The following is a 49,048-nucleotide window of genomic DNA, read 5'->3' on the forward strand; positions in this document are numbered from 1 at the left end:
GGCGATTTCACGGTCGGACCGCTTGTCGACCAGCCATTGGGCCACCGCCTTCACGTCGTCGACGGAGACGGTGCGCCCGTCCTCGAAGCGCAGCAGGTTTTCCAGCAGCACCTTCATCGAGAACGGCAGCCGCGACAGATCGCCGAGACCCGCCTGTTCGGCGGCCTTCAGGCTGAAATAGTCGTAGCTCTTGCCGCCCGCGCTGAGCGAGCGGCGGGTCTTGAGTGAATCCTGGCCGGTGAAGGTGGTCACTGGAAAGACTCCTTGGCTTCTGTGGCTTTTGGATCCGGCGGTCCGGATCGTGGCTTTCGGTTCGGGCGGGCACCTGGAAGGCCGTCGGACAGGACGCGCCATGCAGCCAAGATGTAGGGCGCAAGGCCGGTCTATCAACGCGCCACATGACCCTTGCCGCAAGACAAGAAGGCCGTCTGGTTCAGGGGGCGAGACTTGGCGTGCGCTCCGGTACTGGAAACGATTACGGTGTGGTGGTCCATACATTACAAAGTTTTATGCTATCCGGAACCGAATATGGCTTTCGGCGTCTTGCTCTTCCGCCTAGTCTGTTGCGCGTCAGCCGGCAGGGACTGGAGGAGACGGGCGATGCAGGGCAGGGGTGGTCTGTGGGATACGGTCCGCACGGTGGCGGTCGCGGGGCTGCTGGCCCTCGGCGCCCGTTCGGTGGTGGCGCAGCCCTTCCACATCCCGTCGGGATCGATGGAGCCGACGCTGGAGGTCGGCGACTTCCTGTTCGCCAGTAAATTCCCCTACGGGTACAGCCGCTACTCCTTCCCTCTCGATGCGCTTCCCATCGCCGGGCGGGTGCTGGGCCATGCGCCGGAGCGCGGTGACATCTTGGTGTTCCGCTTGCCGCGCGACCCGGCGCAGACCTATGTGAAGCGGCTGGTCGGGCTGCCGGGCGATGTCGTGCAGATGCGGGGCGGCGTTCTGTATGTGAACGGCCAGCCGGCGGTGCTGGAGCGGGTGGAGGATTTCGTCGAGACGGCGGCCGACGGCCGGCGCCGGACCATCCCGCAATTCGTGGAGCATCTGCCGGGCGGGCCGGCACACCGGGTTCTGCATGTGGCCGGGCGCGATGGTCTTGACGACACGCCGCCGCTGCGGGTGCCGGACGGCCATTATTTCATGCTGGGCGACAACCGCAGCAATTCGCTGGACAGCCGGGTGGCGGCGACGGCCGGCGGCGTCGGCTTCGTCCCCGCCGAAAACCTCGTCGGACGGGCCGATCTGCGGCATTTCTCCGTCGATCCTTCGGCATTGGACGAACCGACCCGCTGGCCGGCCGCCCTGCGGCTCGACCGCATCGGGCTGATCCGCTGACGGGCGCGGAGTCTCACGCCGGCTTCATCGCCACATAGCGGACGAAGCGCAGGCCGCTGCCCAGCACGCGCAGCCGCGCCCACCACAGGGCAAGCTCGCGCTTCAGCGCCGCCAGCACCGGGGCCGCCGGCGGGACGGCGTTGGCCAGCGTGTCGGCCAGCCTGCGCACACGGTCGATGATGTGGCGGCGGTGCAACTGGGTCAGATCCTCGGAAATGCGGAGGTCGAGGTTGCGTTGCGTCAACTCGTCGGCCATGCGGGTGGCGGTCCAGGGATAGACCTCCATCGGCTCCTCGTCCCGCCATGCGGTCCAGGCATCCCAGGAACCGGGAGCACCGTCGATCACGTAATCGAACAGGGCAATGCCCCCTTTGGGCTTCACGCAGTCGCCGATCCGGTCCAGGAACAGTTCCTTGTCGCGAACCCGGTGGACGACGCGGTCGGCCATGACGAGGTCGAAGCTGCCGGCCTGATTGAAATGCTCCGGGTCGTAATGGGCGATCGGCGCCTTCTTCGACAGGCCCAGCGCCTTCGACCGGTCCATCGCCAGCTTCGCCAGCAGCGGCGACGGCTCCAGCCCGGTCACCCAGGTGTCGCAGCTCTCCACCAGCGCGCGGGCGGTGCCGCCTAGCCCGGCCGACAGGTCCAGCACGCTCTTGGCCGGGTTCAGCCCGAAGGAGCGGACGGAGTCGATCATCCACGCCGCTTCCTCCGGCCCGGTCATGTCCTGGCCCCAAAGGAGCTGTGCCCCCTCGCTGCGTGCGGGCGACCAGACGGGGTCGCCGTGGCGGTCGAGTTGCATCAACGCCAGCCGGTCCAGTTCCGGATTGCCGCCGGCCGCCGGGCTGGGGGCAAGCGGATCGACCGCAGCGGGGAAGGGAGCGGAAAGACCGAACGCGGTGCCGACCGCATTGACCGGCCCGTTCCTGTGCTCGTCCGTCACGTTACGCAGGGCAGACCGGTTCGTAACGCGGGGCAACCGGGAGAGGTCATACCCTTCCCACCAGGCAACCAAACGGTTACGCCAGTCGGGATTTCGCCACCGCTCCAAATCCTGTGGACTGAACTGCGGAGCCACGTAGCTGCCCTTTCCAGGTCAATGGGCGGGTTGCCGCCCCACCCATTCGGAGTATGACCGCGACTTTTCCTGACACGATTTAGAAGTAAGTGCGGTCGATTTGTCTGTCAAGAAACCATTATTTAACGATTTGGACTTGGTTTCCGCCAATTGTTGGAAAATTTTATCATTTTTTGTCTGTGACCTGCTGCGGTGCAGCCATTGCGACCGCGGAGCCGTCTCCCTATACTCCGATCGCAACCGACGGAGGGGGCCTCGCGTGCCGATCGAAACCGGTGAGTCCACCGGCAATCCCTGGACCGTGCTGACCAGCACGACGAAATACGAGAATGCCTGGATGGAGGTGGTCGAGCATAAGGTTCTGACCCCGAAGGGCGCTCCCGGCATCTACGGTGTCGTCCATCCCCGCAGCCTTGCCACCGGCGTGGTGCCGATCCACGACGACGGCACGGTGACCCTGGTCGGCCAGTATCGGTTCCCGCTGAAGCAATACAGCTGGGAAATTCCGGAAGGCGGCGGGCGCAAGGGGGTGGAACCGCAGGAATCGGCGGCGCGCGAATTGCGCGAGGAAACCGGCCTGACGGCGCGGCGCTGGATGCCCCTGATGAAACTGCACCTGTCCAATTGCATCACCGACGAGGTCGCCCATACCTTCGTCGCCTGGGGTCTGGAGCAGGGCGAGTCCGCCCCCGACGAGACCGAGGTTCTGGCGGTCCGCCGCGTGCCCTTTCCCGAGGTGATCGACATGGTGCTGGCCGGCGCCATCACCGACGCCATGGCGGTCGCCAGCCTGCTGAAGCTGCGGGTTCTGGCGGCGGAAGAGGCGCTTCCCGAGGATCTCGCCGGCATTCTCCGCCTCTGACCTGCCTGCAAATCGGACATCAATGACCGTCATCTCCGGCCACGCCGTCGCCATCGACTTCGAAACCGCCAACGAGACCCGCACCAGCGCCTGCTCCATCGGCGTCGCCTGGATCGAGAACGGCCGCGTGACCGGGACGGAGGAGCATCTGATCCGCCCGCGCGAGTTGCGCTTCAACTCCTTCAACAGCGCCATCCACGGCATCCGCGAAGAGGACGTGGCCGGGGCGCCCGAATTCCCGGAGGTTTGGGCGGCCCTGCGAGAGCGGGTGCAGGGCCGGCTGATCCTGGCGCACAACGCCGCCTTCGACCTCAGCGTCTTGCGCCACACCCTGACCGACTACGGGCTCGACTGGCCCGCCTGCGACTATCTCTGCACGGTCGTGCTGGCGCGCCGTGCCTGGCCGACGCTGACCGCGCACAGGCTGAACCACCTGGCCGATTTCCTGGGGATCGCGCTCGACCACCACCATGCCGGCAGCGATGCCGAAGCCTGCGGCCGCATCGCGCTGGCTGCCACGCAGGAGATGGGGCTGCGCGGCTTCGGCGAGATCGAGCGCGCCGGCATCAGCCTGGGCCGCATCGCGCCCGGCGGCTACAGCCCCTGCAAGGGGGGCAAGGCGCAGCGGCGTCCGCGTGTGGTCGCCTGACCGTAAAGCCGGCGCTTTCCCCCCGCCGTCCCCTGCGCTAGGCTCCCGCTCCACCGTATGGAGGAGGGGACCGCATGCTGTTCATGTTCCATTGCGTCGACAAGGCGGGTGCCGCCGATGTCCGCGCCGCCAACCGCGTCGAGCATCTGGCCTATCTGGAAGCCAACGCCGACCGCATCTTCGCCGCCGGCCCGCTGCTGTCGGACGACCAGAGCGGCATGGTCGGCAGCCTGCTGATCGTCGAGTGCGCCGATGCCGCGGCGGCGCAGGAGTTCGCCGCCGGCGATCCCTATGCCAAGGCCGGCCTGTTCGACAGCGTGACGATCCGGCCCTGGCGCCGCGTCTACCCCAAGGCCTGAGCGGGAGAGCGCCGGCTATGGCCTATTGGCTGCTGAAGTCCGAGCCGTTCAAATACTCGTGGGACCGCATGGTCGCCGATGGCCGGACCCATTGGGACGGGGTGCGCAATCACCAGGCGTCCAACAATCTGAAGGCGATGGAGGTGGGCGACCGCGCCTTCTTCTATCACTCCAACGAAGGGCTTGAGATCGTCGGCATCGTCGAGATCGTCCGCACCTGTTATCCGGACCCCAGCGATGAGTCCGGCCGCTTCGGCATGGTTGACGTCGCCCCGGTGATGCCGGTGAAGATGCCTGTCACGCTGAAGCAGATCAAGGCCGATCCGCTGCTGCAGTCGATGGCGCTGGTCCGCCAGTCCCGCCTGTCGGTCTGCCCGGTCAGCGACGAGGAATGGGCGCGGGTGTGCGATCTGGCGGGGGTTGGGGTGCCGGCTTGAGGGGCTGCCGAATGCCCCCTCCCTAACCCTCCCCCACCTTCGGTGGGAGAGGGAACTCCGCTGCCTTCGCACTTAACTCCCTCCCCCGCGATCGGACCGGCCTTCGGCCGGCCGAGAGCGGGGGAGGGTCGGGGGAGGGGGCAACCGCCCACACACTCCCCCAATCAAAAGTACCCCTACTCCGCCGCGTCCTGCATCGCCGCGTGGAAGTCGTTGGTCGCCTGCTTCATGCGCCGGGCGATGTCCGCCACGCCGGCGGCGGAATTCACGTTGAGGGGAGCGCCGAGCGCGCGCAGCGTGGCGTCGATGGCCATCAAGCTGGTGCGGTCGGCGAGACCGGCGAGGCGGTCGCTGCGGTCGCCGGTTTCGGGAAGATCATCCGCGTTCGTGGTGCTGGGCATTGCGATCCTTGCCGACGATGATCGTTACCGTGATGCAGCAACTCTATAGCTGCCTCCCGGTTAAGGTCGGGTTAAGCAAGGGATCACCCGTTACAGGATGGTCATGACGCGTTTTGCACTGCGGCGCGGCGGATAGTCGCGGCAAAGGATCGACGCAAAGATCGCCGCCGCCCGGACCCGACCGGCGCAGGATCCTGCGTGCCCTGATTTGCTTGGGTATGCTTGAGGAAGAAACAGTCTCGCGCCGCAAAATCAGCGACACAATCCTCCTTTGGTCGGGGGGCCTGCGGGGGCCGATTTGCTTGTTAGTCCCGCAACATGTGTGGATAATGCCGCTCAATTCCGGGCGGCGGCCCGCCGCCCTGCAACATCTTCCGGCCAATTCGGAAGCACCACGGGGGAATCGCACTCATGACCGACAACAGCTTCTTTCCGGTGAAGCCCGAGATCGCGGCGACCGCCCACGTGAATGCGGAAGCCTATGCCCGCATGTACGAGCAGTCGGTCAAGGACCCCGAGGCCTTCTGGGGCGAGCAGGGCAAGCGGCTCGACTGGATCAAGCCCTACAGCAAGGTGAAGGACGTCAACTTCAACGACGACGTTCACATCCGCTGGTTCTACGACGGCACGCTGAACGTTTCGGCCAACTGCATCGACCGCCACCTGGCGACCCGCGGCGACCAGACCGCCATTCTGTTCGAAGGCGACGATCCCGGCGTTTCCAAGGCCGTCACCTACAAGGAACTGCACGAGAAGGTCAGCCGCCTCGCCAACGTCCTGAAGAAGAACGGCGTCAAGAAGGGCGACCGCGTCACCATCTACCTGCCGATGATCCCGGAGGCCGCCTATGCGATGCTGGCCTGCACCCGCATCGGCGCCGTGCACTCCATCGTCTTCGGCGGCTTCTCGCCCGACAGCCTGAAGGACCGCATCGTCGACTGCGACAGCCATTTCGTCATCACCTCCGACGAGGGCCTGCGCGGCGGCCGCAAGGTGCCGCTGAAGGCCAACGCGGACAAGGCGGTTGCCGGCGCGCCGATGGTCAAGCATGTGCTGGTCGTCAAGCACACCGGCGGCAACGTCGCTTGGACCGAGGGCCGCGACCTCTGGTATCATGAGGAGATGGAGACCGTCTCCGCCGACTGCCCGCCGGAGGAGATGAGCGCCGAGGATCCGCTGTTCATCCTCTACACCTCCGGTTCGACCGGCAAGCCGAAGGGCGTGCTGCACACCACCGGCGGCTATCTCGTCTATGCGTCGATGACCCACCAGTATGTCTTCGACTACAAGGACGGCGAGGTCTACTGGTGCACGGCGGACGTGGGTTGGGTCACCGGCCACAGCTACATCGTCTACGGCCCGCTCGCCAACGGCGCGACCACGCTGATGTTCGAAGGCATCCCGACCTATCCGGACTCCTCGCGCTTCTGGCAGGTCATCGACAAGCACAAGGTCAACATCTTCTACACCGCCCCCACCGCCATCCGGTCGCTGATGCGCGAGGGCGAGGGCCCGGTCAAGAAGACGTCGCGCGCCTCGCTCCGCGTCCTGGGTTCGGTCGGCGAGCCGATCAATCCGGAAGCCTGGCTGTGGTACTACAACGTGGTCGGCGATGCCCGCTGCCCGATCGTCGACACCTGGTGGCAGACGGAGACCGGCGGCATCCTGATCACGCCGCTGATCGGCGCCATCGGCCAGAAGCCGGGTTCGGCGACCAAGCCCTTCTTCGGTGTCCAGCCGGTCGTCGTCGACAACGAAGGCCAGATCCTGGACGGCGAGACCGAGGGCAACCTCTGCATTGCCGACGCATGGCCCGGCATGATGCGCACGGTGTTCGGCGACCACGAGCGTTTCGTCCAGACCTACTTCTCGACCTTCCCGGGCAAGTACTTCACCGGTGACGGCTGCCGCCGCGACGCCGACGGCTATTACTGGATCACCGGCCGCGTCGACGACGTCATCAACGTGTCCGGCCACCGCATGGGCACCGCAGAGGTCGAAAGCGCGCTGGTCGCCCACCCGAAGGTCGCCGAGGCCGCAGTCGTCGGCTATCCGCACGACCTGAAGGGCCAGGGCATCTATGCCTACGTCACGCTCAACGCCGGCGAGACCCCGACGGAAGAACTGCGCAAGGAACTGGTCGCCTGGGTCCGCAAGGAGATCGGTCCGATTGCCTCGCCCGACCTGATCCAGTGGGCTCCGGGCCTGCCGAAGACCCGTTCGGGCAAGATCATGCGCCGCATCCTGCGCAAGATCGCCGCGAACGAGCATGACAGCCTGGGCGACACCTCGACGCTGGCCGATCCGGGCGTGGTGACCGACCTGATCGACAACCGCATGAACAACGCTTGATCTGCGGTTGATGGAAGAGGGGGGCGCTCTGGTGGGGCGCCCCTTTTTTCTTGGAATATCGTTGGCATTTTGCCCCCTCCCTAACCCTCCCCCGCCTTCGGCGGTGGAGGGGACTGCCGCCGCTTTTCCGTCAGGCCCCCTCTCCCGCGATAGCGGGGGAGGGATGGGGAGGGGGCATCGTCAGCCGACTACGCTACAACACCGAATCCCCTCAACGCTCCGGCAGCACCAACTGCGCGGCGGGGGAGATGGCGAAAGCCGTGGGGGAGGGATAGCGTTCGGCGATCCGCTTGCGCGCGTCCTCGGCATTTTCGGCGGCGACGGCGTAATGGCGCACGCCCGACCATGGTGCGGTGGCGTCCAGCGCCTCCACCGCGACGTACCACAGCGGGCCGCCGGAACGGGCGACGCGGTCGACGGAGTAAAACTCCATCGGCGCGAGTGCGGCCTCGTCGGTCACGGCCGATTGCAGGGACAGGATCTCGCCCTCCACCTCCGCCACCTCGCGGCGCAGGCCGGCCAGCGTTTCCTCCGTCTCCGCCCGGCGGAGTGCGGCGAGCTTGGCGTAGTTGGCGTAGACGTCCAGCCGCTCCTTCAGCGCGGCCAGCTTCTGCGACTGGCGGCGGGCGCGGATGCCGAGGATCCGTTCTCCCACCACGCCGGCGCCCAGGCTGGCGACCGCGCCCAGCACCCACAGGATGGTCATGGCGCGGCGGCTCCCGCAACGGCGTCCCGCTCGGCATCCTCGCCGGAAACCGTCACGCCGACGCCTTCATGGAAAATGCTGCGGGTCAGCATCTGGGCGGCGGCGAAATCGGCAGCCCAAACCTGCGCCACATTCTCGAAACGCCAGATGGCGGGATGAACCACCGCCTTGGCGTCGGGCTGGGCAACGAAGCCCGGCGCAATCGCCAGCCGGAAGGCGAAGCACTTGCGCCCGGGCTCCGGCCGGCCGATCTCGTGGATGAAGAGGCGCGACGCCGCGGCTCGCTTGCCGCCGCGGCGGCTGAGGATCAGCTTGTCGGTCGACAGTTCGACCAGTTTGGCCTTCATCGCGCCGATGCCGGCCTGCATGGCCTCAAGCTCGTTGGCCTGACGTTCCAGCGCATCGCGCTCCCTGATCAGGGTCGCGCCGGCGCAGCGGATTTCCTGGTCGGTGCGTAGGATCAACCCGCGCCGGACCGCCAGGAACAGCAGGGTGGCGCCGACGCAGAACAGCGCCAGCAGCATTTCCGACGTCATACGCGCCCGCTCCGCAAACCATCCGGCAAGTTGGGGGAGTTGTAGCGCAATCCGCACGGGCACGCATCACAAGCAAGTGCTCTGCGGCCATGAAAAACGGCGCCCCTGAAGGCGCCGCCTTTCGTCATTCCCGCGAGAAGGTGCTTACTTCCGCTCGGCGATGGCGGTCTGGGCGGCCTTCACCAGATCGGGACCGATCTGCTTGGACCACTTGTCGAAGACCGGCTGGGTGGCGGTCTGGAAGGCCTTCTGCTGCTCCGGCGTCAGGCGGACGACCTCGACGCCCTGGGCGGCGATGTCCTTCAGCAGGCTGTCGTCCTCGGCGGTGATGCCCTTGCGCGAGATCGCCACCTCTTCGGCCGCGGCCTGGACGGCGGCGGCGCGCACCGCTTCCTGGTCCTCCTTCGACCAGCTCGCCCACACCTCCTTGTTGACCACGAAGATCAACGGGTCGGCGACATAGCCCCACAGCGTCAGGTTCTTCTGGCCCAGCGTCGCCAGCTTGGCGGCGACGAAGATGGTCAGCGGGTTTTCCTGCCCGTCGACGGCGCCGGTGGACAGCGCGGGCTGTGCGTCGGCCCAACTCATCTGCGTCGGGTTGGCCCCCAGCGCCGTGAAGGTGTCGAGGTAGAGCGGCGAGCCGACGACACGGATCTTCAGCCCCTTCAGGTCGGCCGGCGTGCGGATCGGGTGCTTGGAGTTGGAAATCTCGCGGAAGCCGTTCTCGCCCCAGGCCAGCGGCACCACGTCCTTGGTGGCGAGCAGGTCGAACAGCTTCTGGCCCACCTCGCCCTTGGTCAGGGCGTCCAGCGCCTTGTGGTCCGGCATCAGGAAGGGCAGGGAGAAGAGGTTCAGTTCCTTCACCTGCGGCGACCAGTTGATGGTGGAGCCGACCGCCATGTCGATGGTGCCCTGGCGGAGCGCGGTGAATTCCTTGGTCTGGTCGCCGTTCACCAGCGAGGTGCCGGGATACATCTTGATGTTGATGCGGCCGCCCGTCTTCTCCTTGACCAGTTCGGCCCAGCGGTCGCCGCCCACGCCCCAGGGGAAAGGCTTGCCCAGAACGGTGGAAAGCTTGTACTCCGCCTTGTAGTCGGCAGCGTTCGCAGCACCGGCCAGAACGGCGGGAACCGTCAGCGCGGCCAGCGCGATGCCGGCGAGCAGAGCCTTCAGCGATTTCATGCTTGTTTCCTCCCAAGCGCCCTATACGAAAGATACGGACCGGGATCGTACAGATGCACGCAGGACTGTTCCACGGGCAATGTGACACGACCGTCCGCGGTCCGAACAATGCGGCCATGCGGCGGAGCCGCAATTGGACCATGCGGCTCGGCCTGATGCTCGGTGCTTGCGTCTGGCTGGTTCTGCCGGTGGCGGCCATTGCCCAGGGGTTGCCGAACCCGGCCATGCCGATGGGGCCGAATCCCAGCGAATGCGAGATCCAGGCGGCGCTGCTCGGCACCACCGGCCCCAACTGTCCGCCGGTGACGATGCAGCGTCCCGCCGCCCCGCCGCCGGCAGCCGTGGCCGCTCCCCCCGGACCGGTGGCGCTGCCGCCGCTGCCGGGACCGGCCGCCCTGCCGGCGCCGGAAATGCGCGCCGCCTTCCGGGTGGAGTTCGACTTCAACTCCGCCCGCATCAAGCCGGAGTCGCGGGCGATCCTGGACAAGGTGGCCGCGGTGATGGTGACGGCGGGCAACACGCGCTTCCGCATCGTCGGCCATACCGATGCCGTCGGCGGCGATGCGGCCAACCTCATCCTGTCCAAGCGGCGGGCGGCGGCGGTGGTCGAGTATCTGGGGTCGAACCACCAAATCCGCCGTGACCGGCTGGAGGCATCGGGCATGGGCGCGCGGGAACTGCTGCTGCCCGACGAGCCGAAGGCGGCGGCCAACCGGCGGGTGGAGATCGTCAATCTAGGCGGCTGATTTTTTTTGGTCCTACCGGGAACCTTCGGGGGCTTGCGGTGTTGCGCAGGAGCGCCGCCGACCCTTACACCTTCCTGACCGGGAGAGCCGATGCCCGACTTCACCCCCGTGCCCATCGAAAGCCGCCGCATCGCCGATGACGAGACCGGCAAGCCCGCGGTGTTCGGCGCCATCCTGTCCGGCCAGCCGCAGGAGATTCACCGCAACCTGTTCGACGGCGACTTTGGCCGCTTCAAGTCGGGGGTGTGGCAATGCACACCGGGCTTGGTGGCGATGAAGGACTGGCCGTATCACGAGTTCTGCGTCCTGCTGTCCGGCCGCGTCATCATCACGCCCGAAGGCGGAATGCCGAGAGAATACAAGGCCGGCGACGCGCTGGTCCTGCCGATGGGCTTCACCGGCACCTGGGAGATCCTGGAAACGGTGCGCAAATACTATGCGGTCCAGGCACGCCAGCCGCTGCTGCGGCGGGTGAAGGAGCGGGTGAAGGGCTTGTTGCGTCGGGGCGCCAAGGGAGGGCAGACGGGAGATGCGCAGGCCGGTGCCGCGTTCTGATACCTCGCCATCCGCCGGACGCCCGTGTTAGGGTCCGCCGCGCCGTCCGGCAAGGCGGTTCGTGACGACTCTGACACCGGTGCTTTCCCATGACCAAGCCCCATCCGACCCAGGCCCCCCGTACTCTGGCCGAGATCGCCGAAGCGCTGGGCGCGACGGTCGAAGGCGACGGCTCCATCCTGGTCCGCCGCGCCGTCCACCCGTCGGAGGCGGAAGGGCCGGAGGATCTGGCGCTTGCCATGGACAAGGACCTGCTGGCCCTGCTGCCCGGCAGCAAGGCGGTGGCCGCCGTGGTCGCCGAGGGGGTCGAGGTGCCGGACGGCATCGAGAACCGCATCGTGGTGAAGCGCCCGCGCTATGCCATGGCCGGGATGCTCGACATCTTCGAGAAGCCGGTCCATGCCGAGCCTGGGGTGTCGCCGCAGGCCTATGTCGCGCCCGACGCGGTCGTGGCGCCGGATGCCTCCATCGCCCCCTTCGCCTACATCGGTCCGCGCGCCCGCATCGGGGCCGGCGCCATCATCCTGCCGCACGTCACCGTCGGTGCCGACGCGGTGATCGGCGACGGCTGCCTGCTGCACCCCGGCGCCCGCATCGGCGAGCGGGTGGAGATGGGCGCGCGCTGCATCATCCATCCCAACGCCGCCGTCGGCAACGACGGCTTCAGCTTCGTCACTCCGGAGCCGGGCAGCGTCGAATCGGCCAAGACCACCGGCCGCGTCGTCGGCACCAACGTGCTGATCCGCCGGGTGAACTCCATCGGCACGGTGATCCTGGGCGACGATGTCGAAATCGGCGCCGGCGCCACCATCGACCGCGGCACCGTGACGGCCACCCGCATCGGCAACGGCACCAAGATCGACAACCTCGTCCAGATCGGCCACAACGTGCAGGTCGGCACCAACTGCATGCTGTGCGGCCATGTCGGCGTCGCCGGCAGCACGGTGATCGGCGACCGCGTGGTTCTGGCCGGCAAGGTGGGCGTGGCCGACCATGTGAAGATCGGCAGCGACGCGGTGGTGGCCGCCAATTCCGGCGTCGGCATGGACATCCCGCCGAAGTCGGTGTGGATGGGCTATCCCGCCGTGCCGCGCGCCCGTGCCTTCGAACAATACAAGGGCCTCGCCCGCCTGAAGCGCCTGTTCGCCGACGTCTCCGACCTGAAGAAGCGCCTGACCGCCATCGACGGCGGCCCGGTTCAGGTCGAGGCGGAGAAGGCGGAACAGCAGGACTAGGCGGCGCTCGGGTCCGGTTTGCCCCCTCCCCAACCCTCCCCCGCCCTCGGCCGGCCAAAGGCCGGTCCGATCGCGGGAGAGGGAGTTAGTCGCAGAGCGGCGGCAGTTCCCTCTCCCACCGAAGGTGGGGGAGGGTTAGGGAGGGGGCCTCTGCACTTTACCTCAAACGAACCTACGTCCCATGACCTCCGGCCAGAATCCCACGCGTGAGTCCATCCTTGGCGGCCCCGCCGTCATCCTGGTGCAGCCGCAACTCGGCGAGAACATCGGCGCCTGCGCGCGCGCGATGCTGAATTGCGGGCTGACCGACCTGCGCCTCGTCAAGCCGCGCGACGGCTGGCCGAACCCGAAGGCGAGTGCCGCCGCATCGGGCGCCGACCTCGTCATCGACAACGCCAGGATCTTCGAGACGACGGCCGAGGCGGTCGCCGACCTTGAGGCGGTCTACGCCACCACGGTGCGCACCCGGGACATGATCCAGCGCTTCGTCACCCCGCGCGTCGCGGCGGGCGAAATGCGGGAACGCTATGCCGCCGGGCAGAAGGTCGGCGTGATGTTCGGGCCGGAGCGCACCGGGCTGTTCAACGACGACCTGACCTTCGCCCAGACGCTGGTGACGGTGCCGCTGAACCCCGCCTTCTCCTCGCTCAACCTGGCGCAGGCGGTCCTGCTGATCGGCTACGAATGGTTCCAGGCCGGCGACCGCACGCCCGACCGCTTCCTGCACACCGGCCAGACCCGCCCGGCGACGATGGCGGAACGGGTGAACTTCTTCGAGCGGCTGGAGGCGGCGCTGGATCGCACCGGCTTCTTCACCAGCGAGGAAAAGCGCCCATCGATGGTCCGCACCCTGCGCAACGCCTTCGAACGCATGGAGATGACCGAGCAGGAGGTGCGCACCTTCCACGGCGTCGTCGCCGCCCTGGTGCAGGGCAGCCGCCGGAAAGGCGAGAGCCAGGACTGAATCACCGTTATAGTGGGCGTCCATGGACTATGCGTTGCAGAACATGGACGTCGGGCTGGTGCTGCTGGACAGCGCGCGGCGCGTGCTGACCCTCAATCCGGCGGCGGTGCGGCTGTTGGGGGAACGGGCGGCCGGGCTGGTCGGCGCCTATCTGCACGACCTGCACCCGCCCTCGCACCGGGCCAAGGTGGAACTGCTGCTGGCCGCGGCCGGCGATCCGGCCGCTCCGGCCTCCGCCTGTTCGATGATGGTGGCACTGCCCGGCCGGGTTCTGGTGGTGAAGGCGACCGCGCTGGCGTCCGCCGCTACGGTGGCGGAGGGGAGTGCCGTCACCGCCCTGATGCTGATGGAGGCCGTTCGGCCCGCCGTGGTGGATGCGCAGGCCCCTTCCGTCCCGCCATCCGCATCGCCGCCCGAACCGCTGGTCAAGCTGCCGGTGGAAAAGGGGCAGGGCATCGTCCTGCTCGACCCGGCGGATGCCGTCTACCTGCAGGCCGACGGCCATTACACCACCGTCCACACCGGTGACGGCGCCTTCTTCTGCGGCCTGCCCTTGTCGGAACTGGAGGCGCGGCTCGATCCGCGGTCCTTCGTGCGCACCCACCGCGGCTACATCGTCAACCTGCGCCATGCCCGCGCGGTGGAGCGGCAGGACGGCCGCGCCGCCTTCGTCATGGCCGCCCCTGGCGCTCCCCGCGTGCCGGTCAGCCGCAACCGGGCCGACGCGCTGAAGAAGCGGCTGGCGCTTTAGGCGTCTCCGTTCACGCAGCGATTCCACCGTTCGCGCAGGCCGGATGCCGCTGGTGCTGCGCGGCTTGCGGGCAGGGTCGCGTTTGGCGAAGCATCGATGCCATGTTCCCCACCCCTGGCAACCGGCATGAGGAGGCCGCATCCCGTGGACAGCATCGACGCGCCCGACCGTTACGTCTCGTTCAAGGGAATCGATTGCGAGGGCAACAGCCGCCGCATCATCGACTGGCTGTACATGCACATCGACGATCCGGCCAAGACCAACGCCTTCTGGGAGCGGTTCCGCGCCAAGCTGGCGGTGGCCGAGGACCCGCTGAAGCGGCAGGCCGACGGTCTGTGCCTGCTCTGCTCCAACATCTATTACATCGCCGACCTGTTTGAAGAGCATGACGACGAGGAGGGGCTGGCGATGCTCCGCCGGCTGGAGGACGAGTGCTGTTGACCGGATCACGGATCGGGCGGCGGCGCGGTCAGGGCTTGGCGGCCGGTTCCGGCTCCCGGTCCGCCGCGGCATAAGCCACCCGCCAGACCGTGCCGGAAGCGTCCTCGGCGATCAGCAGGGCGCCGTCGGCGGCGACCGCCAGCCCGCTCGGCCGGCCCCAGACCCGCGGGGTCTCGTCGCCGTCCGACCGGCTGTCGATGCGGAAGCCGGTGACGAAGGTCTCGTAGGTGCCGGTCGGGCGGTTCTTGTCGAAGGGGGCGGTGTCGAACGGCACGAAGGCGATGGCGTATCCGGTGGGACGGGACCGGTTCCACGACCCGCGCAGAGCCACGAAGGCGCCCATGCGGTAGCGTTCCGGGAAATGGGTGGCGTCGCCGAAGACCAGCCCGATCGGCGCGGAATGGGCCTGGAACAGCAGCCCGGGCACCAGCGCCGCCTTGACCAGATCGGGCCGCCGTCCCGCCAGGTCCGGCTGCGGGTTGGTGCCGATGTAGGAATAGGGCCAGCCATAGAAGCCGCCGGGGGTCACCGCCGTCAGGAAATCGGGGACCAGCTGGTCGCCCAGCCCGTCGCGCTCGTTCACCACGGCATAGAGGTCTCCGGTGCCCGGCTTGAAGGCGAGGCCGACCGGGTTGCGCAGCCCGCCGGCGAACAGGCGCTGGCCGCTGCCGTCGATGCGGAATTCCTGGATGGTGGCGCGCGGTTCCGGCTCCACCCCGATGTTCCCCTCCGACCCGATGCCGACGTAGAAATGCCGGCCGTCCGGCGCCACCACGACGGAGCGGGTGTTGTGGCCGCCGCGCTTGCCGAACGCACCCTCCGGGGTCAGCCGCCGCCGCTCCCCCGCCTGTGCGGTCCCGGCCGTCCAGGGCAGCCGCCAGACCCCGTTCAGGTCGCCGACCAGCACCGCCCCGCCATGGAAGGCGAGGCCGAAGGGATGGTCGAAGCCCTCCGCCCAGACCTGTGCCATCTCCGCGTGGCCGTCGCCGTCGCCGTCGCGCAGCAGGGTCAGGGTGCCGGGCCGCTGCTGGGCCACCAGCACGTCGCCGTTGGGCAGGACCAGCAGGTTGCGGGCATTCTCCACCCCGTCGCGGAACAGGGTGACGGTGAAGCCGCGCGGCGCCCGCAGCGGCTGGTCACCGGGCCGCGGCACCAGCACGGCCTCGTTGGCGACGGCGGGCGTGGCATAGGGCTTGGGCAGCGTTTCCATCCGCACATGCACCTCGGCGCCGACCGTCTGCATCGGGTCCGTCCGTACCGGCCCCGTCATCGCCCCCTGCGCCAGCGCCGTCGCGGCCGGGGTGGTGCAGACCGCCAGAGCCAGCAGGCCAGCGCCCAACAGGGTGGCGCCCAACAGATTGGCTGGGAGGAACTTGGCTGGGACGAGGCGGCGGTCGGCCATCGATCGGGCACTTTCAACGGGACGGGAACGGAAACGGGCATCATGACAAATATGGGGCACGATGCCGCCGGCCGCGCGCAAAGGCAGGCGGTGCAAGGGGGGCTGTACCGTCGGGGTCCCCCGCAAGCGCCGGATGTCCCCATCGTCACCGTTGCGCACATCAAGTTGCTTGCGGTCACGGAGCGCACCAGACCATACTCCGACCGATGTAGGCGAAAAGGCTGGCGGCGGGCGCCGGCCGACGGCAGCGGTGCGGCGACGGTTCGGCAATGATGGACAGAAACGCGATCGACGCTGCGGCTCTTGCCCTGTCGCCCACCCGCACCCGCCTGCTGCTTGCCGCCGCCTTTTCGCTGATCGCATTGCTGGGCATCGGTTTCTGGGGCTATGTGGTCTGGGCCGACCGGACGGAGACGCTGCGCCATGCGCAGGAGCAGGCGCAGGCGTCGGCGCGGCTCACGCAGGAGCATGTGCGCCGGACGGTCGCGACCGCCGATCTCGCCATCCGGCGCACTCAGGACCTCATAAGCCGCTACGGCATGCCGGGGCTGGACACCAACCGCGAGGCGTGGATCACCGTCCGCGACATGGTGGACAATTTGCCGGAGATCGCGGCCCTGTGGGTCCATGGTCCCACCGGCGACAATGTGCTGTCCAGCCGCCAGTTTCCGGTGCCGCGCGGCAATGTCGCCGACCGTACCTATTTCCAGGTCCACCGCGACGGCGCGGAATTCCATGTCGGCGAGCGGATCACCGGCAGGATGACCGGCATCCAATCCTTCACGGTTACCCGGCCGGTCCTGCAGGATGGCCGCTTCCTGGGAGTCGTCCACGCCAACATCGACCTTGATTACTACCAGCAGCTGTACGAAAGCCTGGATCTCGGCGCCGGTTCGGCGGTCGCGGTCTACCGCACCGACGGCAAGCCGGTGCTGCGCTTCCCCGACAGCGAACCGCTGGACGGGCCGGACGGCAGGATCGTGCTGCGCCACGCCGCCGAAGCCGCCACCGAGACCTTCGACGTGGAAGGGCACATGCCGGGCGAGCGGCGCATCCTGTCCTATCAGCGGGTGCCGACCCTGCCGCTGGTCGTCTTCGTCGCCCTGTCGGAGCGGACGGAACTGGCGGCGTGGCGGGAGCGGACAGTCCGTGGCGGCATCCTGGTCGGGCTGGCGGTGCTGGCCTGTGCCGGGCTGGCCTACGGTGCCCTGCGCAGCCTGGAGCGCGAGGTGGCCGGCCGCCGCCGGCTGGCCGACACCAATGCCGAACTCGACGCCAAGAAGCAGGAGCTGGAGTCCGCCAACGAGGCCTTCGCCAGCGCCAACCGCCGCCTGAACCTGATCCTGCATTCCGCGTCCGACAGCATCTGCGGCGTCGACCGCGAGGGGCGGATCACCTTCGCCAACCCCGCCACCTCGGTGCTGACCGGCTATGGCAACGAGGAACTTCTGGGCGGGAACCTGCATGCGCTGATCCATTCCCGCCGCGCCGACGGCTCTGCCTTCCCGGCGCTGGAGTGCCCGGTGACCGCGGTGCTGCTGAGCGGGGAAAGCCGGCGCGGGTTGGAGGACACCTACTGGACCAAGGCCGGAAAGCCCTTCCTGGTGGAATACACCGCCTCGCCCATGCTGGCCGACGGCAAGGTGGAGGGGGCGGTGGTGGTCTTCCACGAGATCGCCGAGCGCAAGCGGGCGGAGGCGGCGATGCAGCGCGCCCGGCTGGCGGCGGAGGCGGCGAGCCGCGCCAAGAGCGAGTTCCTGGCCAACATGAGCCACGAGATCCGCACGCCGATGAACGCGATCCTCGGGCTGATCCACCTGCTGCAGCAGACGGAGCTGACCGACCGGCAGGCGGACTACGTGCACAAGGTGCGGGTGTCGGCACAGTCGCTTCTGGGCATCCTGAACGACATCCTCGACTTCTCCAAGGTGGAGGCCGGCAAGCTGGAACTGGAGCGGGTCGATTTCCGCCTGGACGACCTGCTGCAGACGCTGGCGGTGATCGTCGGCTCCGCCGCCCAGGAAAAGGATATCGATGTCCTGTTCTCCGTGGCGCCGGACGTGCCGCTCGACCTGATCGGCGACCCGCTGCGCCTGCAGCAGATCCTGATCAACCTTGCCGGAAACGCCATCAAGTTCACGGAGGCCGGCGAGGTGGTGGTGGCGGTCAAGGTCCGCTCGCTGTCCAACGACCGCGCCGTGCTGGACTTCGCCGTGCGCGACACCGGCATCGGCATCGCGCCGGAGCAGCGCGAACGGCTGTTCCAGGCCTTCAGTCAGGGCGACAGCTCCACCACCCGGCGCTTCGGCGGCACCGGGCTGGGGCTGGCCATCTGCGCGCGGCTGGTCAGGCTGATGAACGGCGCCATGGAGGTGGAGAGCGAGCCCGGCAAGGGCAGCGTCTTCCGCTTCCGTGCGGAGTTCGGGCTTCATGGCGGGAGCGGGGCGGGGCGCGCGATCGCGGCCGGGCCGGCCGGCCGGCTGCCGCGTCAGGTTCCGCGCGACCTGACGGTTCTGGTGGTGGACGACAACGCCACCGCGCGCGAGGTGCTGAGCGAGATCGCCGCCGCCTTCGGCTGGGCGGTGACCGCCTGCGCCGACGGACAGGCAGCCATCGACGAGTTGGAGCGGGCGGCGGCGGCCGGCAACCCCTATGACGTCGTGCTGATGGACTGGAAGATGCCGGGGATGGACGGGATCGAGGCGGCGCGCCGCATCCGTGCCGATGCCCGTGCCGGCACCCCGATGATCATCGTCATCAGCGGCTATGGCCGCGACCGGCTGGGTGCCCGTTTCGAAGAGACCGGAGCCGCCGGATTCCTGGTGAAGCCGGTCACCGCCTCCACCCTGCTCGACGCCGTCACCGTCGCCTATGCCCGGACGGAGCCGCCCGGCGAGGGCGTCCGCCTCCCCGCCGCCATTCCGGCCCCGGCTTTTCCCACGCTTCGATCCGAGGCGGAGGGCGGCGGGCGGCCGGACGGGGGGCTTTCCGGGGCGGCCTGGGATGCCAGCCGGGCTCTGCACGGCCGCCGGCTTCTGCTGGCCGACGACAATGCCATCAGCCAGCAGGTGGCGCGCGAAATCCTGGAGCGGGCGGGGGCGGCCGTCACCGTGGCCGCCACCGGGCGGCAAGCGGTGGACTGCGTGCGCGCGGCCGCCCAGCCCTTCGACGCCGTGCTGCTGGACGTGCAGATGCCGGACATGGACGGCTTCGCCGCGACCGCGGCGATCCGTGCGCTCCCGGGCGGGCGGGATCTGCCGATCATCGCGATGACTGCCAGCGCCTTGCCCGCCGACCGTCAGCGCTGCCTGGACAACGGAATGGATGCCCATGTGCCGAAGCCGCTCGACCTGCCGCAGCTGTTCGCCACGCTGGCCCGCTGGATCGGACCACCGCTGGTGGCGATCCGGCCCTGCACGCCCTGCGCCGCCGGACCGATCCCCTCACGCGGCCAGACAATGCTGACCGCCGCGGCCTCTCCCGGCATCGCCATGCCGCCCGCGGCGGTGTCGGACCAGGCCGCAGGGGACCGGCCGAGCGACCTGCCAAGTGACCTGCCGGGTATCGATCTGGCCGACGCGCTCAACCGGCTCGGCGACGATTCCGGGCTGTTCCGCCGCTTCATCGGCCAGTTCGCGTCAGGCTACGGCGATGTCGCCGACCGGATTTCGGCGGCATTGGGCTCCGGCGACCTGACGACCGCCAAGGGCATCGCGCATGAACTGAAGAGCGTCGCCGGCAATGTCGGCGCCGTGCGCCTGTCCGCTGCCGCCGACGCGGTGCAGATCGCCGCGCAAAGGGGCGATGCCGCCGCGGCCGCCGCCCAGGTGCCGGTGCTGCACGCCGAACTGGCCTTGGTGCTGGAGAGCGCTGCCCTGCTGGCGGCGACGGCCGACGGTCGTGGGAACCCGGCAGGCGCCGGCAACTCCGGCCGGTCGGCGGAAAACCGCAAGGAGTTGGCGGAGCGACTGCCGCAGTTCGCAACATTGTTACATGACAGCAACTTCGCAGCGGCGGAAGAGTTCGCTATGCTGGCACCGTTGCTGACGGATTCGGTCGAGCCCTCGACGATCAAGGGGCTGTCCGCCGCCATCGACGGTCTGGATTTCATCAAGGCGCTTGGGATCGTGCAGCGGATCGCGCGTGACCTTGGCCTCTCATTGCCGACGGTCTGAACGCGCCCATGGCCGAACCCCGCCCGAAGATATTGGTGGTGGACGATATTCCGTCCAACGTCCATGTGCTCAGCCGCATCCTGAAGGGCGACTACGACATCTATTTCGCCACCGACGGCGAAAAGGCGCTGGATCTCGTCCAGGCGCGGATGCCCGATCTTGTCCTGCTGGACATCATGATGCCGGGGATGGACGGCTTCGAGGTATGCCGCCGCATCAAGGCCGACCCGGCCACCCATGACATCCCCGTCATCTTCATCTCCGCCAAAAGCGAGGTGGAGGACGAGACCCGTGGGCTGGAGGTCGGGGCCATCGACTTCATCACCAAGCCGATCAGCCCGCCCATCGTGAAGGCGCGGGTGCGCAACCACCTGCTGCTGAAACGCCAGACCGATCTGCTGCGCAGCCTGTCCTTCCTGGACGGGCTGACCGGCATCGCCAACCGCCGCCGCTTCGACGATGCGATGACCCGCGAATGGCGGCGCTGCGCCCGCTCGCACCTGCCGCTGTCGCTCATCATCCTCGATGTCGACCATTTCAAGGCCTACAACGACCAGTACGGCCATCAGGCCGGCGACGAATGCCTGCGCGTGGTGGCCGAGGTGCTGGCGGATAGGGCGAGGCGGCCGAGCGACCTCGTCGCCCGCTATGGCGGCGAGGAGTTCGTCTGCCTGCTGCCGGAGACGGATGGGCCCGGCGCCACCCGCGTCGCCGAAGGCTTCCGGGCCGGCGTGGCCGAACGGCGCATCCCGCACGCCCAGTCGCCCGTCGCCCCCTTCGTCACCATCAGCCTCGGCGTCGCCACCGTGATCCCGTCCACCGACGGCAGTCCGGAGCGGCTGGCGGAGATGGCCGACCAGCTGCTCTATCGTGCCAAGCGCGCCGGCCGCAACCGCGTGCAGGACGCAACGGTGCCGGCGCTGTGACCGCCCCGCCGTCCGCCGCCCCGCCCGCTGCGCCTGCATTCCATGATGTCCGCGGCCGAGGCTTCTCCCGCCGCTCGACGCTGGACGCCGCATGGGACTGGATCGACGGCCGGGTCGTTCCGCCGTCCGCCCGGCCTTTGCCGCTAGCGGATTGCGGCGGTCTGGTGCTGGCGGAGGCGGTCGGAGCGGTGGGCGACTGGCCGCCGTCCGACCGGGCCGCGACGGACGGCTATGCCGTGGCGGCGGCCGATACGCTGGGTGCCAGCTCCTACAATCCGGTGCCGCTGATGGGTGCGGTTGCAGTGGTGGCCGGCGATCCGCTGCCGCCGGACTGCGACGCGGTGATCCCGTATGAAGCGGCGCAGGCCGCCGGCCCCTTCGTCGAGGCGGTCGATGCCGTGGCGCCCGGCAGCGGGGTGGAGCGCCGGGGCGCCTGGATGGCGGATGGAGGCCCGCTGCTGCCGGCCGGCCGGCGCCTGCGCCCCGCCGATCTCGGCCTGCTCGCCGCCGCCGGGCACCGCGCCCTGCCGGTCCTGCCGGCACCGCGGGTGCGGATCCTGCTCGCCGGCGGTCCCAAGGCCGGCGCGCCGGAGCAGTTGGGAGACATGCTGGCCGCGCTGGTCCGGCGCGACGGCGGCAATGTCGAGGCGGTCGTCCCGTTGCCCGCCGACATGGATGCGCTGGCTGACGCCTTCACCCAGCCCGGCGCCGACCTGATTCTGTCGGCCGGACGCACCGGAACCGGTCCGGACGATGCGGCGCCGCCCGCGCTGGCGAAGGCCGGCGGCCTCGACCTGCACGGCATCGCCATGCGGCCGGGGGGAAGTGCCGGGCTGGGAGCCGCAGGCGGCACCCCGGTCCTGCTGCTTCCGGGCGAGCCGATGGCGGCGCTGGCGGCTTACGAGCTGCTGGCCGGGCGCGCGGTGCGGCGTGCCGCCGGCTTGCCCGCCGCGCTGCCCCATGCCACCGTTCAAGCGGTGACCGCGCGCAAGCTGGTCTCTGAAATCGGTTGTCTCGACCTGCACCGGGTCCGGCTGGCCGACGACGGCCGGCTGGAGCCGGCCGCTTCGCCCGGCTGGCCCGGACTGGCCGCCGCCGCGCGGGCCGACGGCTTCGTCCTGATCGGGGCGGACAGCGAAGGCGTGCCGGACGGCGTTGCGGTTACCATGTATCGTTTCGCCTGATCTTACTCTGCAAGGGTTTGCCGCGTGCACAGTTCCGACCCCAGCCGCGAGGACATCCGCCGTTTCGTCGCCCAGGCCGCCCGCCAGGACCAGTTCCTGGAGGTGGTGAGCGGGGAAGAGGCGCGCGCCCGCTTCCACCGTCACCTCGATCTGTCTCCTCGCGGGGAGGAACGGGTGCCCCTGGCCGCATCCCTTGGCCGCGTGCTGTCCGCCGATGTGGTGGCGGATGTGGACGTGCCCGGCTTCGACCGTTCTGTGGTGGACGGCTTCGCCGTGCGCGCCGCCGATACGGTGGGCGCTGCGGAGGACAGCCCGGTCGCCCTGCGCCTGAACGACGAGGTGCTGGCCGCCGGCCATGCACCCGAACTGACGGTGGAGCCCGGAACCGCCACGGTGATCGCAACCGGCGGCATGCTGCCGCGCGGTGCCGATGCGGTGGTGATGGTGGAGACGACGGAGGCGGTGGAGCGGTCGGACGGCCTGTTCGTCACGCTGACCCGTCCGGCCAACCCCGGCGCCTTCGTCGCCGCCGCCGGGTCCGACATCGGCCGGGGGGAGGTGGTCCTGCGCAAGGGCCAGGCCCTGACCTCGCGCGAAATCGGCGTGCTCGCCGCCATCGGACTGGCCGAGGTCGCGGTGGTGCGCCGGCCGCGCGTCGCCATCCTGTCCACCGGCGACGAGATCGTGGCGCCCGGCCAGCCGATCCGCACCGGGGCGGTCTATGACAGCAACGGCGCCATCCTGGCCGCCGCGGTGGCCGAACTGGGGGCCGAGCCGGTGCCGCTGGGCATCGCCCCGGACGAGGACGCGGCGCTGGAGCGGCTGGTCGCCCAGGGGCTGCAGTGCGACGCGCTGCTGCTGTCGGGCGGCACCTCGAAGGGGGCGGGCGACCGCTCCCACCGCATCGTGGCGCAGCTGTCCGATCCCGGCATCGTCGCCCATGGCGTGGCGCTGAAACCCGGCAAGCCGCTGTGCCTTGCGGTGACCGGCGGCAAGCCGGTGGTGATCCTGCCGGGCTTCCCGACCTCGGCCATGTTCACCTTCCACAGCTTCGTGGCGCCGGTGATCCGCGCCCTGTCCGGCCTGCCGCCCGCGACGGCGGAGGAGGTGCCGGCCACCCTGCCGGTGCGGCTGGGGTCGGAGCGTGGGCGCACCGAATATGTCATGGTCTCGCTGGTCCATGGCGCCGATGGGGACGCGCTGGCGGCCTATCCGCTGTCCAAGGGATCGGGCGCCGTCACCGCCTTCAGCCATGCCGACGGCTTCCTCGCCATCGACGCCCAGGCCGAGGCGGTGGAAGCCGGGACGCCGGTCTCGGTCCAGTTGCTCGGCCGTTCGGTGACGCCTGCCGACCTGATCGTGGTGGGCAGCCAGTGCATCGGCCTCAACGCCGTGCTCGGCGGCCTGATCGGCGAGGGGATGACGGTGAAGGCGCTGAATGTCGGTTCGATGGGCGGGCTGGCGGCGGCGCGGCGGGGCGAGTGCGACATCGCGCCGGTCCATCTGATGGATCCCGCCACCGGCACCTACAACACGCCCTTCCTGGCGCCGGGGCTGGACCTCGTCACCGGATACCGCCGGATGCAGGGCATCGTCTTCCGCCGCGGCGACCCGCGCTTCGAGGGCAAGTCGGCGGCAGAGGCGGTCGCGGCGGTGGCGGGCTTGCCCGACTGCATCCTGATCAACCGCAATGCCGGCAGCGGCACCCGCATCCTGACCGACCGGCTGCTGGGGCCGGCGCGGCCGACCGGCTATTGGACACAGGCCAAGTCGCACAATGCCGTCGCCGTCGCGGTGGCGCAGAACCGCGCCGATTGGGGTGTGGCCATCGGGACGGCTGCGACCATGTACGGGCTGGGCTTCCTGCCGCTGCAGGAGGAGCATTACGACTTCATCGTCCCCGCCGCCCGTCGCAACCGTCCGGCGGTCCGCCGCTTCGTCGAGGCGCTGGAGACGCCGGAGGTGGCGGAGGCCCTGCGTGCCATGGGGTTCATGCGATAGGGTGTGAACAATTCTTCCGTCAAATCCGAACAAAATGCCGCAGGTCAGGATTTTTCGTGATCCGACGGCCGGGCGGTTGCGTACCGACGGTCACGATGCGACATACAGCCCGGCGTCACGGCCGGTGGCGTGGGGGACCGGTGCAGGAGACCTGAAAAGGTGCCTGGAAAGGGGAGGGTGCCGCGAATTCCGGGAATGGGTGCCATCCCCGGCTTGTGCGGCGGCCGATGTTCCCCTTGAATGGGTCCATGCAGGACCAGCACACCCCCGCGGCCGACATGGCCCCCAGCCTGGAAGACCTGCTCGTCGCCGTCGGGCGCGAGCGGGACCGTCAGGCGTTCGGGGTTCTGTTCGGCCACTTCGCGCCACGGCTGAAGACGTATCTGCGCCGGTTGGGATGCGATTCCGCCGGCGCGGAAGAACTCGTTCAGGAGGTCATGCTGTTGGTCTGGCGTCGTGCCGAAACCTATGATCCGATCCATGCCTCGGCCGGCACCTGGGTGTTCACCATCGCGCGCAACAAGCGAATCGACGTGTTGCGCCGCGAACAGCGGCCGGAGATCGATCCAGACGATCCGGCCCTGGTCCCCGAACCCCAGGAGGCCGCCGACCGGCGGATCGAGGCGAAGGAGAGCAGCGGCCGCCTGCGCGCCGCGCTGAAGGACCTGCCGCACGAACAGGCCGAACTGCTGCGCATGGCCTATTTCGAGGACAAGCCGCACAGCGTCATCTCCGCGGAGCACGGCATCCCGCTGGGCACCGTGAAATCGCGGCTGCGTCTGGCGATGGAACGCCTGCGCCGGTCGCTGAGGGATGTGGGATGAGGCATTTCCGATGATTCGGCCCAGCCACCATCCGGGCGATACCCTGCTGATCGACTATGCCGGCGGCGCCCTGTGCGAAGGCGCGTCGCTCGCGGTGGCGACCCATCTGGCCTTCTGTCCCGCCTGCCGCCACGAGGTGGCGGAGATGGAGGCGATCGGCGGTGTCCTGCTCGACGAACTGGAGCCGGAACCGCTGTCCAGCGGCTGCCTGGAAGCGCTGATGGCCCGCCTGGACCATGAGCGGCCGGCGCCCTGCCGTCCTACTCCGAAGCCGCCGGCCGAGCAGTCGCGCTATCCGGAGCCGCTGCGCAGCTACCTGCGCGGCCGTCTCGACCGTGATGGCCGGATCGGGGAGGGCGGTTGGCGCTTTCTGCAGCCGGGCATGCGCTGCATGGATCTGCTGTCCGGTCCGAACGGGACGACCCGGCTGATCCGCATGAAGGGCGGCGTCGGCGTGCCCAAGCACACCCATGGCGGCATCGAACTGACCGTGGTGCTGGAGGGCGGCTTCTCCGACGAGTTCGGCGCCTTCCTGCCCGGCGACCTCGCCATCGGCGACCCGTCGCTGGTCCACCGGCCGGTGTCGGACCCGGAGGGCTGCCTGTGCCTCGCCACCACCATCGGTGGCCTGAGGCTGACCGGTCCTGTGGGGCGGCTGTTCAACCGCTTCATCAAGTTCTGAGGCGGGGACCGGCCTGAGGGCTGGCCCTACCGCGCGCAGTCCGCCAGCCCGTCCCGGCGCACCACCGCCATCCGCCGCTCGATCACCCCCGCCCGCCTGACGACATAGGGGCCGGGGCGGGTGGGCGACCAGTTGCGCGGGCTGGGCAGCACCACGGCCAGCAGCGCCGCCTCGCGCCGGGTCAGCGCCGCGGCGGACTTGCCGAAATGGTGCCGCGCCGCGGCCTCCGCGCCATAGACGCCGTCGTCCCACTCCACGATGTTCAGATAGACCTCCAGGATGCGGCGCTTGGTCCACAGCCCTTCGATCAGAAGGGTGAACCAGGCCTCCGCCCCCTTGCGGGTCCAACTGCGGTCGGGCCAGAGGAAGGTGTTCTTGGCGGTCTGCTGGCTGATGGTGCTGCCGCCGCGCAGGCGCTTGCCCTCCTCGTTGTCTTCGAAGGCGCCTTCGATCGCGGCCCAGTCGAAGCCGCCATGGCCGCAGAAATTGCTGTCCTCCGACGCGATCACCGCCTCCACCAGGGCTGGCGAGATGCGTTCCAGCGGCTCCCAGTCGCGCGACAGGCCGGAGCCGCCCAGCGCCCGGATCAGCATCAGCGGCGTCGCCGGCGGCGGCACGATCCGGTAGAGCGCGGCCCACAGAATGGTGAAGGCCACCAGACCCGCCACCCCGATCAACGCCCAGCGCAGCAGCTTCCGCATAAAGTCCCGTCTCCGCTCGGCTCCCCCGGACTTCCCTCAATGGGGGTGAAGCGGCGGCCCGTCAACATCCGGCACTCGCTTTGCGGCATGCCGCCGCCATATAGTGCCGCCGATGGACCTGACCGCCGATCCCACTCCGCTCCACAGTCTCGACGACGCGCCTGCCATGGTGGCCGGCGCGCGCCGCGTCGTGTCGCTGACGCTCGACGGCGAGGTGGAGGAACTGTCGCTGGCCGCCGCCGCATCGAAGGTGCGCCGCCAGCCGCCGCTGGTCTGCCATGCCCGCGCCTTCGCCCGCCGATTGGGGATCGACGGCTTCCCGGCCTTCGATGTGCTGGAGCTGTTCGCCTTCGTCCACCCCGCCCGTTTCTGCGTCCCCACCCCGCGCGGCATCGCCGAGGCGCTCGACCTCCCCACCCCGGATGGGCACGAGGCGGAAGCGCTGGCCCTGCAGCGCGCCGTGCGCCGCCTGCTGGGCGATCTCGGCGCCCCCTTGACTCCTGGGGGGCGCGAGGAGTCCTCCGACCCCGTCGCCTTCGCCTGGGAGATGGGGCGCGCCGGCTGGCCCTGGGCACCCGCGGTGCTGGCGGCGCTCGGCAAGCCGGACGGACCGGAAAAGGGCGCCGCCCGCTCGGGCCTGCGCGTCTGGACCCGCATCAAGGAGTGGGAGGAGGGTGCGCCGCCGCCTCCGCCCGCGCAGAACCCGGTCGATCCCGATGAGGCACGCCGCCGCCTCGCCGCCATGCTGTCGGCCAACGTGTTGGGCAAGGTGGCGGAGCCGCGGCCGCAGCAGGCCGATTACTCCAGCGCGGTGTCCGCCGCCTTCGCCCCGCGCCAGTTGCCCGACACGCCCAATGTCGTCTTGGCGGAGGCCGGGACCGGCGTCGGCAAGACGCTGGGCTACCTCGCGCCGGCCACAGTGTGGGCGGAGAAGAATGGCGGGACGGTGTGGATTTCCACCTACACCCGCAACCTCCAGCACCAGATCGACGGGGAACTGGACCGGCTCTATGCCGACCCGGCGACCAAGGCGCGCAAGGTGGTGTTGCGCAAGGGGCGCGAGAACTACCTGTGCCTGCTGAACCTGGAAGAGGCGGTGCGCGCCATGCCCTTCCAGCCGCACAACGCCATCGGCGTCGGGCTGATGGCGCGCTGGGCGGCGGCGACGCGCGACGGCGACATGACCGGCGGCGACTTCCCCGGCTGGCTGGTCGACATTGCCGGGCGCGGCCCGACCATGGGGCTGGCCGACCGCCGCGGCGAGTGCATCTATTCCGCCTGCGACCATTACGCCCGCTGCTATATCGAGAAGAGCGTGCGCCGGGCGCGGCGCGCCGACATCGTCATCGCCAACCACGCGCTGGTGATGGTGCAGGCGGCGCTTGGCGGCGGCGAGGAGCCGACGCTGCCCAGCCGCTATGTCTTCGACGAGGGGCACCATGTCTTCGACGCCGCCGACAGCGCCTTCGCCGGCCACCTGACCTGCCGCGAGACGCAGGAGCTGCGACGCTGGCTGCTGGGGGCGGAGGAGACCGGCCGCAGCCGCGCCCGTGGCCTGAAGCGCCGGCTGGAGGACATCGTTGCCGGCGACGAGGAGGCGCTGCGCCACCTCGACGACATCCTGATGGGCGCCCGTGTGCTGCCCGGCGACGGCTGGTCGGCGCGGCTGGCCGCCGACAACCCGCAGGGGCCGACCGAGCGTTTCCTGCTGCTGGCCCGCCAGCAGGTCTACGCCCGCACCGCCGGGCAGGGCGGCCCCTACAGCCTGGAGGCGGACAAGGCCTATCCGGTCGATGGCCTGCTGGAGGCGGCGGCGGAGCTGGAACAGGCGCTGGTCCGCCTGTCGGAACCGGTGGAGGCGCTGGCCCGCCGGCTGGCGCAGCGGCTTGAGGACGAGAGCGCCGAACTGGATTCCGACCAGCGCCGCCGCATCGACGCCCTGTCGCGCAGCCTGCACCGCCGCGGCACCCTGACGGTGGAGGCCTGGCGCGCCATGCTGCGCACCCTGCCGACCGAAACGCCGTCGCACTTCGTCGACTGGTTCGCGGTGGAGCGGATCGACGGCCGCGACGTCGATGTCGGGCTGTACCGCCACTGGGTCGATCCGACGGTTCCCTTCGCCGAGGCGCTGGCCGGTCCGGCCCACGGGCTGGTGGTGACCTCCGCCACGCTGACCGACGGCACCGGCGATGTCGGGCAGGACTGGCGCGCGGCGGAGGACCGCTGCGGCGCCAGCCACCTGCCGGCCCCGGCGATCCGCGCCCAGGTCCCGTCGCCCTTCGACTATCCGAACCGCACCCGCGTCTTCGTGGTCAACGACGTGCGCAAGGACGATCTGGGGCAGGTGTCGGCGGCCTACAAATCGCTGTTCCTGGCGGCGGGCGGCGGCGGGCTCGGCCTGTTCACCGCGATCAGCCGCCTGCGCGCCGTGCGCGACCGCATCGCCGAGCCGCTGGATCAGGTCGGCATCCCGCTCTACGCCCAGCATGTCGATCCATTGGACGTGTCCACCCTGATCGACATCTTCCGCAACGAGGAGCATGCCTGCCTGCTCGGCACCGACGCGGTGCGCGACGGGGTGGACGTGCCGGGCCGCTCGCTTCGCCTGATCGTCTTCGACCGCGTTCCCTGGCCGCGTCCCGACATCCTCCACCGTGCCCGCCGCGAGGCCTTCGGCCGCCGCCGCTACGAGGACATGATCACGCGGCTGCGCCTGAAGCAGGCTTTCGGCCGTCTGGTCCGCCGCGCCGACGACACCGGCGTCTTCGTCCTGCTCGACTCCATGATGCCGAGCCGGCTGGCCGGTGCCTTCCCGGAGGGGGTGGAGATGCGTCGCGTCGGTCTGAAGCAGGCGGTGGAGGAGACGGCGGAGTTCCTGCGGGGGTGGTGAGGCTACTCCAGCGTCGGCATCACCCGCCGCATGTAGGAGTCGAACAGTGGAACGGTAAAGGCCGTGTCGCCGTGCTGGGGAGAGTAGATCATCCCTTTCTTGATCAGCTTGCCACGCGTCGGACCAACGCTCGTGGTTTTCAGGCCGAGACAGTCGGCGACATCTCCCGAACGATGTGCGCCCGGGCCGAATTCAGCCAAAGCGCGCATGTAGCGCTTTTCGGAAGGAGTGCAGCGGTCGAAGCGGACGCGGAAGAAGCTCTCGTCCAACGTTCTAATCGATATATCGGTTGCCCGGACGACATCGCCATATGTAATGGAAGGACCGGACGCGATGTTCCAAGCATCGTGCGCCCATTGCTGAAGAAAATAAGGATACCGCTCGGTAACCCGAAGTATTTCTTTGATTGCCTCAGGCTTGAAACTCGCACCTTCCGCGATAGCCGGCCCGGCTATGGCCGCCTCTGCATCAATCTCGTCGAGTGCGCCGATCTTCGGGTAACGGAATAGCCGCTCGGAATAGGATTTGGACTCTCCGGCCAAACCGAGGATCTGCGGCAACCCAGCACCGATCAGGGTCAAAGGCAACTGCGCTTGACTGATCTTGTGAATGGACATGATCAATGCGCTGAACTCCTTCTCCGATAGGTATTGGAGTTCATCGACGAAAAGCGCCACGGGGCAGCCGACCGCTTTTGCAGCGTCCCCGACGGCAAGGAAGAGGTTCGGCAGATCGACTTCGATGTCGCCGCTGTCGGCAACCCCGGTTTCGGACTCGATACCCAACTCGATGTCGAGTTCGCCGACCTTCACCTTGATGCTGCCCAGAAAGCTTTTCAGCACGCGCAATCCACGGCGAACCTTGTCTTTCCCGTTCTCAAATCGGCTGAGAGAAAGCAATAAGGATCGCAGGCCCGGCGCGATCAGTTCGGCGAACGGCTTTGCTTCATGAGCTTCGACGATGTGGGTCTTGTAACTCTGTTCTTCGGCGATCTCCTTGATGCGCACAAGAAGCACGGTTTTTCCGACGCCACGCAAGCCGACCAGTATTGAGCTTTGGGCAGCCCGCCCTATGGCGATCCTTTGCAGTGCGACGCGCGCATCATCGAGGACGGAGGAGCGTCCGGCCAGTTCCGGGGGCGGGTTACCGGCACCGGGAGCGTAGGGGTTACGGACGCGATCCATCCCAGACCTCTTTGTATCGACTTTATCCATTTTGACCTGGATATTGGTAAAAACGGGTAAACTCGATACAAAGAGATGTCAATGGTCCTGACGGCCGACGAACCTCACCCGCCAGGCGCATACACCGCCAGCAGCGCCGACAGGGTCACCACGCTGAACACCGTGGACACCAGGATCGCCGAGGACGTGCGCTCCACATAGGTCTGGTATTGGGTGGCCACCACGAAGGTCAGGGCGCCGGTCGGCAGTGCCGCCAGGATCACGGCGCTGCCGGTCCAGAACGGGTCCATCGGGAACAGGGTCTGCGTCAGCACCCAGGCCAGCGCCGGATGCACCAGCAGCTTCAGCGCGCTGATCCACCCCGCCTCCGCCAGCCCGGCGGTCAGCCGCTGCGAGGCCAGGAACAGGCCGATGGCGAACAGGGCGCAGGGGCCGGCGGGGGAGCCCATCAATTCGCAGAAGGTGGCGATCGGCTTGGGCACCGCCACGCCGGGCAGCAGCGCCGACCAGGCGAGGCCGGCGGCGGTGGACAGGATCAGCGGGTTCTTCGCCAGCGCGCGCCCGACGTCGCGCAGCGCCTTGCCCACCCCGTTGCCGTGGCTGTTGGCGAACTCCATCCAGACCACGGCGATGCCGACCATGATGGCGCTCATGATCACGGTCGCCAGGATGGTGGGCGCCAGATGGTCCGGGCCGAAGGCGGCCAGGAACAGCGGGATGCCCATGTAGCCGGTGTTGGAGAAGGCGGCGTTCAGCCCCTGCATGCACTGGATCTGCGTGCGTTCCCGCCGCAGGAGCCGGCCGATGACCGCCCCCAGCGCATAGACCAGCAGCATCGACCCCAGGAAGGCGCCGATGAAGGGGCCGTTGAAGATCTCCGGGATCGACCGTCGCGCCGTGCCCAGGAACAGCACCGGCGGCAGCGCCATCCAGTAGACGAACTTGTTGAGCGCCTCCGACGAAGCCGCGCCCAGCAGCTTCGACTTTCCGGACAGGAAACCGGCCAGGATGATGGCGAATACGGGAAAAGCGACATTGAGGACGACGTTCATGATGCGCGACAATAGGGGGAGCCAACCGTCGCGTCGAGCGACCGACCCCTCCGCCCCGAGCATGGCACCCTTGACGCCGCACAAGCGGCGTCGGACGCCGGGCTTGACGCGGGTGGAGCGGCGTTCGAGATTGCCGCCCGGACACGCGACCGCTCCCCGAGGGAGACCGCCTCATGAGAAAGCCGACAGACGCAATGATCGACCACCACAGCGCCCTCATCTACGTCATGGTCCTGGTATCCGCCTGCGACGGCGACATGACCGACGCGGAACTGGAGGCCATCGGCGAGAATGTGCGCTACCTGCCGATCTTCAAGGATTACAGCGGCGATCAGGTGATGGCCGCCACCCGCGAATGCACCGCCATGCTGACCGACAATGACGGGCTGGACACCGTGCTGACCATTGTCGAGCAGGCGCTGCCGGCCAAGCTGCGCGAGACCGCCTATGCGGTTGCCTGCGACATCGCCGCCGCCGATCCCAAGGCCTCGCAGGAGGAGCTGCGCATGCTGGAGCTGATCCGCCACCGGCTTGGGGTGGACCGGCTGTGCGCCGCCGCCATCGAACGCGGCGCCCGCGCCCGCCACATGCGCCTGTGATCCTGCCGGCCTTCTTCTGAAAGCCCGGAATTTTACCGAAAGCCCGGATTCTACCGAAAGCCTGGACATGAGCGAAGAGACCACCCGCCCCGACCTTTCCGGCCAGCGCATCGGCTTCATCGGGCTTGGCCTGATGGGCAAGCCGATGGCCCGCGCCCTGGCCCGCGCCGGTGCGGAGCCGGTGGTGACCAGCCGCAGCCCCGGTCCGGTCGCCGAACTGGCGGCGGAGGGAATGATCGCCGCCACCGGTCCGGCCGCGGTCGCCGGACAGGCCGGGATCATCATCCTGATGCTGACCGATACGGCGGCGGTGGAGACGGTGGCCGACGCGCTGCTTCCGGTCCTGCGCCCCGGTCAGCTGGTGATCGACATGGGCACCACCGCGGTCGCCGCCACCCGTGCGCTCGCCGAGCGGGCTGCCGCTGCCGGCGCGGACTGGCTCGACGCTCCCGTTTCCGGCGGCACGGTGGCGGCGGAGGCCGCGGCACTGACCATCATGGCCGGCGGTTCCGACGCCGCCTTCGCCCGTGCCCTGCCGGTGCTGCAGGCGATGGGCCGCCGCATCACCCATGTCGGGGCCAGCGGCGCCGGACAGATCGCCAAATCGGCCAATCAGGTCATTGTCGCCCTCACCATCGGCGCCGTGGCGGAGGCGCTGGCCCTGGCGCGTGCGGCCGGCGCCGATCCGGCGAAGGTGCGGGACGCCATCCGCGGCGGCTTCGCCGAATCCCGCATCCTCGACCTGCATGGCGGCCGCATGGTCAGCGGCGACTTCACGCCGGGCGGCCGCGTCACCACCCAGGTCAAGGATCTGCGGCAGGCGGAAGAACTGGCCCAGCAGTCCGGCATCGACCTTCCGACGCTCGGCCTGTCGCTGGAACTGTTCGAGATGCTGGTCGAACAGGGAGACGGCGCGCTGGACCATTCCGCGCTCTATCGCCTGTTCGCGCGCTGAAAGGACCCTTCGAGCCCCGACTATGGTTGTATGCGTCAACACCTCGCATTGCCTTAAGCAATAATCCTGATCCATACCGGCTGGAGGTGTTGCAGTTCTGTGACGCCGCGGCGGGGGATGGCAATGTCGTTGCGCATGATTCTGGTTGGGGTTCTCACGTCGCTCGGTCTGATGCTGGGCTTCGAGGCATTGAACGGCATCACCACGCTGGAAACCGCCAACGGACGGATGAAGTCGGTCTATGAGGACCGGGTGGTGCCGCTGCGGGACCTGAAGATCGTCTCCGACGCCTACGCGGTGATGATCGTCGACACCTCGCACAAGGTCCGCGCAGGGGCGATGCCCTGGACCGACGGCGCCGCTTCCGTGCGCAAGGCCCTGACCACGGTGCGCGAGCGCTGGCAGGCCTACACCTCCACCTCGCTGACGGCGGAAGAGTCCCGGATGGTGGCGGAGACGCGGGCGGCGATGGAGCGGGCCGACGCCGGCGTCGCCACGCTGCTGCGCGTTCTGGACGGCGGCGACAAGGCGGGGCTGGAAGCCTTCATCGCCCGCGACCTGTACCCCACCATCGACCCGGTGACGGAGCATGTCAGCGGCCTGATCGACCTTCAGGTCCGTGTCGCCGGCAACGACTTCGCCGACTCCCAGAAGTCTTACGAGCGCGAGCGCCGCGGCTCCTGGATGCTGCTTGCCGGCGCGGCCCTGCTGCTGGCGGCCGGGATCGCCGTCGTGATCCGCCGGGTGATCGCGCCGCTGACGGCGATGACCGCCGCCATGGCCCGGCTGGCCGGCGGCGACGTGACCGTGACGGTTCCCGCGACCGACCGCGGCGACGAGATCGGCCGGATGGCCCGCGCCGTGGCCGTGTTCAAGGACAACGCCATCGAAAAGCAGCGCATGGAGGCGGAGCAGGATCGGCAGAAACAGAACATGGAGGCCGAACGGCGCCGCATGATGGCCGAATTGGCCGACCGGTTCGAACAGGCGGTTCGCGGCGTGGTCGCCCAGGTCAGCGCCGCCGCCGGGCAACTGACCGCCAACGCGCGGTCGTTGTCGACGCTGGCGGAGCAGAGCCGCTCGCAGGCCGCGGCGGTGGCGGGTGCCAGCGAGCAGACCTCCGCCAACGTGCAGACCGTCGCCGCCTCGGCCGAGGAGATGGCCGCTTCCATCGGGGAGATCACCCGGCAGGTCAGCGACACGGCGGCCGTCGCGCGCCACGCCGCCGAACGGGCCGGCCGCACCGATGCCACCATCCGCCAGTTGGCCGACCATGCCAAGGCCATCGGCGACGTCGTGCAGCTGATCAACGCCATCGCCGCCCAGACCAATCTGCTGGCGCTGAACGCCACCATCGAAGCGGCGCGCGCCGGCGAGGCCGGCAAGGGCTTTGCGGTGGTGGCCGGCGAAGTCAAGAACCTCGCCAACCAGACGGCCAAGGCGACCGAGGAGATCGCGAGCCAGATCGGCAGCATGCAGGGCGTGACCGGCGAAGCGGTGGACGCCATCACCGAGATCGGCCGGACCATCGACGACATCAACCGCATCGCCGCCTCCGTCGCCGCGTCGATCGACCAGCAGGATGCCGCCGCGCGCGAGATCGCCCGCAACGTCCAGCAGGCCGCGGTGGGAACGGAGGAGATTTCCTCCAACATCGTGGTGGTGCGTCAGGCGGCCGACGACACCGGCAGTGCCGCCCGCGACGTGCTGGGTGCGGCCGATATCCTGTCCGCCGACGCCGACCGGCTGTCGACGGAGGTGGAGCGTTTCATCCGGCAGGTGCGGACCGCCTGATCGGCGATCCCGCTCCGGCCGGCCTGTTCCGGTCGCCAATCCCTTCCGTTGCGGCAAAGGGGCAGTTTTCGCAAGTTTCTTCTCAAAACGGTTGAGCGCAGGCGCCGCATCGTCCATTCTCCCGGCTTTCCACGGGGCGGCGGACCATCTGCCGTTCCACCGGCTTAAGACGGGTCAGGCGGCGATGACGGGCGAACGCATCTATCTTTACGACACCACGCTGCGCGACGGGGCGCAGACCCAGGACGTGGATTTCTCGGTCGCCGACAAGATTGCGATTGCCAAGGACCTCGACCGGCTGGGCATCGACTATGTCGAAGGCGGCTGGCCGGGCGCCAACCCGACCGACGACCAGTTCTTCGCCGAGGCGCCGGAGCTGACCCGCGCCACCTTCACCGCCTTCGGCATGACCCGCCGCCCCGGCCGCAGCGCCGCCAACGACCCGCAGCTGACCGCGCTGGTGCAGTCGCGCGCCAAGGCGGTCTGCATGGTCGGCAAGACCTGGGACTTCCATGTCGACGTCGCTCTGAACATCCCGCGCGAGGAAAACCTCGACCTGATCCGCGACAGCATCGCTGCGCTGCACGCCGCCAAGGGCGAGGCGCTGTTCGATGCCGAGCATTTCTTCGACGGCTACAAGCGCAACCCGGCCTATGCGGTTTCCTGCATCAAGGCGGCGTATGAGGCCGGCGCGCGCTGGATCGTGCTGTGCGACACCAACGGCGGCACCCTGCCGCACGAGATCGACGCCATCGTGCGCGAGGTGGCGGAGACGCACGGCATCCCAGGCGACCGGCTGGGCATCCACTGCCACAACGACACCGAGAATGCGGTCGCCAATTCGTTGGCCGCGGTGCGGGCCGGCGCGCGGATGGTGCAGGGCACCATCAACGGCCTGGGCGAGCGCTGCGGCAACGCCAACCTCGTCTCGCTGATCCCGACGCTGATGCTGAAGCTGGGCTACGAGACCGGCATCCGGCGCGAGGATCTGCATCTCCTGACCCAGCTGAGCCGCGCCTTCGACGACCGGCTGAACCGCGCGCCCAACCGCCATGCGCCCTATGTCGGCGCCAGCGCCTTCGCCCATAAGGGCGGGCTGCATGTCTCGGCGGTGGAGAAGGACCCGTCCTCCTACGAGCATGTGGCGCCCGAGGCCATCGGCAACCGCCGCCAGATCGTGATGTCGGACCAGGCCGGCCGATCCAACCTGATCGTGCGGCTGCGCGACATCGGCATGGCGGTGGATGCGAAGGACGACCGGCTGGCCGGCCTGCTCGATCTGGTGAAGCAGCGCGACAGCGACGGCTACGCCTACGACACGGCGGAGGCCAGCTTCGAATTGCTGGTCCGGCGCGAGTTGGGCGAGGTGCCGCGCTTCTTCGAGCTTCTGCGCTTCCACGTCACCGACGAGCGCCGCTACAACGCGGTCGGCAAGCTGGTGGTGGAATCGGAAGCGGTGGTGCGCGTGCGCGTCGGCGACGCCATCCGGCTGGAGGTGGCGGACGGCAACGGTCCGGTCCATGCGCTGGACGTTGCCATGCGCAAGGCGCTGGAGCCTGTCTATCCGGCGCTGGCCCAGGTCAGCCTGTCCGACTACCGCGTCCGCATCCTGGCCGCCAAGGACGGTACCGGCGCCATGCCGCGCGTGCTGATCCGCAGCGCGCGGACCGACGGCAGCGAATGGTCGACGCTGGGTGTCTCCACCAACATCATCGAAGCCTCGATGGAAGCGCTGGTGGACAGCTACACCTACGCCCTGATGAAGAGCGAGGCGAAGCCGGTCTGAGGGCCAGGGTGTAAGGGCTGAATGCCCCCTCCCTTCCCATGCTTGCGCATGGGCCCCTTCCCTCCCCCGCCTTTGGCGGGAGAGGGAGTATAGCGCAGAGCGGCGGTAGTCCCCTCTCCCGCGATCGGATCGGCCTTCGGCCGACCGAGGGCGGAGGAGGGTTAGGGAGGGGGCAGACTACACCTTCCCACCATGGCGATGTTCTGATAGCAACGGCGGTTTCGGGGCGCTCGCATTCACGCGGGGACTGCTCCGGTCACCGGCGCCCGTATTGCCGCGGGTCCGCTCTCGGAGGATCATCGCCATGCTCTGGCTCGCCGCCTATATCGGCAGCATTCTTGCCATCAACTTCGCCTTCAGCCTGTTTCCGCACCTAGATCTGGTCTGGTCCTGCTGGGCCGGGCTGATCTTCATCCTGCGCGACATGGTTCAGGTCCGCTTCGGCCATTGGGCGCTCGCCGCCATGCTGGGCGGCACCGTGCTGTCCTATCTGCTGACCGATCCCTTCGTCGCCACCGCCAGCGTCCTCGCCTTCGCGGTGTCGGAGATGATCGACTGGGCGGTCTTCACCATCACCCGCCGGCCCCTGCGCGACCGTCTGTGGATCAGCGCCGCCCTGTCGGTGCCGGTCGACACCGCCATCTTCTTCGGCATGCTGGACATCTGGGATCCCACCGTGTGGGCCGCCAGCCTCGCGTCGAAGCTGCTGGGTGTGTCGGCGGTGTGGCTGCTGATGCGCACGCGGGAAGGGCGGATGGCCGTAGCGGCCTGAGCGCCGGCCGGAGGATTCAAGTGGGGGCGTCCGCACCAGGGCGGCGTCCCACCTCCACCGAATCTTAACCGCGGCGGCGGTAGACTCCTCCATGCCCCTGCCCGGCCCGGAGGAGGCCGACCATGGCCACGCACCGCACGCTGCACGGAACGCCGTACCCGGCCCCGCCTCCCAATCCGCTGAAGCCGGATCCGCTGGATGCGCTTGCCCCGCAGCATACGCCCCATTCCGAACCTGCCCATCCCACCCGCACGCTGATCGTCGTCCTGATCGCCCTGCTGACCCTGGCGGGGCTGGCCTATGGCGGCGGCATCGCGGTGGACCGCATCGTGGAACAGCGGCGGATCGAGGCGCGCATGGGGCCGAAGCCCAGTCTTGCGCAGTTGCCGGCGATCGAGGTTCCGCTGGGGGGCTTGCGCGCGGTGGAGATGCAGGTCTCGCTGGTGCTGGCGCCGAAGGTGAAGGCCGACCGAGTCCTGCGTTACCAGGACCGCATCGCCGACCGGCTGTTCCAGACCGTCAGCCAGGCCGACGCCGAAACCCTGACCGGCACCGGTTCCGCCGCCTTTCTGAAACAGAGCATCAGGGACGCCGTGAACCGCGAGGCCGGGACCGGCCTGATCCGCGACGTCTACATCGAACGCATGGTCGTCAAGTGAACGACGCGGGGCTCGTTCGGCGATGCCCCTTGTCTTGTGCGGCGCAATAGCTTATGTAGGGCGTCTTGATCGCTGGAGGCTCGCGCGTCTCTTGAGCGAGACGCGCTGTGATTGCGCAACGGCGAACGCCCCCAAGGTTCTGGGGCGCACTGGCCGCTGCATCGGATAGACGCCTCTCCCTCTATCGACCTCCTCCCGGCGAGTCCGCCGGTATGTCCCACGCCCGCCATCGGGGCGCGCGGGGCCGTGCCGTGTTGCTTTGAGAAGGTTGTTACGACTTGACGTTTTCCGAACTCGGCCTGCACCCGCTCGTCTTGAAGGCCCTCGAGGCGTTCGAATACACCGTTCCCACCCCGGTCCAGCTGGCCGCCATTCCGCCGGCGCTCCAGGGCCGCGACATCCTCGCCACCGCCGAGACCGGCACCGGCAAGACCGCCGCCTTCATGCTGCCGGCGCTGACCCGCACCGCCGAGCTGCCGCTGAACGGCGCCGCTACCCCGCGCGTGCTGGTTCTGGCCCCGACCCGCGAGCTGGCCAAGCAGGTCACCGACGCCGCCCGCAAATACGCGAAGTTCATGAAGCTGAACATCGTGGACGTGGTCGGCGGCATGCCCTACCGCGAGCAGCTGCGCCTGCTGTCGCGCCCGGTCGACGTTCTCGTCTGCACCCCGGGCCGCCTGCTGGACCATGTCGCCCGCCGCCGCATCGCGCTGGACGAGGTCGAGGTGCTGATCCTCGACGAGGCCGACCGCATGCTGGACATGGGCTTCCTCGACGATGTCGAGACCATTGCCAAGTGCTGCCCGCCGACGCGCCAGACCCTGCTGTTCACCGCCACGCTGGACCGCCGCATGGCGCAGCTGGCCGGCAACCTGCTGCGCAACCCGGAGCGCGTGGCCGTCGAGAGCCAGGCGACCGCGATCAACGTCGAACAGCGTCTGCACCATGCCGACGACCTCGACCACAAGCGCCGCCTGCTGCAGCATTTCGCCGCCCAGGAAGAGGTCGGCAAGGCGATCATCTTCGCCGCCACCAAGCGTGATGCCGACACGCTGGCCGAGGAGCTGAGCGCCGCCGGCCATGCCGCCGCCGCCCTGCACGGCGACATGGACCAGACCAAGCGCAACCGCACGCTCCAGCGTCTGCGCACCGGTCAGGTCCGCCTGCTGGTCGCCACCGACGTCGCCGCCCGCGGCATCGACGTGCGCGACATCACCCACGTCATCAACTTCGACCTGCCGCGCTCGGCGGAGGACTATGTCCACCGCATCGGCCGCACCGGCCGCGCCGGCGCCTCGGGCGTTGCGATCTCCTTCGCCGCCCGCGCCGACCGCGAGACCCTGGTCCGCATCGAGCGCTACACGAAGGCAACGCTCGAGGTGCATGTGGTGCCCGGCCTGGAGCCGACGCGCCCCTTCACCACCGGCGGCGCCGGCCGTCCGGCCGGTCGCGGCGGCCGTCCGGGTGGCGGCGCCGGCAAGCCGTGGCACCGCAACGGCGAGTCCAAGGGTCCGCACGCCCCGCGCGGCCCGCGTCCGGACTATGCCCGCAACGACAACCACCGCGGCGATGCCCGTCCGGACCATGCCCATGCCCGCCGTGAAGCCCACGGCAACGGCAAGCCGGCTGCCCGTGCGAAGAGCTGGTAAGCAGCGTCCCTGACGCTTCTGACCCTCGAATGAAAACGCCCTCCCTGTCGGCCTCGCGGTCGGCAGGGAGGGCGTTTTCATTTCAGGCCCGCTCTTTCAGATGCGCCTTACTGAAACGCGATCTTCGCGTTGTCGCCGGGGTCCGGCGATTGGCCGGTCAGCTTCGCCTTCACATAGCCATAGGCGTAGACCATGGTGCTCGACGGGCTGTCCCAGTATTCGGCCTGATCGACCGACACCTTCAGCAGGGCGACCTCCGGATCATCCGGACCCTGGGGGAACCAGGTGCTCATGATGTCGCGCCACAGGAAGCGGATCTTGTCGCGATCGCGCACGACCTCGGCGACGCCTGAAACCGAAATGTAATCCTGCTTGTCGGGGTTGGAGTAGGCGAGGTTGACGCGCCAGTGGCGGTCGATCTCCGCAACCTTTTCGGAATGGGCGCGGGTGAAGAACCACAAGGTGCCGTCTTCGAAACCCGCATGGGACAGAGTCGCCATCGGACGGGAGTTCAGCCGGCCGTTGTCGTCCAGCGTCGTCATCATCGCGACCTGGACGCCCTTCATCATCTCCCAGAGCTTCTTGACTTCACCCTGGTCAGGGCTGTGGCCGGCGGTGGTGCTATGGACCATGGTCTGCCTCTCGTTCGGTAGCCCAGCGGAGACAGGGGAACGCCTTTCGTGGTCAGAAGGTTCCGGGTTGAGCGTTCACTCCCCCGACCGACCAGGATCCTGTCCCGGCGTGGTAGTGGTCGATCCGGGTCAGCGACCAGGGGTCGATCCGCAGCCGCAACGCCGCCTCCGGCGTCAGATCCAGCGCCAGCGCCAACGCGCCGCGGATGGTTCCGGCATGGATCACCGCAACCACGTCGCGTCCGACATGGATGTCGGTCAGCCGCCGCAGCGCCGCCGCCGTACGGTCCATCACCGCGGCGAAGCTCTCGCCACCGGGCGGCGCGTGGCGTGCCGGGTCGCGCCAGAAGCGCGCCGCCGCCTCGGCATCGCGCATCGCCGCGGTGTCGTGGCTGATGCCCTCCCACGCGCCGAAATCCTGCTCCGCCAGCGCCGGCTCCACCACCGCCGTGTCGGCAAGGCGGGGATTGCGGGTCCACAGCGCCTGGGCGGTCTGCCGGCTGCGGCGGAGCGGGCTGGTCAGCCACAGGGCGTCAGCGGGCAGACCGGCCGCGAGCGCCGCCGCCGCCGCGCGGTTGCCGGTATCGGCCTCGCGGTCGCTCGACCCGCAGATGACGTTGTCGGGGTTGTGGACGGGCGCATGGCGGATCAGCCACCAGCGGGTGACGGTCAGGGGGGTGAGGCTCACCGCGTTCATGCCGCTGCTCCAATGAGGGCGGACCCCAGGAAGGAGGAAAGGGTCAGCAGGACCGCGGCCTCTGCCACCTGCTGGGACGCGCCGAAGACGTCGCCGGTCTGTCCGCCGAGATGGCGCCTGGCGAGCGCGCCCACCGCGGCCACCCCCAGCAGGGATGCCGCCATCGCCGGCAGGGCCAGCCCGCCGAGAGCCACCGCCGCAATCGCGATGCCGAAGACGAGCGCCAGCAGCACTGTCGCCATCGCCGGCCGTCCCTGTGCCGCCGCCAGCCCGTCACGCCGCGCCGGGGAGAGGACGCGCGCCATCGCCGCCAGTCCGCAGCGCGACAGAGCGCCCGCCGCCACCAGCGCTGCGACCGCCGCCGGCACCGGCAGGGCCGCCAGCGCCGCCGCACGGATGCCGACCGAGAAGACCAGCGCCAGCACGCCATAGCTGCCGACCCGGCTGTCACGCATGATCTCCAGCTTGCGCGCCAGATCGCGCCCGCCGCCGAATCCGTCGGCGACGTCGGCCGCGCCGTCCTCGTGCAGTCCGCCGGTCAGCCGCACCGTCGCCGCCAAGGCCAGCAGCGCCCCGGCCAGCGGCGGCAGGTTCAGCAGTGCCGCCAATGCGAACACGGCACCGCCGGCCAGCCCGACCAGCGCCCCCACCAGCGGAAACCACCCCATCGCCCGCGCCGAAGCGCCTTCGGCCAGCGGTCCGTTGAGCGGGCCGATTGGGGGCAAGGGCAGGCGGGTCAGGAACACCAGCGCCAAGGCGGCGTCCTGGGTCCAGCGCGGGGAAGGGGAGGGGGCGGTGGTCGCGTCATGCATGATCGGCATCGACTACGCCCAAGCGGCGTTCGGTGCAACCCTGCTCGGCGGACTGCTTTAGCCCGCGTTCCTGCCGGTCCGATTCCTTGACCAAAACACTTGGTCCGCCTACTTTGTCCGTTTGAACTCCCCCTATCATCATCGAGCACCCATGGCCCGTCTTCCGATCCTCGTCGCCCCGCATCCGATCCTGAAGCGCAAGGCGCAACCCGTCGCCGAAGTGGATGCGCGCGTCGTCAAGCTGATGGACGACATGGTGGAGACCATGTACGACGCCAACGGCATCGGTCTGGCCGCCCCGCAGGTCGGCGTGCTCGACCGCGTCATCGTCGTCGACGTCCATGAAAAGGGCGAGCCGGCGAACCCGATCCGCCTCGCCAACCCGGAAATCGTCTGGTCGTCGGACGAAAAGGCGATCTGCGAGGAGGGCTGCCTGTCGGTGCCGGAGCAGTATGCCGAGGTCACCCGTCCCCAGCGCATCCGCGTCCGCTATCTGGACGAAAAGAACCAGCAGCAGGAGATCGAGGCCGACGGGATGCTCGCCACCTGCATCCAGCATGAGATCGACCATCTGAACGGCGTTCTGTTCGTCGATTACCTGTCGATGCTGAAGCGGAACATTCTGCTGAAGAAGGTTCAGAAGATGCAGAAGGCGACGGCCTGACCCGCCCAAAAACAGATCGGCGATTTGATTCGATGACCCCGCTCCGTCTCGTCTTCATGGGCACGCCGGACTTCGCCGTGCCCAGCCTTGCCGCGCTGATCGAGGCGGGGCATCAGGTCGTCTGCGCCTACAGCCAGCCGCCGCGCCCGGCCGGCCGCGGCCAGCAGGTGCAGAAATCGCCAGTCCACCGCTTCGCCGAGGAGCACGGCATCCTCGTGCGCACGCCCAAGAGCCTGCGCAACGCCGAGGCCCAGGCCGAGTTCGCAGACCTCAAGGCCGATGCGGCGGTGGTCGCCGCCTATGGCCTGATCCTGCCGCAGCCGATCCTGGATGCGCCGCGGCTGGGTTGCGTCAACGTGCATGGCTCGCTCCTGCCGCGCTGGCGCGGGGCGGCGCCGATCCAGCGCTCCATCCTGGCCGGCGATGCCGAGACCGGGATCACCATCATGCAGATGGATATCGGGCTCGACACCGGCGCCATGCTGTCTCGGGAAGCGGTGGCGATCACCCCCGCCACCACCGCCAGCAGCCTGCATGACGAACTGGCGGCGCTCGGCGCCCGCATGATCGCTCCGGCGCTGGAAGGTCTGGCCGCCGGAACGCTCGCCGCCGTGCCGCAGCCCGAAGAGGGCGTCACCTACGCCGCCAAGCTGACGCGCGAGGATGGCCGGCTCGACTGGACCCAGCCCGCCGCTTACGTCGAGCGGCAGGTCCGCGCGCTGACGCCTTGGCCGGGCTGCTGGTTCGATGTCGCCAATGGGGCGGCGAACGGTGAGCGGATCAAGGTGCTGGCCGCTGAGCCGGCCTCCGGCAAGGGCGCGCCCGGCACGCTGCTGGACGACCGGCTGACGGTCGCCTGCGCCGATGGCGCGGTGCGGTTGGTCAAGGTGCAGCGTCCCGGCAAGGCGCCGGTGGACGGCGCGGCCTTCCTGCGCGGCTTTGCGCTGGCGGTCGGGCAGCCGGTCTCCGCCCCCGTATCCGCCGAAACCGTCGCGGACTGACCGCCGTGCAGCGCTGGAAACTGACCGTCGAGTATGACGGCCGTCCCTTCGTCGGCTGGCAGCGCCAGGACAACGGCCCCTCCGTCCAGCAGAGCCTGGAGGAAGCGGTGCAGCGCCTGTCCGGCGAGGTGGTGCGGGTCCATGGCTCCGGCCGCACCGACGCCGGCGTGCATGCGCTGGGGCAGGTCTGCCATTTCGACCTGGAAAAGCCCTTCACCGGCCTGAAGCTGCGCGACGCCCTGAACTTCCACCTGAAGCCGGCCCCCATCGCCGTGCTGGAGGTGGAGGCGGTGACCGAGGACTTTCACGCCCGCCTGACCTCGATCGGCCGCGCCTATGTCTACCGCATCGTCAACCGCCGTGCGCCGCTGGCCCTCGACGCCGGCCGTGCGTGGCACGTCACCCGCCCGCTGGATGCCGAAGCGATGCACGAGGCGGCGCAGGTCTTGGTCGGCCAGCATGATTTCACCAGCTTCCGCGCTGCGTTGTGTCAGGCGAAGTCGCCGGTGAAGACGCTCGACCGGCTGGATGTGGAGCGCCAGGGCGAGGAGATCCGCATTCATGCCGCCGCGCGTTCCTTCCTGCACCATCAGGTCCGCAACATGGTCGGCACGCTGGAACTGGTGGGTGCCGGCAAATGGAAGGCGGACGATGTCCGCCTTGCGCTGGAGGCCCGTGACCGCGCCAAAGCCGGGCCGACCTGTCCGCCCGATGGACTGTATTTCATGGCGGCGCGTTACTGAGCGACGGCGGTTCCCTTCAGCCGCGCCCGCTCGGCGGTGAAGACCGTCACCAGATGCTCGATCACCGCCCGCACCCGCGGCACCTCGCGGCGGTCGCGGTGAACCAGCAGCCAGACCTCGCGTGTCAACGGCGGGCCGGACAACGGCAGGCGTTCCAGCCCCGGCACGCCGTCCGCCAGCATGCAGGGCAGGAAGGCGGTGCCAAAGCCGGCGACTGCTGCGGCAAGCTGGCCCTGCACGCTGTTGGACCGGAAGGCGACGCGCCGGCCGCCGCCATGGCGGTCGAGCCACAGCGCCTCCGGCAATTCCGCCATCGATTCGTCATAGGCGATCAGCGTGTCGGGCGCGTCCGGCGCGGCGTAGAGCCCATAGCCCAGCGTCGCCAGCCGCCGCCCGACCAGATCGCCGCGCTGCGGCCGGGCCAGCCGGATCGCCAGATCGGCCTCCCGCCGCGCAAGGCTGAGGGTGCGGTTGTCGACGATGATCTCCAGGTCCAGGCCGGGGTTGGCCGCCCGCAAGGCCCCCATGCGGGGGATCAGGAAGATGTCCGCCAGCGCCTGGGTCATCGTCAGCCGCACGGTGCCGGTCAGCCCGGTGTCTGCACCCTCGCGGCGGCGGATCGCCTGCGCCCGTTCATCCATCGCCTCGGTCAGGGCGCGGACGCTCTCGCCCTCATCGGTCAGGACATAGCCCTCGGGTCGGCGCTCCATCAGGCTGCGGCCGAGCGCGGACTCCAGCGCGGCCAGCCGGCGCCCGACCGTGGCGTGGCTCAGCCGCAGGCTGCGCGCCGCCGCCGACAGGCTGCCGGCCCGCGCCAGTTCCAGGAAGACGCGCAGGTCGTCCCAGTCCAACGGGCTTGTGAATTTCTGAACAGTCATGGTGCAAGGATAGCGGATGGCTGCGCATCGGTGAACGGGGCAGCATCGCCTCCATCAACGCTCGAACAAACGCGGAGCACCACCCGATGACGACCCAAACCGCCAAGACCCTGCGCCAGATCGCCGGCGCGCCGAACACTCCGGCTCCGCTGGACAAGGCGGTGCTGGTGCTGATCGACCTTCAGCGCGAATACACCGACGGCGCCCTGCGGCTGTCGGGTGTCGATGCGGCGGTGGAGAAGGCGGCGGCGCTGCTGGACCTCGCCCGCGCCCATGCCGTGCCGGTGATCCACATTGTCCACCACACCGCGGCGGGCGCGCCGGTCTTCGACCCGACCGGACCGATGGCGGAGATCATCCCGGCGGTGGCGCCGCGCGATGGCGAGCCGGTGATCGTCAAGAAGCTCGCCAACGCCTTTGCCGGCACCGACCTGCAGACGGTGGCGCGCGACACCGGGCGGACCGAGATGATCGTCGCCGGCTTCATGACCCACAACTGCGTCAGCAGCACCGTGCGGTCTGCGGTGGATCATGGCTGGCGGGTGACGGTCGTGGCGTCGGCCACCGCCACCCGCGACCTGCCGGACGGCAAGGGCGGCGTGGTGCCGGCGGCCGACATCCAGCGCGGCGTGCTGACCGGCCTGTCCGACAGCCTCGCCGTGGTGGTGGAGGATGCACGGGCCTGGGGGTGAATTCCCTCTCCCCGGGGGGGAGAGGGGGATTTCACCGTTACATCCTTACTTCTTCTCGGCCTTCCAGTAATAGTTGGTGTCGAAGCTCGGACCCCAGACGAGGCCGCTGACGGTCTTGCGCTCCGCCACCATCTCCGTCTGCTGGAACATGATGACGAAGGGCGAGTCGGCCAGGACCGAGCGCTGGAGTTCCTCGTACATCCGGGCGCGCTTGGCGCTGTCGCGTTCCTCGACCGCGGCGGCGGTCTTCTTGGTCAGTTCCGGGATGTCCCAGGCGTTGCGCCAGGCCAGCGGCTTGGACTTGGCGTTGTCGCTGTTGTCCGGGTTGGAGGCGAAGGTGTCGGCGTTGGAATTCGGATCCTGATAGTCCGCGCCCCACTGCTGGATCATCAGGTCGTGGTTGCGGGCGCGGTACTTGGTCAGCACCTGCTTGCCGTCGCCGGGGATGATCTCGATCTTCACGCCGGCCTTGGCGGCGCTGGCCTGGATCGCCTGGGCCATGTCCTGGGTCGGGTTGGTGTTGCGCACGTCCATGCTGACGGTGAAGCCATCGGGATAGCCGGCCTTCGCCAGCAGCTCCTTCGCCTTGGCCGGATCGTACTTGTAGGGATTGTCGTTGACGGCGCCCAGGAAGCCCTTGGGCAGGAAGGCCTGATGGACGGCGCCGATGCCGTTCATGATCGTGCCGGCCATGCCGTCATAGTCGACCAGATACTTGAACGCCTCGCGCACCTCCGGCTTGGCCAGGGTGGCGTTCTTCTGGTTCAGGCTGAGATACCACAGCGTGCCTTTCGGCGCCTGGACCAGACGGATGGCGTCGCTGGACTTCAGCGGTTCGAACTGCTCCGGCTTCAGGTTGCGCGCGACATCGACGTCGCCCTTCTCCAGCAGCAGGCGCTGGGTCGCCGGCTCCGGGATGTGGCGGATCAGAACGCGCTTCAGCTTCGGCGCACCGCGCCAATATTTCGGGTTGGCGTCGAAGGTCAGCAGTTCGCTCGCCTTCCACTGCTTCAGGACGAAGGGGCCGGAGCCGGCGGAGGCGGTCTTCAGCCAGCCGGCGCCGAAATCGCCGTCCTTCTCCTTGCTCTTCACCAGTTTGGAATCGACGATGGAGCCCACGTCGGCGGTCAGGCAGTAGAGCACGAAGGTCGGTGCATAGGCCTTGTCGGTGGTGAAGACCAGCGTGCGCGGATCCGTGGCGCGGACCATCTGCTCGACATTGTCCGGGGTCAGGCCGAACTGGGTCAGGATGAAGGCCGGACCCTTGTTCATCTTCACCGCGCGGGCAAAGGACCACGCCACGTCGTTCGCCGTCAGCGGGTTGCCGGAATGGAAGGCGATGCCGTCGCGGATTTTGAAGGTGAAGGTCTTGCCGTCGGGCGACACGGTCCAGCTCTCCGCGGCCTCGCCCTCGATCTTGCTGACGTCGTTGACGTCGAAATGGACCAGCCGGTCATAGACCTGGGCGCTGTATTCGGCCCCCGACAGTTCGAAAATCTCGGCCGGGTCGAGGCTGACGATGTCGTCGAACTGCCAGGCCATCACCAGCGCGTCCTTCGGCGTGTCGGCGATGGCGGGGGCGGCGAAACCGGCGAGGGCGAGAGCGGCGGCGCCAAGAACCGTCTGCGCAATAAGGCCGCGCTTGAAGCTGGTCATCCGTGATGTCTCCCTGGAGGCCCATTCGGGCGCTGTTGAGGGCGGGCACTGTCGAGGGATGGAATCTTCCCGCCGCCTTCCATGGCCTGTCAACCCGGCCGGAGGGCAGGTTTCATAAGGCGACGGGTTGCAATTCGCGGGGAAAGCGCCTAGCTCCTAACGCCCCCCGGCACCATTCTTGTATTCGCGGACATTCGGCAGAAGGAAACCACCGTCATGGGCTATACCGTCGCGGTCATCGGCGCCACCGGCAATGTCGGGCGCGAGATCCTGCAAACGCTGGCCGAACGGAAGTTCCCGGCCGACAAGGTCATCGCGCTCGCCTCCGAAAAGTCGATCGGCCAGGAGGTGTCCTATGGCGAGGACGACATCCTCAAGGTCGAGGATCTCAACAAGTTCGACTTCCATGGCGTGGACATCGTGCTGTCGTCGCCCGGCGCCAAGGTGTCGGCCGTGCATGTGCCGCGCGCTGCCGCCGCCGGTGCCATGGTGATCGACAACACCTCCCACTTCCGCATGGACCCCGACGTGCCGCTGGTGGTGCCAGAGGTGAACCCGGAGGCGCTGGCCGGTTATCGCAAGCGCGGCATCATCGCCAACCCCAACTGCTCCACCATCCAGATGGCGGTGGCGCTGAAGCCGCTGCACGACCGCTATAAAATCCGCCGCGTGGTGGTGTCGACCTACCAGTCGGTGTCGGGCGCCGGCAAGGAGGCGATGGACGAGCTGTTCACCCAGACCCGCGCCATCTTCGTCAACGATCCCATCGCCAAGAGCGTCTTCCCAAAGCAGATCGCCTTCAACGTCATCCCCCAAATCGATTCCTTCATGGAGGACGGCTCCACCAGGGAAGAGTGGAAGATGATGGTGGAGACCAAGAAAATCCTCGATCCCAAGATCAAGGTCGCCGCCACCTGCGTCCGTGTGCCGACCTTCATCGGCCATGCCTTGTCGATCAACATCGAGACGGAGGAGCCGATCAACGCCGAGGAGGCCCGTGTCGTCCTGCGCGCCGCCCCCGGCGTGTCGGTGGTCGACCAGCAGACCGGCGACGGCTATGTCACCCCGGTGGAGGTCGCCGGCGACAACCCGGTCTTCGTCAGCCGCATCCGCGACGACTTCACGGTGGAGAACGGCCTGTCCTTCTGGTGCGTCGCCGACAACCTGCGCAAGGGCGCCGCGCTGAACGCCGTGCAGATCGCCGAGCTGCTGGTGCGGGATTACATGGTGGAGTGAGGGGGCGGGTTGAGCTGAGCTTTTGCCCCCTCCCTAACCCTCCCCCGCCTTCGGCGGGAGAGGGGACTGCCCAGGGGAATCGCATTTGAGAAAAGAGGGTAGCGCGGCGGGCTGAAAAGGATTCAGTAGGGAGGCTCTGGCGTTCAGGGAAGGAGCCCCCCGATGTCGTGGTACGCGAAGGTGTTTGCCGCTTTACCAGACCCTCGTACG

General features: G+C 68.8%; 46 protein-coding genes. 31 read left to right on the plus strand and 15 right to left on the minus strand.

Annotated features, from left to right (window positions below; all coding sequences use genetic code 11):
* Nucleotides 1-252, minus strand: a 252-nt coding sequence (locus VD964_RS18600; RefSeq protein WP_324870004.1) for a hypothetical protein, incomplete at its 3' end; no start/stop codon positions are given.
* Between the two features lie 348 nt (nucleotides 253-600).
* Between VD964_RS18600 and lepB the strand changes: the two genes are divergently transcribed.
* Nucleotides 601-1,338: a signal peptidase I gene (gene lepB / locus VD964_RS18605; RefSeq protein ID WP_324870005.1), complete on the plus strand. Its 738-nt coding sequence runs from the start codon at nucleotides 601-603 to the stop codon at nucleotides 1,336-1,338.
* Nucleotides 1,339-1,351: 13 nt separating this feature from the next.
* Here the strand turns inward: lepB and VD964_RS18610 are convergent, their stop codons facing one another.
* Nucleotides 1,352-2,416, minus strand: a complete 1,065-nt coding sequence (locus tag VD964_RS18610; protein ID WP_414637203.1) for a class I SAM-dependent methyltransferase — start codon at nucleotides 2,414-2,416, stop codon at nucleotides 1,352-1,354.
* A 259-nt stretch (nucleotides 2,417-2,675) separates the two neighbouring features.
* On the opposite strand from VD964_RS18610, the gene VD964_RS18615 reads away from it, so the two are divergent.
* The 4 genes from VD964_RS18615 (at nucleotide 2,676) to VD964_RS18630 (ending at nucleotide 4,723) form a co-directional block, all read left to right on the plus strand.
* The gene (locus VD964_RS18615; protein WP_324870007.1) at nucleotides 2,676-3,278 is read left to right on the plus strand and encodes an NUDIX hydrolase; all 603 of its coding nucleotides are present in this window, start codon (nucleotides 2,676-2,678) and stop codon (nucleotides 3,276-3,278) included.
* A gap of 22 nt (nucleotides 3,279-3,300) precedes the next feature.
* Entirely contained in the window at nucleotides 3,301-3,927 is a 627-nt protein-coding gene (locus VD964_RS18620) for a 3'-5' exonuclease (RefSeq protein ID WP_324870008.1), read from the plus strand.
* A gap of 74 nt (nucleotides 3,928-4,001) precedes the next feature.
* The gene (locus VD964_RS18625; protein WP_324870009.1) at nucleotides 4,002-4,286 is read left to right on the plus strand and encodes a YciI family protein; all 285 of its coding nucleotides are present in this window, start codon (nucleotides 4,002-4,004) and stop codon (nucleotides 4,284-4,286) included.
* Between the two features lie 17 nt (nucleotides 4,287-4,303).
* Complete coding sequence (locus VD964_RS18630; protein ID WP_324870010.1) at nucleotides 4,304-4,723, plus strand: EVE domain-containing protein; 420 nt, start codon at nucleotides 4,304-4,306, stop codon at nucleotides 4,721-4,723.
* A gap of 176 nt (nucleotides 4,724-4,899) precedes the next feature.
* Here the strand turns inward: VD964_RS18630 and VD964_RS18635 are convergent, their stop codons facing one another.
* The gene (locus tag VD964_RS18635; RefSeq protein WP_324870011.1) at nucleotides 4,900-5,124 is read right to left on the minus strand and encodes a hypothetical protein; all 225 of its coding nucleotides are present in this window, start codon (nucleotides 5,122-5,124) and stop codon (nucleotides 4,900-4,902) included.
* Nucleotides 5,125-5,535: 411 nt separating this feature from the next.
* Here VD964_RS18635 and acs point away from each other — a divergent pair, with 411 nt between their 5' ends.
* Entirely contained in the window at nucleotides 5,536-7,476 is a 1,941-nt protein-coding gene (gene acs, locus VD964_RS18640) for an acetate--CoA ligase (RefSeq protein WP_324870012.1), read from the plus strand.
* A gap of 211 nt (nucleotides 7,477-7,687) precedes the next feature.
* Here acs and VD964_RS18645 read toward each other — a convergent pair whose 3' ends face one another.
* The 3 genes from VD964_RS18645 to VD964_RS18655 form a co-directional block, all read right to left on the minus strand.
* Complete coding sequence (locus tag VD964_RS18645; protein ID WP_324870013.1) at nucleotides 7,688-8,182, minus strand: hypothetical protein; 495 nt, start codon at nucleotides 8,180-8,182, stop codon at nucleotides 7,688-7,690.
* Nucleotides 8,179-8,718: a hypothetical protein gene (locus VD964_RS18650; protein WP_324870014.1), complete on the minus strand. Its 540-nt coding sequence runs from the start codon at nucleotides 8,716-8,718 to the stop codon at nucleotides 8,179-8,181. Before VD964_RS18650 ends, VD964_RS18645 begins: the two co-directional genes overlap by 4 nt.
* A gap of 144 nt (nucleotides 8,719-8,862) precedes the next feature.
* Nucleotides 8,863-9,900, minus strand: a complete 1,038-nt coding sequence (locus VD964_RS18655; RefSeq protein ID WP_324870015.1) for a DctP family TRAP transporter solute-binding subunit — start codon at nucleotides 9,898-9,900, stop codon at nucleotides 8,863-8,865.
* 53 nt (nucleotides 9,901-9,953) lie between these two features.
* Between VD964_RS18655 and VD964_RS18660 the strand changes: the two genes are divergently transcribed.
* The 6 genes from VD964_RS18660 to cowN all read left to right on the plus strand — a co-directional run bounded on the left by VD964_RS18660 (nucleotide 9,954) and on the right by cowN (nucleotide 14,592).
* Nucleotides 9,954-10,646 carry an OmpA family protein gene (locus VD964_RS18660; RefSeq protein ID WP_324870016.1) on the plus strand — a complete coding sequence of 231 codons (693 nt, stop codon included), beginning with the start codon at nucleotides 9,954-9,956 and terminating at the stop codon, nucleotides 10,644-10,646.
* Nucleotides 10,647-10,736: 90 nt separating this feature from the next.
* Nucleotides 10,737-11,201: a cupin domain-containing protein gene (locus VD964_RS18665; RefSeq protein ID WP_324870017.1), complete on the plus strand. Its 465-nt coding sequence runs from the start codon at nucleotides 10,737-10,739 to the stop codon at nucleotides 11,199-11,201.
* A gap of 89 nt (nucleotides 11,202-11,290) precedes the next feature.
* Nucleotides 11,291-12,436, plus strand: a complete 1,146-nt coding sequence (gene lpxD, locus VD964_RS18670) for a UDP-3-O-(3-hydroxymyristoyl)glucosamine N-acyltransferase (RefSeq protein WP_324870018.1) — start codon at nucleotides 11,291-11,293, stop codon at nucleotides 12,434-12,436.
* A 181-nt stretch (nucleotides 12,437-12,617) separates the two neighbouring features.
* Entirely contained in the window at nucleotides 12,618-13,400 is a 783-nt protein-coding gene (locus tag VD964_RS18675) for an RNA methyltransferase (protein ID WP_324870019.1), read from the plus strand.
* Between the two features lie 22 nt (nucleotides 13,401-13,422).
* Nucleotides 13,423-14,151 (plus strand): PAS domain-containing transcriptional regulator, encoded by a 729-nt coding sequence (locus VD964_RS18680; protein ID WP_324870020.1) that lies wholly within the window; start codon nucleotides 13,423-13,425, stop codon nucleotides 14,149-14,151.
* 144 nt (nucleotides 14,152-14,295) lie between these two features.
* A complete protein-coding gene (gene cowN, locus VD964_RS18685) occupies nucleotides 14,296-14,592 on the plus strand; it encodes a N(2)-fixation sustaining protein CowN (RefSeq protein ID WP_324870021.1) in 297 nt (98 codons plus the stop codon).
* 28 nt (nucleotides 14,593-14,620) lie between these two features.
* Here the strand turns inward: cowN and VD964_RS18690 are convergent, their stop codons facing one another.
* Complete coding sequence (locus VD964_RS18690; RefSeq protein ID WP_324870022.1) at nucleotides 14,621-15,994, minus strand: PQQ-dependent sugar dehydrogenase; 1,374 nt, start codon at nucleotides 15,992-15,994, stop codon at nucleotides 14,621-14,623.
* A gap of 269 nt (nucleotides 15,995-16,263) precedes the next feature.
* On the opposite strand from VD964_RS18690, the gene VD964_RS18695 reads away from it, so the two are divergent.
* From VD964_RS18695 to VD964_RS18720, 6 genes are all read left to right on the plus strand, one after another.
* Nucleotides 16,264-20,169: a response regulator gene (locus tag VD964_RS18695; RefSeq protein ID WP_324870023.1), complete on the plus strand. Its 3,906-nt coding sequence runs from the start codon at nucleotides 16,264-16,266 to the stop codon at nucleotides 20,167-20,169.
* An 8-nt stretch (nucleotides 20,170-20,177) separates the two neighbouring features.
* Entirely contained in the window at nucleotides 20,178-21,095 is a 918-nt protein-coding gene (locus VD964_RS18700) for a PleD family two-component system response regulator (RefSeq protein WP_324870024.1), read from the plus strand.
* Entirely contained in the window at nucleotides 21,092-22,279 is a 1,188-nt protein-coding gene (locus VD964_RS18705) for a molybdopterin-binding protein (protein WP_324870025.1), read from the plus strand. Before VD964_RS18700 ends, VD964_RS18705 begins: the two co-directional genes overlap by 4 nt.
* A gap of 24 nt (nucleotides 22,280-22,303) precedes the next feature.
* Complete coding sequence (locus tag VD964_RS18710) at nucleotides 22,304-24,280, plus strand: molybdopterin biosynthesis protein (protein ID WP_324870026.1); 1,977 nt, start codon at nucleotides 22,304-22,306, stop codon at nucleotides 24,278-24,280.
* 248 nt (nucleotides 24,281-24,528) lie between these two features.
* The gene (locus tag VD964_RS18715; RefSeq protein ID WP_324870027.1) at nucleotides 24,529-25,104 is read left to right on the plus strand and encodes a sigma-70 family RNA polymerase sigma factor; all 576 of its coding nucleotides are present in this window, start codon (nucleotides 24,529-24,531) and stop codon (nucleotides 25,102-25,104) included.
* A gap of 10 nt (nucleotides 25,105-25,114) precedes the next feature.
* The gene (locus VD964_RS18720; RefSeq protein ID WP_324870028.1) at nucleotides 25,115-25,786 is read left to right on the plus strand and encodes a ChrR family anti-sigma-E factor; all 672 of its coding nucleotides are present in this window, start codon (nucleotides 25,115-25,117) and stop codon (nucleotides 25,784-25,786) included.
* Nucleotides 25,787-25,812: 26 nt separating this feature from the next.
* On the opposite strand, the gene mtgA is transcribed toward VD964_RS18720, so the two are convergent.
* Nucleotides 25,813-26,487 carry a monofunctional biosynthetic peptidoglycan transglycosylase gene (mtgA, locus tag VD964_RS18725; RefSeq protein ID WP_324870029.1) on the minus strand — a complete coding sequence of 225 codons (675 nt, stop codon included), beginning with the start codon at nucleotides 26,485-26,487 and terminating at the stop codon, nucleotides 25,813-25,815.
* Between the two features lie 112 nt (nucleotides 26,488-26,599).
* On the opposite strand from mtgA, the gene VD964_RS18730 reads away from it, so the two are divergent.
* A complete protein-coding gene (locus VD964_RS18730; protein ID WP_324870030.1) occupies nucleotides 26,600-29,377 on the plus strand; it encodes an ATP-dependent DNA helicase in 2,778 nt (925 codons plus the stop codon).
* Nucleotides 29,378-29,379: 2 nt separating this feature from the next.
* On the opposite strand, the gene VD964_RS18735 is transcribed toward VD964_RS18730, so the two are convergent.
* Both VD964_RS18735 and VD964_RS18740 read right to left on the minus strand, forming a co-directional pair.
* Nucleotides 29,380-30,561 (minus strand): ATP-binding protein, encoded by a 1,182-nt coding sequence (locus tag VD964_RS18735; protein ID WP_324870031.1) that lies wholly within the window; start codon nucleotides 30,559-30,561, stop codon nucleotides 29,380-29,382.
* A gap of 104 nt (nucleotides 30,562-30,665) precedes the next feature.
* On the minus strand, nucleotides 30,666-31,613 hold the full coding sequence (locus VD964_RS18740; RefSeq protein ID WP_324870032.1) for an AEC family transporter: 948 nt from the start codon (nucleotides 31,611-31,613) through the stop codon (nucleotides 30,666-30,668).
* Between the two features lie 173 nt (nucleotides 31,614-31,786).
* Between VD964_RS18740 and VD964_RS18745 the strand changes: the two genes are divergently transcribed.
* The 7 genes from VD964_RS18745 to VD964_RS18775 all read left to right on the plus strand — a co-directional run bounded on the left by VD964_RS18745 (nucleotide 31,787) and on the right by VD964_RS18775 (nucleotide 39,827).
* Nucleotides 31,787-32,212, plus strand: coding sequence for a tellurite resistance TerB family protein (locus tag VD964_RS18745; RefSeq protein ID WP_324870033.1), 426 nt, complete (start codon nucleotides 31,787-31,789; stop codon nucleotides 32,210-32,212).
* Entirely contained in the window at nucleotides 32,145-33,167 is a 1,023-nt protein-coding gene (locus VD964_RS18750) for an NAD(P)-dependent oxidoreductase (RefSeq protein ID WP_324870034.1), read from the plus strand. Before VD964_RS18745 ends, VD964_RS18750 begins: the two co-directional genes overlap by 68 nt.
* Before the next feature lie 123 nt (nucleotides 33,168-33,290).
* Complete coding sequence (locus VD964_RS18755) at nucleotides 33,291-34,961, plus strand: methyl-accepting chemotaxis protein (RefSeq protein WP_324870035.1); 1,671 nt, start codon at nucleotides 33,291-33,293, stop codon at nucleotides 34,959-34,961.
* 184 nt (nucleotides 34,962-35,145) lie between these two features.
* On the plus strand, nucleotides 35,146-36,747 hold the full coding sequence (gene cimA, locus VD964_RS18760) for a citramalate synthase (protein ID WP_324870036.1): 1,602 nt from the start codon (nucleotides 35,146-35,148) through the stop codon (nucleotides 36,745-36,747).
* 304 nt (nucleotides 36,748-37,051) lie between these two features.
* Nucleotides 37,052-37,519: a preQ0 transporter gene (locus VD964_RS18765; RefSeq protein ID WP_324870037.1), complete on the plus strand. Its 468-nt coding sequence runs from the start codon at nucleotides 37,052-37,054 to the stop codon at nucleotides 37,517-37,519.
* A gap of 122 nt (nucleotides 37,520-37,641) precedes the next feature.
* The gene (locus VD964_RS18770; protein ID WP_324870038.1) at nucleotides 37,642-38,178 is read left to right on the plus strand and encodes a flagellar basal body-associated FliL family protein; all 537 of its coding nucleotides are present in this window, start codon (nucleotides 37,642-37,644) and stop codon (nucleotides 38,176-38,178) included.
* Nucleotides 38,179-38,456: 278 nt separating this feature from the next.
* On the plus strand, nucleotides 38,457-39,827 hold the full coding sequence (locus VD964_RS18775) for a DEAD/DEAH box helicase (protein WP_324870039.1): 1,371 nt from the start codon (nucleotides 38,457-38,459) through the stop codon (nucleotides 39,825-39,827).
* 107 nt (nucleotides 39,828-39,934) lie between these two features.
* Here the strand turns inward: VD964_RS18775 and VD964_RS18780 are convergent, their stop codons facing one another.
* Genes VD964_RS18780 through cobS form a run of 3 tightly spaced genes read right to left on the minus strand, consistent with a single transcriptional unit; the run spans nucleotide 39,935 to nucleotide 41,977 of the window.
* Nucleotides 39,935-40,459 (minus strand): pyridoxamine 5'-phosphate oxidase family protein, encoded by a 525-nt coding sequence (locus VD964_RS18780; protein ID WP_324870040.1) that lies wholly within the window; start codon nucleotides 40,457-40,459, stop codon nucleotides 39,935-39,937.
* Between the two features lie 52 nt (nucleotides 40,460-40,511).
* Nucleotides 40,512-41,156, minus strand: coding sequence for a histidine phosphatase family protein (locus VD964_RS18785; protein WP_324870041.1), 645 nt, complete (start codon nucleotides 41,154-41,156; stop codon nucleotides 40,512-40,514).
* Entirely contained in the window at nucleotides 41,153-41,977 is an 825-nt protein-coding gene (cobS, locus tag VD964_RS18790; protein WP_324870042.1) for an adenosylcobinamide-GDP ribazoletransferase, read from the minus strand. The genes VD964_RS18785 and cobS overlap by 4 nt, the downstream gene beginning before the upstream one ends.
* Nucleotides 41,978-42,119: 142 nt before the next feature.
* Here cobS and def point away from each other — a divergent pair, with 142 nt between their 5' ends.
* From def to truA, 3 genes are read left to right on the plus strand one after another with little or no spacing between them, the layout of a single operon-like run.
* Nucleotides 42,120-42,632: a peptide deformylase gene (gene def, locus VD964_RS18795; protein ID WP_324870043.1), complete on the plus strand. Its 513-nt coding sequence runs from the start codon at nucleotides 42,120-42,122 to the stop codon at nucleotides 42,630-42,632.
* A gap of 32 nt (nucleotides 42,633-42,664) precedes the next feature.
* A complete protein-coding gene (gene fmt, locus VD964_RS18800) occupies nucleotides 42,665-43,633 on the plus strand; it encodes a methionyl-tRNA formyltransferase (protein WP_324870044.1) in 969 nt (322 codons plus the stop codon).
* A gap of 5 nt (nucleotides 43,634-43,638) precedes the next feature.
* A complete protein-coding gene (gene truA, locus VD964_RS18805) occupies nucleotides 43,639-44,376 on the plus strand; it encodes a tRNA pseudouridine(38-40) synthase TruA (protein ID WP_324870045.1) in 738 nt (245 codons plus the stop codon).
* Here truA and VD964_RS18810 read toward each other — a convergent pair.
* The gene (locus VD964_RS18810) at nucleotides 44,370-45,227 is read right to left on the minus strand and encodes a LysR family transcriptional regulator (RefSeq protein WP_324870046.1); all 858 of its coding nucleotides are present in this window, start codon (nucleotides 45,225-45,227) and stop codon (nucleotides 44,370-44,372) included. The genes truA and VD964_RS18810 overlap by 7 nt on opposite strands.
* Before the next feature lie 113 nt (nucleotides 45,228-45,340).
* On the opposite strand from VD964_RS18810, the gene VD964_RS18815 reads away from it, so the two are divergent.
* Nucleotides 45,341-45,946, plus strand: a complete 606-nt coding sequence (locus VD964_RS18815) for a cysteine hydrolase family protein (RefSeq protein WP_324870047.1) — start codon at nucleotides 45,341-45,343, stop codon at nucleotides 45,944-45,946.
* Nucleotides 45,947-45,991: 45 nt separating this feature from the next.
* Here the strand turns inward: VD964_RS18815 and VD964_RS18820 are convergent, their stop codons facing one another.
* A complete protein-coding gene (locus tag VD964_RS18820; protein ID WP_324870048.1) occupies nucleotides 45,992-47,602 on the minus strand; it encodes an ABC transporter substrate-binding protein in 1,611 nt (536 codons plus the stop codon).
* Between the two features lie 216 nt (nucleotides 47,603-47,818).
* Between VD964_RS18820 and VD964_RS18825 the strand changes: the two genes are divergently transcribed.
* On the plus strand, nucleotides 47,819-48,838 hold the full coding sequence (locus VD964_RS18825; RefSeq protein ID WP_324870049.1) for an aspartate-semialdehyde dehydrogenase: 1,020 nt from the start codon (nucleotides 47,819-47,821) through the stop codon (nucleotides 48,836-48,838).
* Nucleotides 48,839-49,048 lie beyond the last annotated feature (210 nt).

Source organism: Azospirillum sp., from assembly GCF_035628975.1.
Classification (GTDB): Bacteria; Pseudomonadota; Alphaproteobacteria; order Azospirillales; family Azospirillaceae; genus Azospirillum.

What these genes read in the sequence shown, in the direction of transcription:
- VD964_RS18770 (WP_324870038.1), top strand. Translation starts at nt 37,642, where the DNA reads ATGGCCACGCACCGCACGCTGCACGGAACGCCGTACCCGGCCCCGCCT.
- VD964_RS18825 (WP_324870049.1), top strand. Translation starts at nt 47,819, where the DNA reads ATGGGCTATACCGTCGCGGTCATCGGCGCCACCGGCAATGTCGGGCGC.
- VD964_RS18755 (WP_324870035.1), top strand. Translation starts at nt 33,291, where the DNA reads ATGTCGTTGCGCATGATTCTGGTTGGGGTTCTCACGTCGCTCGGTCTG.
- VD964_RS18765 (WP_324870037.1), top strand. Translation starts at nt 37,052, where the DNA reads ATGCTCTGGCTCGCCGCCTATATCGGCAGCATTCTTGCCATCAACTTC.
- VD964_RS18690 (WP_324870022.1), bottom strand. Translation starts at nt 15,994, where the DNA reads ATGGCCGACCGCCGCCTCGTCCCAGCCAAGTTCCTCCCAGCCAATCTG.
- VD964_RS18695 (WP_324870023.1), top strand. Translation starts at nt 16,264, where the DNA reads ATGATGGACAGAAACGCGATCGACGCTGCGGCTCTTGCCCTGTCGCCC.
- VD964_RS18820 (WP_324870048.1), bottom strand. Translation starts at nt 47,602, where the DNA reads ATGACCAGCTTCAAGCGCGGCCTTATTGCGCAGACGGTTCTTGGCGCC.
- VD964_RS18715 (WP_324870027.1), top strand. Translation starts at nt 24,529, where the DNA reads ATGCAGGACCAGCACACCCCCGCGGCCGACATGGCCCCCAGCCTGGAA.
- VD964_RS18630 (WP_324870010.1), top strand. Translation starts at nt 4,304, where the DNA reads ATGGCCTATTGGCTGCTGAAGTCCGAGCCGTTCAAATACTCGTGGGAC.
- VD964_RS18730 (WP_324870030.1), top strand. Translation starts at nt 26,600, where the DNA reads ATGGACCTGACCGCCGATCCCACTCCGCTCCACAGTCTCGACGACGCG.
- VD964_RS18735 (WP_324870031.1), bottom strand. Translation starts at nt 30,561, where the DNA reads ATGGATCGCGTCCGTAACCCCTACGCTCCCGGTGCCGGTAACCCGCCC.
- VD964_RS18620 (WP_324870008.1), top strand. Translation starts at nt 3,301, where the DNA reads ATGACCGTCATCTCCGGCCACGCCGTCGCCATCGACTTCGAAACCGCC.
- VD964_RS18635 (WP_324870011.1), bottom strand. Translation starts at nt 5,124, where the DNA reads ATGCCCAGCACCACGAACGCGGATGATCTTCCCGAAACCGGCGACCGC.
- lepB (WP_324870005.1), top strand. Translation starts at nt 601, where the DNA reads ATGCAGGGCAGGGGTGGTCTGTGGGATACGGTCCGCACGGTGGCGGTC.
- mtgA (WP_324870029.1), bottom strand. Translation starts at nt 26,487, where the DNA reads ATGCGGAAGCTGCTGCGCTGGGCGTTGATCGGGGTGGCGGGTCTGGTG.
- VD964_RS18745 (WP_324870033.1), top strand. Translation starts at nt 31,787, where the DNA reads ATGAGAAAGCCGACAGACGCAATGATCGACCACCACAGCGCCCTCATC.
- VD964_RS18780 (WP_324870040.1), bottom strand. Translation starts at nt 40,459, where the DNA reads ATGGTCCATAGCACCACCGCCGGCCACAGCCCTGACCAGGGTGAAGTC.
- VD964_RS18645 (WP_324870013.1), bottom strand. Translation starts at nt 8,182, where the DNA reads ATGACCATCCTGTGGGTGCTGGGCGCGGTCGCCAGCCTGGGCGCCGGC.
- VD964_RS18655 (WP_324870015.1), bottom strand. Translation starts at nt 9,900, where the DNA reads ATGAAATCGCTGAAGGCTCTGCTCGCCGGCATCGCGCTGGCCGCGCTG.
- VD964_RS18660 (WP_324870016.1), top strand. Translation starts at nt 9,954, where the DNA reads ATGCACGCAGGACTGTTCCACGGGCAATGTGACACGACCGTCCGCGGT.
- VD964_RS18680 (WP_324870020.1), top strand. Translation starts at nt 13,423, where the DNA reads ATGGACTATGCGTTGCAGAACATGGACGTCGGGCTGGTGCTGCTGGAC.
- VD964_RS18720 (WP_324870028.1), top strand. Translation starts at nt 25,115, where the DNA reads ATGATTCGGCCCAGCCACCATCCGGGCGATACCCTGCTGATCGACTAT.
- VD964_RS18625 (WP_324870009.1), top strand. Translation starts at nt 4,002, where the DNA reads ATGCTGTTCATGTTCCATTGCGTCGACAAGGCGGGTGCCGCCGATGTC.
- VD964_RS18665 (WP_324870017.1), top strand. Translation starts at nt 10,737, where the DNA reads ATGCCCGACTTCACCCCCGTGCCCATCGAAAGCCGCCGCATCGCCGAT.
- cimA (WP_324870036.1), top strand. Translation starts at nt 35,146, where the DNA reads ATGACGGGCGAACGCATCTATCTTTACGACACCACGCTGCGCGACGGG.
- fmt (WP_324870044.1), top strand. Translation starts at nt 42,665, where the DNA reads ATGACCCCGCTCCGTCTCGTCTTCATGGGCACGCCGGACTTCGCCGTG.
- acs (WP_324870012.1), top strand. Translation starts at nt 5,536, where the DNA reads ATGACCGACAACAGCTTCTTTCCGGTGAAGCCCGAGATCGCGGCGACC.
- lpxD (WP_324870018.1), top strand. Translation starts at nt 11,291, where the DNA reads ATGACCAAGCCCCATCCGACCCAGGCCCCCCGTACTCTGGCCGAGATC.
- VD964_RS18650 (WP_324870014.1), bottom strand. Translation starts at nt 8,718, where the DNA reads ATGACGTCGGAAATGCTGCTGGCGCTGTTCTGCGTCGGCGCCACCCTG.
- VD964_RS18740 (WP_324870032.1), bottom strand. Translation starts at nt 31,613, where the DNA reads ATGAACGTCGTCCTCAATGTCGCTTTTCCCGTATTCGCCATCATCCTG.
- def (WP_324870043.1), top strand. Translation starts at nt 42,120, where the DNA reads ATGGCCCGTCTTCCGATCCTCGTCGCCCCGCATCCGATCCTGAAGCGC.
- VD964_RS18785 (WP_324870041.1), bottom strand. Translation starts at nt 41,156, where the DNA reads ATGAACGCGGTGAGCCTCACCCCCCTGACCGTCACCCGCTGGTGGCTG.
- VD964_RS18815 (WP_324870047.1), top strand. Translation starts at nt 45,341, where the DNA reads ATGACGACCCAAACCGCCAAGACCCTGCGCCAGATCGCCGGCGCGCCG.
- VD964_RS18675 (WP_324870019.1), top strand. Translation starts at nt 12,618, where the DNA reads ATGACCTCCGGCCAGAATCCCACGCGTGAGTCCATCCTTGGCGGCCCC.
- cobS (WP_324870042.1), bottom strand. Translation starts at nt 41,977, where the DNA reads ATGCCGATCATGCATGACGCGACCACCGCCCCCTCCCCTTCCCCGCGC.
- VD964_RS18700 (WP_324870024.1), top strand. Translation starts at nt 20,178, where the DNA reads ATGGCCGAACCCCGCCCGAAGATATTGGTGGTGGACGATATTCCGTCC.